At 41.5% G+C, this 57,671-nt stretch carries 47 protein-coding genes and 1 tRNA gene (1 of these 48 cut by a window edge); 30 read left to right on the top strand and 18 right to left on the bottom strand.

The annotated features are described in order from the left end of the window. Positions 1-98: 98 nt before the first annotated feature. Positions 99-839, top strand: a complete 741-nt coding sequence (lptB, locus tag CRO16_RS12090; RefSeq protein ID WP_097056650.1) for an LPS export ABC transporter ATP-binding protein — start codon at positions 99-101, stop codon at positions 837-839. Positions 840-1,058: 219 nt separating this feature from the next. Here lptB and CRO16_RS12085 read toward each other — a convergent pair whose 3' ends face one another. Further along, on the bottom strand, positions 1,059-1,832 hold the full coding sequence (locus CRO16_RS12085; RefSeq protein ID WP_097056649.1) for a CDP-alcohol phosphatidyltransferase family protein: 774 nt from the start codon (positions 1,830-1,832) through the stop codon (positions 1,059-1,061). 159 nt (positions 1,833-1,991) lie between these two features. On the opposite strand from CRO16_RS12085, the gene lnt reads away from it, so the two are divergent. The 4 genes from lnt (at position 1,992) to CRO16_RS12065 (ending at position 7,938) form a co-directional block, all read left to right on the top strand. Then, on the top strand, positions 1,992-3,581 hold the full coding sequence (gene lnt / locus CRO16_RS12080) for an apolipoprotein N-acyltransferase (protein ID WP_097056648.1): 1,590 nt from the start codon (positions 1,992-1,994) through the stop codon (positions 3,579-3,581). Positions 3,582-3,780: 199 nt separating this feature from the next. Next, entirely contained in the window at positions 3,781-4,650 is an 870-nt protein-coding gene (gene lipA, locus CRO16_RS12075; RefSeq protein WP_097056647.1) for a lipoyl synthase, read from the top strand. Beyond that, positions 4,650-5,678, top strand: a complete 1,029-nt coding sequence (gene gap, locus CRO16_RS12070; RefSeq protein ID WP_097056646.1) for a type I glyceraldehyde-3-phosphate dehydrogenase — start codon at positions 4,650-4,652, stop codon at positions 5,676-5,678. The genes lipA and gap overlap by 1 nt, the downstream gene beginning before the upstream one ends. A gap of 31 nt (positions 5,679-5,709) precedes the next feature. After that, entirely contained in the window at positions 5,710-7,938 is a 2,229-nt protein-coding gene (locus tag CRO16_RS12065; RefSeq protein WP_097056645.1) for a hybrid sensor histidine kinase/response regulator, read from the top strand. Between the two features lie 92 nt (positions 7,939-8,030). Here the strand turns inward: CRO16_RS12065 and lpxK are convergent, their stop codons facing one another. Further along, positions 8,031-9,041 carry a tetraacyldisaccharide 4'-kinase gene (gene lpxK, locus CRO16_RS12060; protein WP_097056644.1) on the bottom strand — a complete coding sequence of 337 codons (1,011 nt, stop codon included), beginning with the start codon at positions 9,039-9,041 and terminating at the stop codon, positions 8,031-8,033. A 313-nt stretch (positions 9,042-9,354) separates the two neighbouring features. Here lpxK and CRO16_RS12055 point away from each other — a divergent pair, with 313 nt between their 5' ends. The 5 genes from CRO16_RS12055 (at position 9,355) to CRO16_RS12035 (ending at position 14,217) form a co-directional block, all read left to right on the top strand. Continuing rightward, positions 9,355-10,449, top strand: a complete 1,095-nt coding sequence (locus CRO16_RS12055; protein ID WP_097056643.1) for a Nif3-like dinuclear metal center hexameric protein — start codon at positions 9,355-9,357, stop codon at positions 10,447-10,449. 2 nt (positions 10,450-10,451) lie between these two features. Next, positions 10,452-11,231, top strand: a complete 780-nt coding sequence (locus CRO16_RS12050; protein ID WP_097056642.1) for a zinc ribbon domain-containing protein — start codon at positions 10,452-10,454, stop codon at positions 11,229-11,231. 201 nt (positions 11,232-11,432) lie between these two features. Continuing rightward, a complete protein-coding gene (locus CRO16_RS12045; protein ID WP_143544534.1) occupies positions 11,433-11,996 on the top strand; it encodes a hypothetical protein in 564 nt (187 codons plus the stop codon). A 1-nt stretch (position 11,997) separates the two neighbouring features. Beyond that, the gene (msrA, locus tag CRO16_RS12040; protein WP_097056640.1) at positions 11,998-12,660 is read left to right on the top strand and encodes a peptide-methionine (S)-S-oxide reductase MsrA; all 663 of its coding nucleotides are present in this window, start codon (positions 11,998-12,000) and stop codon (positions 12,658-12,660) included. 60 nt (positions 12,661-12,720) lie between these two features. After that, entirely contained in the window at positions 12,721-14,217 is a 1,497-nt protein-coding gene (locus CRO16_RS12035) for a potassium/proton antiporter (protein ID WP_097056639.1), read from the top strand. 68 nt (positions 14,218-14,285) lie between these two features. Here CRO16_RS12035 and CRO16_RS12030 read toward each other — a convergent pair whose 3' ends face one another. Together CRO16_RS12030 and CRO16_RS12025 are read right to left on the bottom strand one after the other, a co-directional pair. Continuing rightward, positions 14,286-15,632 carry an FAD-dependent oxidoreductase gene (locus CRO16_RS12030; protein WP_097056638.1) on the bottom strand — a complete coding sequence of 449 codons (1,347 nt, stop codon included), beginning with the start codon at positions 15,630-15,632 and terminating at the stop codon, positions 14,286-14,288. 84 nt (positions 15,633-15,716) lie between these two features. Next, positions 15,717-16,232 (bottom strand): adenine phosphoribosyltransferase, encoded by a 516-nt coding sequence (locus CRO16_RS12025; protein ID WP_097056637.1) that lies wholly within the window; start codon positions 16,230-16,232, stop codon positions 15,717-15,719. Positions 16,233-16,388: 156 nt separating this feature from the next. Between CRO16_RS12025 and CRO16_RS12020 the strand changes: the two genes are divergently transcribed. The 7 genes from CRO16_RS12020 (at position 16,389) to CRO16_RS11990 (ending at position 25,091) form a co-directional block, all read left to right on the top strand. Continuing rightward, positions 16,389-16,874, top strand: coding sequence for a YciE/YciF ferroxidase family protein (locus tag CRO16_RS12020; protein WP_097056636.1), 486 nt, complete (start codon positions 16,389-16,391; stop codon positions 16,872-16,874). Between the two features lie 206 nt (positions 16,875-17,080). Further along, entirely contained in the window at positions 17,081-17,554 is a 474-nt protein-coding gene (locus CRO16_RS12015; RefSeq protein WP_097056635.1) for a DUF2383 domain-containing protein, read from the top strand. A 108-nt stretch (positions 17,555-17,662) separates the two neighbouring features. Next, positions 17,663-20,020: a S9 family peptidase gene (locus CRO16_RS12010; protein ID WP_097056634.1), complete on the top strand. Its 2,358-nt coding sequence runs from the start codon at positions 17,663-17,665 to the stop codon at positions 20,018-20,020. 124 nt (positions 20,021-20,144) lie between these two features. After that, complete coding sequence (locus tag CRO16_RS12005) at positions 20,145-20,585, top strand: universal stress protein (RefSeq protein WP_097056633.1); 441 nt, start codon at positions 20,145-20,147, stop codon at positions 20,583-20,585. A gap of 202 nt (positions 20,586-20,787) precedes the next feature. Further along, on the top strand, positions 20,788-23,541 hold the full coding sequence (locus CRO16_RS12000) for a PAS domain S-box protein (RefSeq protein WP_097056632.1): 2,754 nt from the start codon (positions 20,788-20,790) through the stop codon (positions 23,539-23,541). Then, positions 23,525-23,962, top strand: coding sequence for a response regulator (locus CRO16_RS11995; protein ID WP_097056631.1), 438 nt, complete (start codon positions 23,525-23,527; stop codon positions 23,960-23,962). The genes CRO16_RS12000 and CRO16_RS11995 overlap by 17 nt, the downstream gene beginning before the upstream one ends. 82 nt (positions 23,963-24,044) lie before the next feature. After that, positions 24,045-25,091, top strand: coding sequence for a Gfo/Idh/MocA family oxidoreductase (locus tag CRO16_RS11990; protein ID WP_097056630.1), 1,047 nt, complete (start codon positions 24,045-24,047; stop codon positions 25,089-25,091). On the opposite strand, the gene CRO16_RS11985 is transcribed toward CRO16_RS11990, so the two are convergent. Continuing rightward, complete coding sequence (locus CRO16_RS11985; protein ID WP_097056629.1) at positions 25,078-26,472, bottom strand: alanine/glycine:cation symporter family protein; 1,395 nt, start codon at positions 26,470-26,472, stop codon at positions 25,078-25,080. The genes CRO16_RS11990 and CRO16_RS11985 overlap by 14 nt on opposite strands. 189 nt (positions 26,473-26,661) lie before the next feature. Here CRO16_RS11985 and CRO16_RS11980 point away from each other — a divergent pair, with 189 nt between their 5' ends. Next, entirely contained in the window at positions 26,662-28,584 is a 1,923-nt protein-coding gene (locus CRO16_RS11980; protein ID WP_097056628.1) for a T9SS type B sorting domain-containing protein, read from the top strand. Positions 28,585-28,606: 22 nt separating this feature from the next. On the opposite strand, the gene CRO16_RS11975 is transcribed toward CRO16_RS11980, so the two are convergent. The 3 genes from CRO16_RS11975 to CRO16_RS11965 all read right to left on the bottom strand — a co-directional run bounded on the left by CRO16_RS11975 (position 28,607) and on the right by CRO16_RS11965 (position 32,300). Next, a complete protein-coding gene (locus CRO16_RS11975) occupies positions 28,607-29,449 on the bottom strand; it encodes a M23 family metallopeptidase (RefSeq protein WP_097056627.1) in 843 nt (280 codons plus the stop codon). 123 nt (positions 29,450-29,572) lie between these two features. Continuing rightward, positions 29,573-30,331, bottom strand: coding sequence for a M15 family metallopeptidase (locus CRO16_RS11970; protein WP_097056626.1), 759 nt, complete (start codon positions 30,329-30,331; stop codon positions 29,573-29,575). 112 nt (positions 30,332-30,443) lie between these two features. Beyond that, complete coding sequence (locus CRO16_RS11965; protein ID WP_097056625.1) at positions 30,444-32,300, bottom strand: PLP-dependent aminotransferase family protein; 1,857 nt, start codon at positions 32,298-32,300, stop codon at positions 30,444-30,446. A 352-nt stretch (positions 32,301-32,652) separates the two neighbouring features. Between CRO16_RS11965 and CRO16_RS11960 the strand changes: the two genes are divergently transcribed. Genes CRO16_RS11960 through CRO16_RS11945 form a run of 4 tightly spaced genes read left to right on the top strand, consistent with a single transcriptional unit; the run spans position 32,653 to position 35,597 of the window. After that, positions 32,653-33,087, top strand: coding sequence for a thioredoxin family protein (locus CRO16_RS11960; protein WP_097056624.1), 435 nt, complete (start codon positions 32,653-32,655; stop codon positions 33,085-33,087). 2 nt (positions 33,088-33,089) lie between these two features. After that, positions 33,090-34,073 carry an FAD:protein FMN transferase gene (locus CRO16_RS11955; protein ID WP_245859031.1) on the top strand — a complete coding sequence of 328 codons (984 nt, stop codon included), beginning with the start codon at positions 33,090-33,092 and terminating at the stop codon, positions 34,071-34,073. Beyond that, positions 34,070-34,279, top strand: coding sequence for a DUF4266 domain-containing protein (locus CRO16_RS11950; protein ID WP_097056623.1), 210 nt, complete (start codon positions 34,070-34,072; stop codon positions 34,277-34,279). Before CRO16_RS11955 ends, CRO16_RS11950 begins: the two co-directional genes overlap by 4 nt. Positions 34,280-34,289: 10 nt before the next feature. After that, entirely contained in the window at positions 34,290-35,597 is a 1,308-nt protein-coding gene (locus CRO16_RS11945; RefSeq protein ID WP_097056622.1) for a DUF3570 domain-containing protein, read from the top strand. A gap of 41 nt (positions 35,598-35,638) precedes the next feature. On the opposite strand, the gene CRO16_RS11940 is transcribed toward CRO16_RS11945, so the two are convergent. Continuing rightward, positions 35,639-36,241: a hypothetical protein gene (locus CRO16_RS11940; RefSeq protein WP_097056621.1), complete on the bottom strand. Its 603-nt coding sequence runs from the start codon at positions 36,239-36,241 to the stop codon at positions 35,639-35,641. Positions 36,242-36,680: 439 nt separating this feature from the next. Beyond that, positions 36,681-37,097, bottom strand: coding sequence for a WG repeat-containing protein (locus tag CRO16_RS11930; protein ID WP_179670535.1), 417 nt, complete (start codon positions 37,095-37,097; stop codon positions 36,681-36,683). 229 nt (positions 37,098-37,326) lie between these two features. Here CRO16_RS11930 and CRO16_RS11925 point away from each other — a divergent pair, with 229 nt between their 5' ends. Next, a complete protein-coding gene (locus CRO16_RS11925; protein WP_097056618.1) occupies positions 37,327-37,995 on the top strand; it encodes a phosphoribosyltransferase in 669 nt (222 codons plus the stop codon). A gap of 11 nt (positions 37,996-38,006) precedes the next feature. Beyond that, complete coding sequence (locus CRO16_RS11920) at positions 38,007-38,768, top strand: SDR family NAD(P)-dependent oxidoreductase (RefSeq protein WP_097056617.1); 762 nt, start codon at positions 38,007-38,009, stop codon at positions 38,766-38,768. 85 nt (positions 38,769-38,853) lie between these two features. Here CRO16_RS11920 and ppsA read toward each other — a convergent pair whose 3' ends face one another. Together ppsA and CRO16_RS11910 are read right to left on the bottom strand one after the other, a co-directional pair. After that, the gene (gene ppsA / locus CRO16_RS11915; RefSeq protein WP_097056616.1) at positions 38,854-41,247 is read right to left on the bottom strand and encodes a phosphoenolpyruvate synthase; all 2,394 of its coding nucleotides are present in this window, start codon (positions 41,245-41,247) and stop codon (positions 38,854-38,856) included. 18 nt (positions 41,248-41,265) lie between these two features. Continuing rightward, positions 41,266-41,652: a hypothetical protein gene (locus CRO16_RS11910; protein WP_097056615.1), complete on the bottom strand. Its 387-nt coding sequence runs from the start codon at positions 41,650-41,652 to the stop codon at positions 41,266-41,268. A 160-nt stretch (positions 41,653-41,812) separates the two neighbouring features. On the opposite strand from CRO16_RS11910, the gene CRO16_RS11905 reads away from it, so the two are divergent. Both CRO16_RS11905 and CRO16_RS11900 read left to right on the top strand, forming a co-directional pair. Beyond that, positions 41,813-42,844, top strand: a complete 1,032-nt coding sequence (locus CRO16_RS11905) for a zinc-dependent alcohol dehydrogenase family protein (protein WP_097056614.1) — start codon at positions 41,813-41,815, stop codon at positions 42,842-42,844. A gap of 167 nt (positions 42,845-43,011) precedes the next feature. Next, on the top strand, positions 43,012-43,857 hold the full coding sequence (locus CRO16_RS11900) for a universal stress protein (RefSeq protein ID WP_097056613.1): 846 nt from the start codon (positions 43,012-43,014) through the stop codon (positions 43,855-43,857). A 47-nt stretch (positions 43,858-43,904) separates the two neighbouring features. Here CRO16_RS11900 and CRO16_RS11895 read toward each other — a convergent pair whose 3' ends face one another. After that, positions 43,905-46,535, bottom strand: coding sequence for a cation-translocating P-type ATPase (locus CRO16_RS11895; RefSeq protein WP_097056612.1), 2,631 nt, complete (start codon positions 46,533-46,535; stop codon positions 43,905-43,907). Positions 46,536-46,701: 166 nt separating this feature from the next. On the opposite strand from CRO16_RS11895, the gene CRO16_RS16465 reads away from it, so the two are divergent. Then, positions 46,702-46,920 carry a DUF6371 domain-containing protein gene (locus tag CRO16_RS16465; protein WP_394341409.1) on the top strand — a complete coding sequence of 73 codons (219 nt, stop codon included), beginning with the start codon at positions 46,702-46,704 and terminating at the stop codon, positions 46,918-46,920. Positions 46,921-47,388: 468 nt separating this feature from the next. Then, positions 47,389-50,082 (top strand): Ser-Thr-rich GPI-anchored membrane family protein, encoded by a 2,694-nt coding sequence (locus CRO16_RS11885; RefSeq protein ID WP_097056610.1) that lies wholly within the window; start codon positions 47,389-47,391, stop codon positions 50,080-50,082. 472 nt (positions 50,083-50,554) lie between these two features. Here CRO16_RS11885 and CRO16_RS11880 read toward each other — a convergent pair. Together CRO16_RS11880 and CRO16_RS16200 are read right to left on the bottom strand one after the other, a co-directional pair. Then, positions 50,555-50,628: transfer RNA gene (locus CRO16_RS11880), tRNA-Arg, on the bottom strand. Between the two features lie 106 nt (positions 50,629-50,734). After that, positions 50,735-50,881, bottom strand: coding sequence for a hypothetical protein (locus CRO16_RS16200; RefSeq protein WP_179670534.1), 147 nt, complete (start codon positions 50,879-50,881; stop codon positions 50,735-50,737). Positions 50,882-51,215: 334 nt separating this feature from the next. On the opposite strand from CRO16_RS16200, the gene CRO16_RS16195 reads away from it, so the two are divergent. Then, positions 51,216-51,386: a hypothetical protein gene (locus CRO16_RS16195; protein WP_179670533.1), complete on the top strand. Its 171-nt coding sequence runs from the start codon at positions 51,216-51,218 to the stop codon at positions 51,384-51,386. 22 nt (positions 51,387-51,408) lie between these two features. Beyond that, positions 51,409-52,434, top strand: coding sequence for a PorP/SprF family type IX secretion system membrane protein (locus CRO16_RS11875; RefSeq protein WP_245859027.1), 1,026 nt, complete (start codon positions 51,409-51,411; stop codon positions 52,432-52,434). A gap of 30 nt (positions 52,435-52,464) precedes the next feature. On the opposite strand, the gene CRO16_RS11870 is transcribed toward CRO16_RS11875, so the two are convergent. The 3 genes from CRO16_RS11870 to katG form a co-directional block, all read right to left on the bottom strand. Beyond that, positions 52,465-53,598 (bottom strand): sensor histidine kinase, encoded by a 1,134-nt coding sequence (locus CRO16_RS11870; RefSeq protein WP_097056609.1) that lies wholly within the window; start codon positions 53,596-53,598, stop codon positions 52,465-52,467. A gap of 313 nt (positions 53,599-53,911) precedes the next feature. Further along, positions 53,912-55,798, bottom strand: coding sequence for an ATP-binding protein (locus CRO16_RS11865; RefSeq protein ID WP_179670532.1), 1,887 nt, complete (start codon positions 55,796-55,798; stop codon positions 53,912-53,914). A gap of 221 nt (positions 55,799-56,019) precedes the next feature. Then, positions 56,020-57,671, bottom strand: the 3' portion of a protein-coding gene (gene katG, locus CRO16_RS11860; protein WP_097056607.1) for a catalase/peroxidase HPI. The gene runs 616 nt beyond the window's last position; the window shows 1,652 of its 2,268 coding nt (coding positions 617-2,268); its start codon lies beyond the right edge, outside the window; its stop codon occupies positions 56,020-56,022.

Below are 57,671 nucleotides of genomic sequence, written 5' to 3'. Positions count from 1 at the left end.
ATGTTCCGGAACCACTGTCCTCTAATTTTTTATCTTTATAAAAATTGCATAATAATTGCTAATCTCAGTTCTCAAATCTCAATACCAACATCTATAAAATGAAGTTATACGCCGAAAGTCTTGTTAAATCCTATAAAGGTCGGGAAGTTGTGAAGGGGATTTCTCTTGAAGTGAATCAAGGAGAGATTGTAGGGCTTTTGGGACCTAACGGCGCCGGTAAAACGACTTCTTTCTACATGATCGTAGGTTTGATCAAGCCTAACGGTGGCAGGATATTTTTGGACAAAGAGAACATCACTAAATTTCCTATGTACAAACGCGCTCAATACGGCATAGGTTATTTAGCCCAGGAAGCTTCGGTTTTCAGGAAGTTGAGCATTGAAGATAATATCATGAGTGTTCTTGAACTCACCGACCTCTCCAAAAAAGAGCGCAAAATGAAGATGGAATCCCTTATTGAAGAATTCGGACTGGGACATATCCGCAAGAACCGTGGAGACCTCCTTAGCGGGGGAGAACGTCGACGAACAGAGATCGCCAGGGCTCTGGCAACAGATCCGCATTTTATTCTGCTGGATGAACCTTTTGCCGGGGTTGATCCCGTTGCCGTGGAAGATATTCAGCGCATTGTAGCCCAGCTGAAAAACAAAAATATCGGTATTCTTATTACAGACCATAACGTTCAGGAAACTCTTGCAATTACAGATCGCACCTACCTCATGTTTGAAGGCCGTATCCTAAAAGCCGGAATTCCCGAGGAACTTGCCGAAGACGAAATGGTAAGGAAAGTCTATCTGGGGCAGAACTTTGAGCTTAGGAAAAAGAAGATTTTCGAATAAGCTTTGGTTTTTAAAAGCTAAAATTTACCTCTACAATTCCGGGAGAAGGTCGATAATTCAATAAATCGCCTTTGCGATGGAGCCAAAAAGGCGACTGAAGCAATCCCCTTTTATAAATCCAAATCCAGGTACCAAATCAGGTTGAGAGAATACTTCATCTTTTTTAAAACGACCTCAGCTATTCTGTAGAATCTAAGTCACAAACATCGTTCTTATTCACTACCGGCTTTCTACCACCGGCTCCGCACTACTTTTGTTCGAGATCATGGAAACAATGACATAGCTAATGATGATCACCGGAATTGCCGCAAAATGAAGAAAAACAAGCAGGATAACACAAAAAATTAGAAAAAGGTAACGGAGTTTGTTTTCAGCAAAGCCCCAGGTTTTAAATTTAAGGGCAAAAAGAGGAATTTCGGCATTAAGCATATAACAACTAAAAAGGGTGAGTCCTACCAAAAACCATTCGTTCAGGATTAGGTCTATTAGAAATGGTTGAGGCTGAAAAATAAGAATTAGAGGCAAACTTAAGATGAGCAAAGCATTGGCCGGCGTAGGTAAACCAATAAAAGAATCGGTTTGCCGCTCATCAATATTAAATTTTGCAAGTCTGTAAGCTGAACCTAAAGTGACCAACAATCCAAAAAGAGCAAATCCCGGTAAATTCCACTCAAGCAGCTCCTGTCCCGCTGTCCAGTCTGTAGCCTGTAAGTTATCTTCAGGAAGTGCCATTCTAAAAAGCTGAAACATCACAATTCCCGGCACTAATCCACTTGTAACCATATCTGCAAGAGAATCCAGTTGTAATCCTAATTCAGATTTTACATTCAACAGTCGTGCGGCGAGCCCGTCAAAGAAATCCAGAAAAATTCCCACAGCAACAAAAATAGCAGCCATGACCAGATTTCCCTGCACTGCAAAGATCGCAGCAATAGTACCACTTAGAAGATTAAGTAAGGTTATGGTATTTGGGACATGCTTGATTAGGCTCATATAGGTTGGTTTTGTGTAAAAATAGGAAAAATCCTGTTCCCTGTTACCGGTTTCCCGATGCCTGTTCCATATTGAGGCAGCCCACCAATTTTCTATATCTCATTCCCGCTTGCAGTAAGGTTCTTGGTAATTGTTTAAATTTGCTTTCCACAATTCATTATGAAACACCTCCTTTACGCTTTACTTTCCGGAATTATTTTGGCGCTGGCATGGCCAACCTATGGCTTTCCAATTCTATTGTTCTTTGGCTTTGTGCCATTGCTTTATGCCGAATTTTCTATCCGGAATTCTACTTCAGGTGCCCAAAAATGGAAAATATTTGGACTTTCCTATATCAGTTTTCTTATTTGGAACCTCATCACCACCTATTGGCTTTATTTCTCTACCCCTTTTGGAGGCATCTTTGCCATCACGGTAAATTCCCTGCTTATGAGCCTTGTGTTCCTGCTGTTCCATGTAGTGGCAAAAAGGGTGAATTTTAAGGCAGCTGCTTCCTTTTTGATCAGTATCTGGATCGCCTTTGAATACCTGCATCTCAATTGGGAATTTTCATGGCCGTGGCTTAATCTCGGGAATGGTTTTTCTGAATTTCCCCATTGGATTCAGTGGTATGAATTCACCGGCACCTTTGGCGGCACGCTTTGGGTTCTACTGGTAAACCTCGCTCTTCTTAAGATGCTGATTTTATTTCAGCAGCATAAAGACCGGAAAATCCTCTACCGAGGAATCATCAAAAATGCACTTTTGATCCTCCTCCCTATTGGAATTTCCTATCTTATTCTTTGGAGTTATGAAGAAAGTGAAGCAAGCATTGAAGCTCTTGTCCTTCAACCTAACGTCAATCCATACACCGAAAAATACAACGTTAATGATACGCGGATTGGAGAGCTACTAATCGAACTGGCGCAGGATAGCCTTACCCCTGACACAAAAATTATTATCGCCCCGGAAACGGTTTTTGCCGATGGTACTCCTTTTCGCCAATTCAACAGATCGCAGGCAGGTTATTATTCCAGGGAGTTTGTAAACAGGCATCCGGAAATGGCATTTTTGAGTGGTATTTCCTTTTATGAAAGGTTCAATGATCCCAAAAGAGTAAGAAAACAAAGCAACCAGATTGGTCCTTCTGACTGGTTTGATGACTATAATTCTGCCTTTTTTATCACTGCCAATGATTCAGCTTCCTTCTATCACAAATCTAAACTTGTGGTAGGGGTGGAAAATTTCCCTTATCAGAGTATTTTAAAACCACTCCTTGGAAATGTTATGATAGATCTCGGGGGGACGGTGGCTATGAAAACCACACAAAAGGAGCGTGGTATCTTTGACATTCCCGGTTCCGAAGAAGTGGGCCCTATCATTTGCTATGAATCTGTTTATGGAGATTTTGTCACCGGATATGTCAATAATGGAGCAAATTTTCTAGCTATTATCACCAATGATGCCTGGTGGGGGAATACACAAGGCCATAAACAGCACCTGAGTTATGCCCGATTAAGGGCGATTGAGAACAGACGCGCGATTGCCAGAAGTGCCAATACCGGAATTTCTGCTTTTATAAATGAAAAGGGAGAGATCACCAAAACGCTGGCCTATGAAGAACAGGGTGCTTTAAGAGGAAATGTTACGTTGAATGATCGTGTCACCTTCTACACCCGCCACGGAGATTACATTGCCCGTATTTCCCTCTTTCTGTCGCTGTTTATCTTTCTTTTTGCAATGGTGCCGTGGAAGCGAAGCAGACGCTAAATGGTTCAAGGTTTAAGATTTAAAGTTCAAAGTTTCTGTTCAAGGTTTCCAGTTTTCAAATGGGCCATCAGCTGAATTTGGTGCCAGAAATATAATGCTATGTGTAATTTGGAATTCGGTGCTTGAAATTTGTGCCTTTAACTGATAATTGCTTCATTGATTATTGTTCATTGCTTATGATTCGTATCTTTGCCGCGATATGGAAACACAGCAAATCCCTACCCAAAGAACCCCTAAACCCAAATGGCTTAGGGTAAAATTACCCACCGGAAAGAAATACACAGAACTTCGAGGGGTAGTTGAAAAATACAATCTTCACACCATATGCACCTCGGGAAGCTGCCCTAATATGGGAGAGTGTTGGGGTGAAGGCACGGCAACTTTTATGATCCTGGGAAATATCTGCACCCGTTCCTGCGGATTTTGCGGTGTAAAAACAGGGCGTCCTGAAACTTTGGATTGGGATGAACCTGAAAAAGTTGCCCGGTCAATTAAACTTATGAAGATCAGGCATGCAGTGATCACCAGTGTAGACCGGGATGATTTGAAAGACATGGGTTCTATTATCTGGGCTGAAACTGTAAAGGCTATTCGAAGAATGAATCCCGAAACCACACTGGAAACTTTAATTCCCGATTTTCAGGGTGTAGAACGCAACATTAACCGAATCATAGAAGTAAATCCTGAAATTGTTTCTCACAACATGGAAACTGTAAAGAGGTTAACACGGGAAGTAAGGATTCAGGCTAAATACGAGCGAAGTCTACAGGTTCTAAAATACCTTAAAGACCAGGGGATCAAAAGAACTAAATCCGGAATTATGCTCGGCCTTGGCGAAAGAGAGGAAGAGGTGATACAGACCTTGAAGGATCTTCGGGAGGTAAATCTTGATATTGTCACCATTGGCCAGTATCTGCAGCCATCAAAACAGCATCTTCCGGTTCATGAATTCATCACTCCGGAACAGTTTAAGAAGTTCGAAACCATAGGATTGGAACTTGGCTTCAGGCATGTAGAAAGTGGTGCTTTGGTTAGATCCTCCTATAAAGCTCAAAAACACCTCACCTAATGGGGGAAAATGCTTCCGCAGCAGGTAAAAAGGTGCGCATAGGAATCAATGGATTCGGCCGCATTGGCCGTAATTTATTCAGGCTTTTACTGGACCATACTCAATTGGAAGTGGTGGCAATCAATGACATTGCTCCTGCTGCAACCCTTGCCCATCTTCTAAAATATGACAGTATCCACGGAGTCCTTAAAAGGGAGATAGGTTCAAAAGAAGGATTTCTCCTCATTGACGACAGGAAGATTCCCGTTTTTAAAGAACAGGAGCCGGGAAATATCAGCTGGAATTCAGAGGCAGTAGAAGTTGTGGTGGAAAGCTCCGGAAGATTTAAAAACCGGGAGCAATTAGAGGCTCACCTCCGGCAGGGGGTGAAAAAAGTGATCTTAAGTGTGCCCCCTCAGGATGATTCCATTAAAATGGTGGTCATGGGAGTCAATGAAAATATTTTAAACGGCTCAGAAAAGATTATATCCAACGCCTCCTGCACCACCAACAATGCAGCTCCCATGCTCAAGGTGGTCCATGAATTAGCGACTGTTAAACAGGCATACATCACCACCGTTCACTCCTACACTACAGACCAAAGCCTGCATGACCAGCCCCACAAAGACCTTAGAAGAGCCCGCGCGGCAGGACAGTCTATTGTGCCAACAACTACAGGGGCAGCAAAGGCCCTCACCAGAATTTTCCCAGCCCTAAGTGATGTTATTGGCGGCTGCGGCATCAGGGTTCCTGTGCCTAATGGCAGCCTTACCGACATGACGCTGCAGGTGGAGAAGAAAATTACCATAGAAGAAATTAATGCTGCATTTAAAAATGCGGCTGCGGGACACCTGAAAAATATCCTGGAATATACCGAAGATCCAATTGTTTCCATCGATATCAACGGAAACACTCACTCCTGCGTTTTTGATGCCCAAATGACCTCGGTAATAGGAGGAAATTTCGTAAAAATCATTGGTTGGTACGATAATGAAATTGGTTATTCAAGCCGACTTATTGATTTAATTTCCCATGTTACAATTAAATAATTATATTTAGCAACAGTTATTTACGTCCCAAATGAAGAACTTTATTCTTTTGATGGTGGCTTTTCTTTCTTTTTCCTTTTCCTATGCCCAGGAAAACAACCTACAGGAAACAGATGGACTTAATGCCACTATCGAGCAGCTGTTAAGAGACGCCGAGGAGTCTATTAATAGTGTAAATTTTGACCAGGCCCTGCGTGAGCTCAATCGAGCCCTTGAACTATCGCGGGCGGTCAATCACCAGCGTCTTATTGCCCTCTCGAGCAGTTTAATGGCGCAATTGCATTATGTGCGACATGAAAATGACAAAGCAGCCACCGAACTGCAACGTGCAATTTCAATTCAGCGCGAAATTGGAGATGAGGCAGGTTTGGCCTATAGCTATCTCAACTACGGAAAAATCTTCACTGCAAAACGCATTTTTGAAAGAGCTACTGAATATTTTGACCTTTCCGAAACCCTCTATACAAAACTAGGCGATACTGAAGGCCTTGGAAATATTGATCTTAACAGGGGAATTCTTTATCTCAATACTTCGGAAAGACCCCATGCTGCCCTTTCCTATTTTAATTCGGCTGAAGAAAAGCTGCAGGCAAGTACCAATGAATATGAACGGGTACGGATTCATTTTTACAAAGCCAGAGCACTTCTCGCCACCGGAAAACTGGACCAGGCAATGGCCGAAGCCAATAAAAGTCTCTTTTTAGCTAAAAAGAACAACTTTGGAGGAATGATCCAGCACACCTATTGGGTTCAAAGCAGGATTCAGGAAGAAGCCGGCAATCATGCCGAAGCTTTAAGCCTGTTAAAGGTCAATAACCAAATGCGCGATTCTCTCTACAACCTTAACAAGGAAGCATTAGCATCAGATGCCAGCGCGAGGTATGGGGTGGATGCCATGAAAAGCACAGTGAGTGAATTGACCAAAAGGCAGGCAGAGAACGAAAGGACTTTAAAAGTAAATAAGCTTACCACCATTTTGAGTGTGGCGCTCATTACTATTCTGTCCCTGCTCACCTTGTCGCTTTATAAGAACAATAATTTAAGAGCCCGGGCCAACGATCTTTTACAGAAAAAGAATTCTGAATTGGTCACTGCCAAAGAAAACGCTGAAAAGGCTTCTTTGGCCAAGGCACAGTTCCTTTCCACAATTACTCATGAATTGCGCACGCCTTTATATGCAGTAACAGGTTTGACCCATCTCCTGCTGGAAGAAAGTCCTACCGAAAACCAGAAAGAGCATCTAAATTCTCTCAAATTTTCAGGAGAATATTTACTATCCCTCATTAACAACATTCTAGATCTTAACAAGCTGGAGGCTAAAAAGGTGGAAATGCTGGAGAGCTCTTTCAACCTGAAGAAAAGAATAACCGATGTGCTTGTTGCGCTGAAAAATTCGGCTGAAGAAAAGAAAACACAACTCCACCTCGAATTTGATTCTGAAATTCCGAAGAAACTGAAAGGGGATCCTTTAAAGATCTCCCAGATCCTTATCAATCTGGTAGGTAACTCTATCAAATTTACCGAAAATGGGGACATTTGGGTTCGGGTAAAGAAATCGGGACAGGACGGCGCATTGGTAAAGCTAAGATTTGAGATCGAAGATACTGGGGAAGGTATAAGCAAGGAGAAGCAAAAAGCCATTTTTGAGAACTTTACCCAGGGTTCCCTGCAAATTAACAGGAAGTTTGGCGGTACCGGGTTGGGACTTTCCATTGTAAAGAACCTGCTCAACCTTATGGATAGTGAAATCCATCTGGAAAGCGAACTCGGCAAAGGTTCTGTTTTTTACTTTGAATTAAGTTTTGAAGCTCTGGAACCGGCAGCGCCACAGGATCCAAAAAGCGACAATGTTATTCCCGAACCACTTTCCAATGATTACATGCACAATAAGAAGATCCTTATCGTAGAAGATAATAAGATCAACCAAATGATCACCAGAAAGATCCTGGAAAAGAACAAGGTGATTTGTGATGTAGCAGATAACGGGACCGTGGCAATCGCAAAAGTGGAGAATCATCATTTTGATCTTATCCTTATGGACATCCACATGCCCGGAATCAGCGGAATTGAAGCTACCAGGGAAATACGAAAGTTCAATGAAACCATTCCCATTATCGCTTTAACCGCAGTTACCCTGGAGGAAAGTCTGGATGAATTCTACCTGAACGGCTTTAATGATATAATTCCGAAGCCCTTTAAAACAGAAGAATTCTTTCAAAAGATCAATAAATATTTAAGTCAGGAGAAAGCAACGGTATGAGTTGGCACGCAGTTTGATTAAATGATGGCTCAGGTTATTGTAAGAAATAGTTTGAATTAGCCAAGATATAAAATGAGACCCGCACACGGGTCTCATTTTTTTTGTACAAAATTCTTTACCTGTGATTCGAACTCAGCACCGGCACTTAAAAACCGGGTTCGTATAGGCAAATAGAAGATTTTCTCCCTGGAGATCTCGTTTTTTAGCCGCATGTAATCTTTTTCGGTAGTTAAAATGAGCTCCTCGTGTTGAAGGGCTTTAATTTCTTCTTCGGTAAAGTTATGATGGTCACTAAAGGCTTTATGCGTAAAATTTAATCCAAGGCTTTCCAGGTGATCCACCAAAGGTTGTGGTTTGGCGATGCCGGTGACCAGCGTAAATTCTTCCTTTTGAAGTGCCTTTAGTTCAAGGGTCCGGTTTCTACTATAGATCTCTTTGCTATAAGCAATACTGCTGAAGAAAACCTCCTGCCCCGCTTTTGGTTTTAGTTTTTTCCTGATCTCCTCCTGTTCTGCAGCCCCAAGATCTTCGGGGCATTTTGTAACGACAATGATATTTGCCCTTTTTGCCCCCGCTGCAGGTTCTCTAAGGTTACCCGCAGGAAGGACCAGGTCATTTTTGTACAGATTTGTGTAAGATGTCAACAGGATGTAGAAACCTGCTTTTACCTTACGATGTTGGTAAGCATCATCCAGTATTACGACATCGGGAGGCTGCATCTCCTCAAGGAGTTTTTCTATTCCGTTGCTGCGGTTCTCGTCTACTGCAACCAAAACATCCGGAAATTTACTCTTAAACTGCAGGGGCTCATCCCCAACTTCTATCGCAGTATCCTGACCATTAAGAAGAATATAGCCGCTGGATTTCCTTTTATAGCCCCTACTCAAAGTTGCCACCTTATGATCCTGCCTGAGCAAATTAACAAGGTATTCCACCATGGGGGACTTACCGGTGCCTCCCACACTTAAATTCCCAACTGCGATGACAGGAATTTCGAATTCCCGGGAGGACAAGAGATTTTTATCATAGAGTTTATTCCGTACATGCATGATGCTGCCGTAAAGAATTGAAAAAGGAAATAGAAGTTTTCTTGCTGAGGCCATGCAGCGAAGGTAAATTTTTTGATGGAAAAAAAAGAGACAAAATTATAGTTCAAAACACATTTTTTTACAAGAATTACGATTATTTATTATGTCAGGATGTGGTACAGCAAGAGGAAAAAAAAGAAGATTATATAATTAAAATTCACCTCTTTATATCTATTGTCTTTAAAAATTTTAGTATTTCAAAAATAGATCTTTCAGCAAAATCTCTTTTCCCCTGGATATCTACTAATAATACGGCAAGGTGCTCATCCCCCTTTATCCATGATTTTAAATCCTCAATTCTTACCTTTGAAAAAAGCACTGCAACACTATGCTCATAAAAAATATCATCCGGGAACTGGAAACATTTGCGCCTACGGCCTATGCCGAAGATTTCGACAATGTAGGTCTTCTTACAGGTTCAGAAAACTGGGAAGTAAAGGGAATATTAGTCACTTTGGATACCCTGGAGACAGTGGTGGACGAAGCGATTGACCAAAACTGCAACCTTATTGTGAGTTTTCATCCTATTATCTTTTCCGGGTTGAAAAAACTTACCGGAAGGGATTACGTGGAGCGGGCTGTGTTAAAGGCAATAAAGAATGATATTGCAATTTATGCAATTCACACTGCTCTTGATAACAGCTTTAGGGGGGTGAATGATGTGATCTGCCAACAACTTGATCTTGGCAGCAGGAAGATCTTGATTCCACAGAAGGGAAGTATAAAAAAACTCCTCACTTTCGTTCCAAAGAAAGATGCCTCAGCAGTGAGGGAAGCATTATTTGCCTCCGGGGCAGGATCTATTGGAAATTATGACCATTGCAGCTTCAACCTTAACGGCAGCGGATCCTTCCGCGGAAACGAGGAATCCAATCCCGTGATTGGCCGAAAAGGTGAAACTCATTACGAAGAGGAGGTGCAGATAGGAGTTACTTTTCCGAAGCACCTGGAAAAATCTATTCTAAAAGCCCTTTTTGACACCCATCCCTACGAAGAGGTTGCTTACGAGGTGACCACCCTGGAAAATGAGAATCAAAAAATTGGAATGGGAATGGTTGGAGAACTGGAGGAAGAGGTATCGGAAACCACTTTTTTGGAAAAAGTAAAAAAAACCTTTGGTACAGGCTGCATAAGGCATTCGCAATTACTTGGAAAACCAATAAAAAAAGTAGCAGTACTTGGTGGTAGCGGCAGCTTTGCGATCAAAAATGCAGCTGCGGCAGGAGCAGACATCTTTTTAACTGCCGATCTTAAGTATCACGACTTCTATAAAGCTGAGCAAAAACTGGTGCTGGCAGACATTGGCCACTTTGAAAGCGAACAGTACACAAAAAACCTTTTAGCCGCTTTTCTTAAGAAAAATTTTGCTAATTTTGCAGTCGTTTTATCAAAGACAGAAACCAATCCTATCAAGTATTTTTAACTATGGCCAAAAAATCCGATGTTACTGTAGAAGAGAAGTTAAGAGCGTTGTACGATCTTCAACTTATAGATTCCCGCGTGGATGAGATAAGAAATGTACGAGGTGAACTTCCCCTGGAGGTAGAAGATTTAGAAGATGAAGTTGCAGGTTTGAACACGCGCCTTGAGAAAATGAATGCCGACCTTGAAGTGATCGATCAGGACATCAATGCCAAAAAGAATCTTATTGAAGATGCGAAAGCATTGATCAAAAAATATACTGAACAACAGAAAAATGTTCGTAATAACCGCGAATTCAACGCGCTTTCCAAGGAAGTTGAATTTCAAGAGTTGGAAATAGAACTTGCTGAAAAACAGATCAAGGAATACCGTGCGCAGATCGAACAAAAGAAAGAAGTGATCGAGCAAACCCAGGAGCGTGTTAACGAGCGTCAAAAACACCTTGATCATAAGAAAAGTGAATTAGACGAGATCCTTGCTGAAACTGAAAAAGAAGAGCAGGCTTTGATCAAAAAATCTCAAGAATTCCAGGAGCAGATCGAAGAGCGCCTTGTGAATGCATATCGCCGTATTCGCGGAAGCGTTAAAAACGGTCTTGCGGTGGTTCCCGTAGAAAGAGGAGCTTCAGGGGGTTCTTTCTTTACAATCCCACCCCAGGTGATCATGGAAATTGCCGGCCGCAGAAAGATCATTACAGATGAGCACAGTGGACGTATCCTTGTAGATGAAGAACTGGCACAGGAAGAAAGACAAAAAATGAATGAGCTCTTCCAGAGTTTCTAATTCAGAATTTATCATATCTACAAACCCTTCGCGAAAGCGAGGGGTTTTTTTTGATCCTAAATACCAGAACCTATAATCTAGACAGTGCAAACAATAAAATCCTGGCTCAAGATTCCAGGGTCCAGAATCAAAGACTGATTAACATCCCTTTCACAAAAAAGATTTCAGGAAGGCTTACCTTTAAGGATTAAACCTACAACTATGAGAAACCTGATCTTTATTTTTCTATCGATAGTTATGTTTGGATGTAACGATCAAAAAAGCACCACCTCCAATGCTGCAGATGTTAATAAACAAGATACTACTACTGCAGATCTGCCTCCGGGGAATATTCAGGAAGAACGGGATGCGGTACAAACAGAAAAAGAACAACCCCGCATTGCTGCCGTCCTTGATGGCAGATATCATAAAATTGAGAACGGCAAAGCAACAGCCGACTGTAACTGTAACTGTATTGAAATAAACTTTGATGCGCCTACCGAATGGTGTATAGACAAGGACAAATTGTATATCACCGCCCGAACTCAAAAAACCGGCGACAATACAGCAGATGTCTTCTTTGTTTCAGCAAACCGGGAAATAAAACCTGACAGAAAAATGCCCTGGGACGATTTTGACACTAATACGCCCGTTGCAAATTTAACTTTTACACCAGATGGTGGCGTGGAACTTGATTGGCTTGGTTTTGCCGTTGATGGGGAAGTCGCTACAGATTATGCACTTTATGGAAAGAAAACCCTTGAAGGCACCTATAAAAAAGAATAATATGAAATTACCTTTGATCTTTTCCCTGCTGTTTACTCTAATAGCCTGCGGAAATTCTTCTGAAAGCCAGGTCACCCTACCTGAAATCGCCAATGCCGAACCTGTGGAAGTTCCGCCGCAAGACGGTTTAAAAAGAGCATATTTTGCCAGTGGCTGCTTCTGGTGTGTAGAGGCAGTTTATGAGAGTGTAAAAGGAGTTAAGGAAGTAATCTCCGGATATTCCGGTGGGCATACCAAAAATCCAACCTATGAGGAAAGCAATACCGGCACTACAGGTCACGCCGAAGCCGTTGAGGTGATTTACGATCCGGAAGTAATTGATTTCGCAACTTTAACCGATGTGTATTTTGGATCCATGGATCCTACCCAAAAAAATGGTCAGGGTCCGGATATTGGCTCCCAATACCGGTCAATCATCTTTTACCAGAATGCTGCACAAAAAAAGATCATTGAAGAAAAAATAAAAGATTTGGCAGGAGAGTATAAAAAGGCGATTGCTGTAGAAGTGCTTCCGTTCCAAAAATTCTGGAAGGCAGAAGCTTATCACCAGAATTACAAGAAAAACAATCCTAATGATCCTTACATCCGGAATGTTTCGAACCCCAGGTTCAATAGATTCAAAAGTAAGTTTCCTCAATTGCTTAAAGAAAACAAAGCCGACTAACTCTCAAAAAAGGGCAAAAATCCCTTTCTTTGCAAAAATCCGAATAAGCCGGCTCCATCTATGGATATAACTACAGAGAATGTACTGCTCATTGGCTCCCTCCTACTTCTCATAAGTATACTGGCCGGAAAAACCTCCTATAGGTTTGGCGTCCCAACCCTTATATTATTTCTATCGGTTGGAATTTTAGCAGGGTCTGAAGGAATAGGAAAAATTGAATTTGATGATCCGCAGCTTGCCCAGTTCATAGGTATTGTTTCGCTGAATTTTATACTCTTTTCAGGAGGGCTGGACACCAACTGGCGCAGCATTAAACCCATCCTGTGGCATGGGATATCGCTATCTACCCTTGGAGTCCTTTTTACCGCCCTTTCTCTTGGCACCTTTGTATGGGCGATAACAGATTTCAGTATTTATGAAGGGCTGCTCCTGGGAGCTATTGTTTCTTCGACAGATGCCGCTGCCGTATTCTCAATTCTACGTTCAAAGAATATGGCACTAAAAGCCAATTTGAGACCTACTCTTGAGCTGGAAAGCGGAAGTAACGACCCGATGGCCTATTTCCTTACCATTGCCTTTTTAGGCCTGGTGGTGAACCAGGATCAAAGCCTGCTTTCCATAATACCGTTGTTTCTTCAGCAAATTCTCATAGGTGCAGCCCTGGGGTTTCTATTTGGAAAAGTAAGCAAGATGATCATCAACAAGATCACTCTTGATTTTGAAGGTCTTTATCCTGTTCTCGCCATTGCTCTAATGTTCCTGGTTTTTTCGGCAACAGACAGGTTGGGTGGAAATGGTTTTTTGGCTGTATATCTTTGCGGAGTTTACCTGGGGAATCAGGATCTGATTCATAAACGTACTATCATGCGGTTCTTTGACGGGGTTGCCTGGCTGATGCAGATCGTACTGTTCCTTACTTTAGGACTGCTGGTCTACCCCAGTGATATCCTTCCGGTAATTGGGCTTGGCATCCTTATTTCGGGTTTCCTGATCCTCATTGCACGTCCCATAGGAGTTTTCGTAAGCCTGTCGTTCTTTAAAATGAAGATGCGCCGGCGCTGGTATATTTCCTGGGTTGGTCTAAGAGGTGCTGTTCCCATTGTTTTTGCTACCTATCCTTTATTAGCGGGAATAGAAAAAGCCCATATGATTTTTAACATCGTCTTCTTTGTTTCACTTACCTCGGTAATAGTCCAGGGCACCACCCTATCTACGGTAGCAAAATGGTTACATGTAGCGCTGCCAAAAACCGTAAAAAAGATCTCTCCCGTGGATGCTTTCCTTGCAGATGGGACGAAATCCCTAATTCGGGAAATTACCATTCCTCCGGATAATTTTTCTGTTGGAAAAAGGATTGTGGATCTGCATTTTCCACGCACCGCTATCATTGCGATGATCTCCCGAAACGGAAAATTCCTTACCCCCAATGGTGCTACCGAAATTCAGGAAGAAGATACCCTCATAGTTCTAATGGAAAATAAGCAGAATGTCGAGCGGGTTTATCACAGCCTCCACCTCACTTATGATCCGGATACTGTAGAGGAAGAGAATTTATAGAGCGATCAGGGTCAGTATTGAGTGTGCAGGAATGAGGACTAAGTGATTCTAAAACTAAGCATCGCAGATTATTTATTCTGCAGCAATTTTAGGATTCTGTTCTCCACTTCTGCGGAATTCCACTTTTCTTCAATTTGCGGAATTTGCATGATCTCATCCATAATAGCTGCCTGCCTGTCGCCAATTTTCAATGCTTCAGAATAGGGTGCTTCAGAAAAGGTCACACGGGAATAGGCAGGAATCCACTTTTCGGGATGTTTTTCGGTAAAGTTCTTTTCGATCTTCTTCCGCAGCAGGAAATCAGGATCGGCAGTTTTGCTGCTCATCTCCATAAAATTCCGGTAGCTAAGTTCTGCAATAGCATCGGCATTTGGCTTTCTTATTTCCTGATATTCAGCAAAGATCTTTTCCCAGTCATTTCCATGTACCTCCTCCAATCTGCCCAATTCGGATATATCTTCAAAACCCGCATTCATTCCCTGTCCAAAGAAAGGTACAATAGCGTGGGCAGCATCTCCCACCAGGGCAATTTTATCATAGTAGGTCCAGGGGTAACATTTAACCGTCACCAGGGCACTGGTAGGATTTTTAAAGAAATCTTTGGTAAAACCGGAGATCTCTTCCTGCATATCGGGAAAATATTTTTCAAAAAAATCCTGCACCGCAGGTTCTGTTTGTAAAGATTCAAATGAATTCTCCCCTTCAAAAGGCAAAAAAAGTGTGCAGGTAAAACTGCCGTCAAGGTTGGGCATCGCGATGAGCATAAATTTGCCCCGGGGCCATATATGAAAGGAGTTCTTATCCAATTTGTGAGAGCCATCGGCATTTGCAGCAATCCTAAGCTCCTTATAACCCACATCAATGAAATGCTGGGAATAATTGAACCTGCTTTGTCGTTGCATTTTATGCCGCACTCGTGAAAAAGCCCCGTCTGCCCCAAAAATAAGGTCGAAATCATACTCTTCCCAATTTCCTTTTTCAGATTCCCCTGTATAAAGTTTTGCTTCGGAAAGATCTACTTCCCAAACTTTTTCTTCGAATTTAAAAACAGCCCCGGCAGCTTCGGCCAGGTCTATCATCTTTCGGTTAAGTACCCCTCGGGAAATTGAATAAATGGCTTCCCCATCCTTTCCATAGTTTTGAAAATACACAGGATCGTTATCGATATGCATGGCACGCCGGTAAAGCGGAATTGCCAGCTCTCTTATCTCCTCCTCAATGCCTGCTTCGCGTAATGCTTTCCAGCCCCGGTTAGACATGGCCAGGTTGATGGAACGTCCGGAAAATTCTACCTTTCGCACATCCGGGCGACGATCAAATAATGTAACGGAATGACCTTTTTTTCTTAGATGAAGGGCAAGAAGCGATCCCACCAATCCCGTGCCTACAATGGCAATATTCTTTGTTTGCTGCATTTGGGCCACGAAAATACTATTTTTTACCGGTTAATGAAGATGAAAAGTGGCTTGACAGCCTGAAATCAGCATTGGTTATATTGGCTAATAAGTCACCAGAGAAACGACCTCGTAGGGATTCAATTTATCTCTACCCTTTAAAAAATCGAGGTCCATCAGGAAATTACATTGTACAATCTCTCCCCCCATTTTTTCTACCAGCTTACAGGCCGCCGCTGCAGTTCCACCGGTAGCCAGCACATCATCATGTACCAGGACTTTCTCCCCTTCCTGAATAGCATCGCAATGGATCTCCAGAACATCTTCCCCATATTCCAGGGAATAATTTTCTCTAAAGGTGTTAAAAGGTAATTTTCCCGGTTTTCTTATTGGAACAAAACCTGCATTAAGTTCCTGTGCCAGTAAAGTGGCAAAGAAAAATCCACGGGATTCTATGCCAACTACCTTATGGACCTTTTGATCCCCCAATAGTTCAAGAAGCTTTTTTAAAGCCTCACGGGTTGCCGAAGGATCCTGCAGCAACGGGGTTATATCTTTATAAATGATATCTTTTTTCGGAAAATCTTTTATATCCCGAATATAATCCTGAATTCTGAACATGAAGAAAATTTAAACTACTAAGGTAAAAAGAAAATCCGTTTTTGTTCAGGAGCCAACTTAATGGTTTTAGTAAATAATCAACAAAGATTTATTACTCATTTAACTGCACTTGCTGCAGATGAGGTTTAAATTAGTATAAACCAAAAAATTAAGAAAATGAAAAATCTAAAAGATCTGTTTGAACACCAACTAAAGGATTTATACAGCGCAGAGAACCAATTGGTGGAGGCCCTTCCAAAGATGCAAAAGAATGCAAATGACGATAAACTGAAGAAGGCATTTGAAAAACATCTAAAGGAGACCGAAGGCCATATAAAACGCCTTGAAGAGATCACCAAAGAACTGGGAATCAAACCTACAGGCGAAACCTGTAAAGCCATGAAAGGACTTATAAAGGAAGCTGAATCTTTCCTTGAAGAAGATACCGAAAAAGAGGTACGCGATGCCGGCCTTATTGCTGAAGCACAGCGGGTAGAACATTATGAAATTTCCGCCTATGGGACTGCTGTAAGATATGCCAAGGAATTAGGACACGATGATATTGCAAAAAAACTGCAGAAAACTCTCGATGAAGAGTATAAAGCAGACGACCTGCTCACAGAAATGGCCGAGGATAGATTGAACCGTAAGGCAAAATCCTAATTCTTCACAAATAATTACGAAAAATCCGCCTCAACTTTAGGCGGATTTTTTATGCTTTTCAACCTCCTTATAATCCTCTTGATTAAAATTTATGAAGATTTTTGTGCTCTTTTTCCTGAATAGCTAAATGTGAGTTAACATCCTGGGGAAGAGAATATCATACAGGGAATTTTCGTAACTTAATCTAGTCACTCCAACAAAATAAAATGAACCATTCTAAGATACGGGAACGTTCACTACGCCAGCTTCTTGAAGACAATTTCAAGGTAGCCAGACACTGCCGTAAAATAGCAGAACATGTTATAGATGCTTCACTAAAGTATTATTTTCAGAATATTGCTTCCCGTCGTTCCCAGTTTGCTATGGAAATAGCAGAAGAAATTTCCTATTATGGAGGCAAAGAACCTTACATGTCTTCTTCCTCTTATGATAGGAACAGGATGGAAACAGGAATAGATGACCAGGCTGCCGCCATTAAAAAAGCATTAAAGATCCATAAGGAAAGTCTGCAAAGTTATCAAGATGCTCTTTGTCGAATTCATGAAGGCTCCTGCAGAGAAATTTTATTGCGTCATAAAGCTTTTATCGAAAACGCCATTTTTGAGTTGAAATCAATAAAAACTTTACTGAAGTATGTCCCGACTAATACTCGGAATTCTTCAAAAGAAAGAGCGATTTAGATTCAACAAACATAGATACAGGCACTATTAATCACAGGTGCCATCTCTTTTCCCGCTTATTCGGCGGGATTTTTTATATTGCCTCTCCAATAATCATTTCCTATTAACATGAAGAATGTCTTATGCCTGCTGGCATTTATCAGCCTTAATTTCTGCTTTGCTCAAACTTCCGATCTTTCAGTTGAAAAGATCATGCAGGACCCCGCCTGGATGGGCACGTTTCCTTCCAACATCTCCTGGGGAGCGCACAGCGAGAACATCTATTTTGAATATAATCCCGAGAAAAATCCTTCAGATTCGCTGTACAGGATCAGCATCAATAATCCCAAGCAAGTAGTGAAAGTGGGTTGGCTGGAAGAAGATCAAATTCTCCCGCGCCAGGGCGATTTGAATAAAAAAGGGACCAAAAAGGTTTATGTACGGGATGGGATTCTTTATCTGTATGACTTCAGGAATAGGAAAGAAGGGCAATTATTAGAATTGGGAGGACCTATTTCCAATCCGGAATTTATGGCAGATGAACAAAAGATAAGTTTTGCTTTTGACAACAATGCCTTTATCTATAACCTCGATACCGGTATGCTGGATAAACTCACCAATATTCGAACCGGCACCGAAAAGGAGGAAAAAGACGAGAAACTTTCTGAACAGGACCAATGGCTACAGGATGAAAACCTGGACTTACTGGCCGAGGTACGGAAAAGAAATGAGGATAAAAAAGCACGGGAAGATTATCGAAAAAGGACATCTGCCCCTACCCCTTTTACCTTCTATACTGGGAAAAAGAGGCCCATGAATCTACAGGTATCACCCGATGGAAACTACGTAAGCTTTCAGCTTCTTACCAGTGCAGAGGCAAAAGATACCGATGTTCCCAATTACACCGATCTTTCAGGATATACGGTAGATCTCCCTGCCCGCAGCAAAGTGGGAAGTGAGCAGTCAAAGCTGGAAACCGTAATTTATAATCTTCAAAAAGATACGGTTTACATGGTACAGACCGATAAGCTTCCGGGGATAAAGGATCTTCCCGATTATGTAAGCGATTATCCCGACCGCAAATGGGAAGAGGAGATAAGGGAGGTAAACACCAACGGCCCCTATTTTTCAGAAGATGGAAAAAAGGCAATATTGATCGTCCGATCCGGGGACAATAAGGACCGGTGGATTAGTCTTTTGGATTTGCAGACCGGGAGCTTAAAATCTCTTGACCGTCAACGTGACGAGGCATGGATAGCCGGTCCCGGGATTGGATATTCCTGGAGTGGAGGCACAATAGGGTGGCTTGATGATAATGAAACTATATATTTTCAGAGCGAAGAAACCGGCTATTCCCACTTGTACCTTCTCAATGTGAAATCTGGAAGAAAGACTGCTTTGACACAGGGCGAGTATGAGGTTTTTGACCCTTTTCTTTCCAGGGACCGTAAGACATGGTATCTCACCACTTCGGAAGTCCATCCCGGGGAAAGACATTTCTACCGAATGCCTGTTCGCGGTGGTAAAATGGAAAAACTTACGAATCTGAAAGGAAATAACGAAGTCGAACTCTCTCCTAATGAGAAGTACATGGCGATAAGGCATTCTTATTCCAACCAACCCTGGGAACTTTATTTTAAGAAAACTTCTTCCGGGGAAAAGGCTCAACAGCTCACATCAGGCCGCTCCACAGAATTTCAAAATTATGACTGGAGAGATCCGGAGTTGGTAAAATTCGAGGCTCAGGATGGAGCTATGGTTCCGGCCAGGTTGTATCAACCTTCCGAAGAAGTAAAAAATGGAGCAGCCGTAATATTCGTGCATGGCGCCGGTTATCTGCAGAACGCCCATAAATGGTGGTCAAGTTATTTCAGGGAATATATGTTCCACAATTTACTCACCGATCTCGGCTATACAGTGCTTGATATAGATTACCGCGGGAGCGCCGGCTATGGAAGGGATTGGAGAACAGGAATTTACAGACACATGGGCGGCAAAGATCTATCTGACCAGGTAGATGGGGTGAAATACCTCATTGCTGAACATGGTATTGATCCCGAAAAAGTGGGCATCTACGGCGGAAGTTACGGCGGGTTCATCACCTTAATGGCTCTGTTTAATGAAGCTGATACCTTCAAATCTGGGGCTGCCCTGAGATCTGTAACAGATTGGGCTCATTACAACCACGGTTATACCTCGAATATTCTTAATGAACCTGTGAATGATCCTATCGCCTATAAGCGCTCCTCTCCTATTTATTTTGCAGAAGGCTTAGAAGGCAATCTGTTGATCGCGCACGGTATGATAGATGTAAACGTTCATTTCCAGGACGTAGTAAGGCTGGCCCAAAGACTCATTGAGCTCGAAAAAGACAACTGGGAAATGGCTGTATATCCTGTAGAAGATCATGGTTTTATGGAGCCGAGCAGCTGGACAGATGAATACAAGAGAATCCTGAAATTATTTAATGAGACTCTCATAGATTAAATTTCCCAAAAAGAATATTGTAAATCCGGTATTTCAGGTAATTACCGGATTTTTTATTGCCAAAAATGATCTTTTTTAACTGCACTTTTTTTTGCTAAATTTAAGGAGCTAATCTACCCCTCACATGAAAAATATTCTGGTTGCAATCAACAAGGAGCAAAATGCCGGCCTTTTGGTGGGCAAAGCTGAAGAAATAGCAGGAGCTTTTAATTCTAAGATCTGGATCCTTCACGTTAGCGAACCCGATCCTGATGATTACCTGGGTTTGGAAGCCGGTCCCCAATTTGCTCACGAAAAAAGGCTTAAAAACAGGAAAAGAGAGGGAGAACTGGTAAAAAATCTTACCGAGAGCCTTCGGGAAAGGAATTTTAATGCAGAAGGAATGCAGTTGCAGGGTTCCACAGCAAAATTAATTAAAGAACAAATCAGAAAATTAAACGCAGACCTCCTCATTGCCGGTCACCACAAGAAAAACTTCTTCTATCAGATGTTTGTAGGAAGTATGGAGCAGGATATTATAGAAGACCTTAGTATACCCGTCTTGCTTGTTCCGGTGAGGCATTAAATAAACGGATACATTCATAACTCATAATTAATTGTAGGAATTTTCTCAATTTTGAATTATTTTTAAACGTCAAAATACATATTTCAAAGCTGAAAAAACCTATTTTCCTCTTTCTCCCGTGGTAACAGGAAGATAATTTTGCTATATTTGTTTCGCCTTAACAAAAAATTAAGAATTAGGCAAATACTTTCATTTCCCTACTATGAAGGATAAAAGCTGGAAAGAGATTTTTGAGGCCATGCCTTTTCCCTGCCTCATTATTGAGTCCAGATCCTCCAAAGATTACATAATTCTTGATGCTAATAAGGCTTACCTCGATCTTACAGGTTCCACAGAAGAAGAACTGTTACAAAAGGACATAAAAGAGGCTTTCCCAGCCAATCCTCAACAGGAAGTTTATGGCCTTGACACCATCACAAAATCTTTTTTAAAAGTTTTAAAAAATGGAGAAAAGCATATAGTTCGAAATCTGAGATATGATATTCGGGACAGGAAAACAGGCTTTTTTATGGAGCGTTATTTCACCTCCCAAAACATTCCGCTAAAAGATTCCGGGGGAAATGTCCAATACATTCTGCATACTACCAGGGAGGTGACTTCAGAAGTTCTCCTGGCAAAAAGGGAAAAAGATATGGAGACAGAACTTCATATCAATAAACAGCAATTCAAAAACTTTATCAAGGATAACCCGGATGGTATCTACAGGATGGATCTTGAAGGGAACTTTATACATGCCAATGCGAGTCTAACGCAAATGGCCGGCCTTCCCCTCCAAAAGATCATTGGCACCAGTTTTTTGCCGTTTTGTACCCCCCATCACAAATCTCTCGTTCTTGATCACTTTACCCTGGCCTGTAAAGGCCGCATTACCTCTTTTGAAGCCGACTTTATCTCGGCACAGGGAAGTAAGCTCATCTTAAAAGTGCTGCTAATGCCTTTGTTTTTGGAAGGAAAGGTTACCGAGATTCACGGTATTGCAAAGGATATTACAGATTTGAGGCAAAATGAAAAAGTGATCGTGGAAAAAAGCCGTTTTTTGGAAGTCAATGCGGCATTCATAAGCTCCCTTCTGGAAAATGAGATCAATGATGAGGCTCTTCACGAGACTTTTGGCGCTATAGCTCAAACCATAGAGGCAGACAGAATGTACTATTTTGGAGCCGATGAAGACCCGAATACAGGAGAAATACTTATTAGCCAAAAAGTGGAATGGTGCAGTGAAAAGGCGGCTCCCCAAATAGATAATGAGGAGCTTCAAAACATGCCCATAAAAACAGTGGAGGAAATAATGACCTCCCTAACTAAGAATCTACCTTTTATCACTACCTATAATGACCTTGCTCCAGGACCTTTAAAAGAGATCTTTGAAGATCAGGATATCAAATCCATGCTATTGCTGCCCATTTTTGTGGAGGAGCATTTATTTGGTTTTGTTGGATTTGACGATTGTACTAAAGAAAGGATTTGGAAAGAAGAGGAAGTTACCTTTCTTAGAAGTCTTACCCAGAACCTTACCAATGCCTTTGAAAAAAAGGCTGCCCTTGAAAAGGTCAGAAAAAGAGAGGAGGAACTCAGGCTCAGCGAACAAAAGTTCAGAGCTTTGGTACAGGAAGGATCAGATATGATGGGTGTTCTGGATACGAAAGGTTACTATTCTTTTGTAAGTGAAAATTATAAAAAGATCCTTGGATTTGAACCTTGTGAACTTATAGGCAAATATAGCTACGACTTTATACATCCGGACGATTGGGAACGGGTAAAGGAGCAATTTACCTCGCTTAAAAACAAGAAACAGGTGCAAATATCCCCCTTCAGGTTTAGAAACAAAAAGGGGGAGTACCACTGGGTTGAAACTACGATAACTAATCTACTCAAAGATTCAGCGGTTAAAGGAATTGTTGCCAATTCCAGGGATGTAACGACGGTCATAGCTCAGGCCAGAGAGATAGAGTATATCAATGAAAGATATCAATTGGCCGCTACGGCCACCCAGGATCTAATCTATGACTGGGATCTGCAGAGCAATGATGTAACCAGGTTTCACCGCAGCTTTAAAGAACTTTTCGGTTATCCTTCAGATGTCGTAAATAAACGGGAATTTTGGAAGATGAACATTCATCCTGAAGATCTTCCGGTGGAAAAAAGAAGGCTTTCAGATGTTCTCTCCAATCCTAACGAAAATTTTATTAAAACCGAATATCGTTTCCGCAAAGCCGATGGCACCTATGCCCAGGTGGTGGACAAAGGATACATCATTAGAGATCATACAGGAAAGGCAATCAGGTTAATTGGTGCTACCAGTGACATATCTGAGATCACTGCGAAAAAAGAGGCGCTTAAAATAGCGAATAAGCGTTTTAAAATGGCGATGAAGGCTACCAATGAAATGATCTGGGATTGGGATATTGCTACAGATTCGGTTACCCGAAGCAAGGGTTACAAGAACATTTTTGGATACGATACCAATGAAGCTACTTCTGTACATTCATTCTGGCTTACCAAAGTGGCAGATGAAGACCGGGAGAAGGTGCAAAAGTCCCTGGCATGTGCAATAAATGATCCCGAGGTAAAAAAATGGAAACTCGAATATCGTATAGTAAAAGCCGACGGTAAGATCGCCCATGTTAATGACCGTGGATTCATTATTCGCGACAACACAGGAAAAGCTAACCGTATGATTGGTGCTGTACTTGATGTCACCAATTCCCGTAAACTTCTGCGGAAAGTACAGCGGCAAAATAAAGCCCTAAAACAAATTGCCTGGGAGCAATCTCACATTGTAAGGGCTCCTTTGGCAAGAATAAAAGGCCTGCTTCACCTTCTCGAAGAAGATAGCTATGAAGAAATGTCAAGGGAAGAAATTCTTTTTCACATCCATGACTCGGCCAATGAACTAGACAACATTATACGCAACATCATAGGTAAAACTGAAGAAATTGATGTTCGTGTCAAATGATGCTCAAAGTCTTGAGATCCTGGTAGTAGATGATGACAAAGTAGTCACTCTGTTACATAAGAACCTGTTGCGCAACAGCGGTTTAAACTGGCCTCCTGTGATCTGCGAAAATGGCCTTGAAGCCTTTAAGTATATTGAAAAAAACGATGGGGACAGAAAACATTTCCTGATATTTCTTGATCTTAACATGCCGGTACTTAATGGCTGGAAATTTTTGAAAAAACTAAAAAAACTGGAGCTTTTATCCCGTGTGAATGTGGTAATTGTGACTTCCTCCATCAACCAGAAAGATTATCTAAAGGCGCAAAAGTATGAGAGTGTACTTTACTACTGCAAAAAGCCAATGCGCCTGGAATGTATAGAAAAGATCATGGATCATGAAGTCCTTAAACCTTTTTTTACTGACGTAACAGCACAGTGAAATCAGGAAAAGGAGCATAAAATGACATTTTAGACCACCTGTCTGTTGAAGTTCTTCTGAATTTTTTACCTTACCACAAAAAATGAAGCAGCTGCATACTGCCTTTGTGGGATATGGTTCCGGTGGAAGGATCTATAACGCCCCAATTCTCTCCTCTGTCTCCGGATTCAGAGTGACAAAGATTCTCACCTCCAGTCCACACAATATTAAAGCTGCCTTGCAGGATTTTCCCGAAGCTGAAGTTGTGAGCAACCTTGTTGAAATCCTTGAAGACTCAGAGATCCGGTTGGTGATCCTTGTGCTTCCTAATCATCTTCACTATTCGTTTGCCAAACAAATACTGGAAGCCGGCAAACACCTGCTGGTCGAAAAACCCTTCACCCCACACGTTAGAGAAGCAAATGAACTGATAAGGCTGGCTCATCAAAATAATCTGGTGTTAAGTATTAACCATAACCGCCGGTGGGACAGTGATTTTAGAACAGTAGAAAGGATCGTAAAGAGTAGCCTTTTAGGAAGATTAGTAGAATATGAGGCGCATTTCGATCGTTTCAGGAACGAGATCAAACCGGGTTGGAAAGAAAAACAGGAACTCGCCGGCAGCGGAATTCTCTATGATCTGGGGAGTCATCTTATTGACCAGGCCCTGCATTTATTTGGTTTACCAAAAGAGGTATTCGCAGACATAAGAATGCAACGGGATCATGCCTCGGTTCCCGATAATTTTGAACTGCTGCTGTTTTATCCCCAAATAAAAGTGACTTTAAAAGCTGGCACCCTTGTAAAGGAAAAAGGCCCCACATTCACTTTGCACGGCACCAAGGGTTCTTACGTAAAGTATGGAGCAGACGTCCAGGAAGAGGCGTTGAAAAAAGGCCAGTTACCAAAGGATTTCTCCGATTGGGGAAGAGAACCCGAAGAGATCTGGGGAAAATTAAATACCCTTGACAAAAAAGAATTTTATAAAAGTGAACCCGGCGACTACCGGGTAGTATATCAAAATCTCTTCGACGCCATTACTTCCGGCGCTGAACTTGAAGTCAAACCTGAACAGGCCAGGGATGTGATAAAGATCATTGAAGCTGCACAGCAAAGCCAGGATGAACGACGAGTCGTTACTTTTGGATAACTTCTTTTTCCGACTGTTTTAGTGCGGCAAAATATCTTTTTGCTTCCTTTAAAACTCTTGGTGACATGATTAAGGTCGCTGTCATAGTAGGAATTGCCATAAGGGCAAAAAATCCGTCGATCAGATTGATCATCATGCTCAATGAAGTCGTTGCCCCCAGCAGGATGCTTAGGATATAGAAATAGTTATAATAATGCTTTTTTTCGGCTCCTATTAAGAAGGAAAGACATTTGCTTCCGTAGTAGGAATAGGAAAAAAGCGACGAAATACTAAAGATCGCAATACATACCAGGAGCAGGTAATTTCCATAGACCGGAATTGAAGCATTAAAAGCGGCTGCAGTTAAACTCACCCCGTTCACATCATGGGTTTGCCACACCCCGGTAACCAGAATAGCCAGGCCTGTGAGGGAACAAACAATAAGCGTGTCAATCGCGGGGCCTAGCATGGCCACCAGCCCTTCTCTCACAGGTTCGGCAGTTTTTGCAGCCCCATGTGCCATGGGAGCAGTCCCAATCCCCGCTTCATTAGAAAACGCTCCCCGCCTTATTCCCAGAATGATCAAACCACCCAGGACACCTCCTAAAAATGGTTCTCCCACGTAATTTTCTGCTGCAAAGGCATCAGTAAATATAAGCCCAAAATAATAAGGCACCTGATCAAAGTTGACCAGCAGAATGATCAATACCGATATAAAATACAACCCCACCATGATGGGCACCATTTTGGAAACCGTATTACTAATACGTTCCAGTCCGCCGTAGATCACTATGCCGGTAATAATCGCGAGTATGATCCCGATAATGAGATTTGAGGTAAAATCCACATCCACTCCATTAGGAGTAAGGAGGATATAATTGATAGCCTGGGTGAGTTGGTTTACATTGAACACCGGGAGGGCGCCTACTAATCCGGCAACACTGAAAAATGCTGCCATAATCCACCATTTCTTCCCAAGGCCTTCAGTAATAAAATACATGGGGCCGCCCTGCAGCTTCCCTTCAGAATCTCTTCCGCGGTACATCACAGCAAGAGTATTGGTGAAAAATTTTGTAGCCATTCCTATAACCGCACTTACCCACAGCCAAAACATGGCACCGGGCCCACCAATGGCAATGGCTACTGCCACACCTGCAATATTTCCCATTCCAATAGTAGAAGACAAAGCAGTGGAAAGGGCTTTAAAATGGTTGATTTCTCCCGGATCGTTAGGATCATCATACTTCCCTCTCAACACCTTTAGGGAATGCCCCAGGTATCTGAAAGGAAGAAATTTAGAATAAATGAGGAGATATAATCCACCTCCGGTAAGTAAAATTAAAAGCGGAAGGCCCCAAACGAAAGAGGCAAATTCAGCTATAAACTCATCTAGTTTAGCCATAAAACAAATATAACTATTGCAACTTATTATGCAAGTTTCAATATCAGGGAGAGGAATGCTAAATGTGCCAAAATGAGAATTTATTAAAAATATGTTAAATAAATTCTCTCAAAAATTTATATTTGGGTCTCCGCCCCTTCCAAAGCGCTTTATAAACTACTAGCCGGCGAAGAAAACCCTGGCCAATATATGAAAGGATTATATACTCTGCTCTTTGTTTCTCTATTTTGCCTAAAAGCACAAGGACAGGAGCTTATCTGGGAAAAGACAATTGGAGGAGATGGCACGGATTGGTTGTTCCATTCCTTTCAAAACAGCCGGGGGAATTATATGTACTCCGGATATTCTTACTCAGGTCTTTCAGGGGATAAAACCGTTCCTGATAAAGGTGGCAGTGATTTCTGGATCATAGAGATGGATCCTGACGGAAATATTCTTTGGCAGGGAAGCTACGGGGGATCGTCAATGGACGCAATCCATAAAACAATTGAACTTAAAGATGGAACATTTTTACTGGCAGGAACTTCCTATTCGGGAATTTCAGCAGATAAAACAGAATACCTTAGAGGGCATCGGGACCTTTGGATCGTAAAATTAGATCAAAACAGGAATATAGAATGGCAGCGAACCTATGGCGGCAGTGACGCCGAGGATCTTGAAGATATTATTCAAACCCGGGATAACGGATTTTTAATCACCTCCACCAGTATTTCTCCGGCTTCGGGAGATAAAACCAGTCCCGGATTGGGAGAATCGGATATATGGATTCTGAAACTGGACCCAAAAGGCCACCTGGAATGGCAGAAAAGTTATGGAGGAAGCGATCATGACCACAATGCGAGAATTGTGGAAACTTCAGCAGGAAATTATGTCATTGGTGCCTCTTCTTCTTCCCCGGTTTCAGCGACAAAATCTCAGCCAACCCGGGGCTTAAACGATTATTGGGTGTTAGAGATCGATCCACGGGGCGAAATTTTATGGCAGAACATCATTGGAGGTAATAATGGTGACCATTTTGAAGATATTAAGAGCACCGGGGGCGACGGTTATATTCTTACCGGTACCTCCTTTTCAGAACAAAGCGGGGACAAAACAATGTCATCTTATAATTCCGATGATATCTGGATTGTAAAGGTCGACTTAAGTGGAAATATTATATGGCAAAAGAGCTATGGTGGTGGTGATACAGATTGGAGTGCCGGCATTTCTCCTTCAGCTAATTCGGGATTTTTGGTTGCAGCAATGTCTTATTCCGGAAAAGGTTATGACAAAACAGAAGCCAGCCGCGGGGATAGGGATTATTGGATGTTCAAAATTTCTGATGATGGTGAAAAATGCTGGGATAAAACCCTGGGAGGAAGTAGTACAGATCAACCCATGTTCGGTTTTGAAGACAAGGATGGAAATTACATTTTAGGAGGTTGGACAGACTCCGGAGCAAGTGGGGATAAAAGCCAGCCTTCCAGGGGAGAGAGGGATTTATGGATCACGAAAATAAGCGTTCCCAATATTCCTGAACCCGTAGTTTTTGATGCAGGGCCATATGAAGCCTGTGACAACGACCGCGATGGTTATGCTAGCTTTGATCTGTCTAATCTTGTGGATGATTTGACAGGAAATGAACCAAACCAGGAGCTCACTTATTTTGATGAAGATTGGAATCCTTTGACAATTCCCAATCCCGAAGATTTCACAAACACCACTCCAAAGGAACAGATTATTAACATTCGGGTTTCCCGCACAGATTACACCTGTTCCTCCAAAAAGGTACAGATCCTGCTGGTATTAAATGATGACTGTGAGGAAGGTGAAGGAGATGGTGATGGAGATGAGGGTGAAGAACCAACAGAAAATACTTTTTTATTCCCCAAATACTTTACCCCTAACGGAGACGGGTATAACGATCGATGGCAGGCAAGACCACAGGACCGGCCTTACCTGGTTTACATTTACATTTTTGATCGCTACGGAAAATTGCTCAAACAACTTTTACCTCAGGACTCCTGGGATGGAAAATACAATGGGTATATTATGCCCGGTGACGACTATTGGTTTAGAGCTGAAACATCTACAAATAAGGTGATCAATGGTCATTTTAGCCTCATAAATTAACCTACTTAAGGCAGTTCAAAGGTCATTTTTTAATAACCTCATTCTTCCGGAGATCTTTTCCTGAGTAACCTTCAATAAAATCAACCGGGACCGAGATAAGCCGAAGTTCACGGGGATCTGGAGCAAGAACATTGAAATGCAGGTGAGGAATATTTGTATATCCTGTCATTCCCGATATACCAATAGGTTGCCCTTGCTTTACCCACTCCCCCACCTCCACCAGAGCTCCCTGAAATGCCAGATGGCTGTATTGGAAGAAAAGCCCGGTTTGAGGATTATAGGTAATAATGTTATTTGCATAATCCAGCAGCTTTATATCATTTCCCCCTTTGGTATAGCCTTCGTGCACCTGGACGGCAAAACCTTCATAGGCTGCAAAAATGGTATCACCTACATTTAGTTTGAAATCTATTGCGAACTTTGACGTCGCCTTATAATGACTATAGGACCCGTTGTAACCCTGAATGATCTGTACCGCTTTATTTTCGGGAATAGGTAACGCAATTTTAGAATAGATGATCTTTTTTTCCGGATCTCCTAAGGCTGCTTTAAACTCGAGTTTTGGCACTTCCCTGCTATCTGAATCTATGACCAGAATAGTATCCTGCTCAGCCTCCAGCACAAGAAAGTTCAAGTTCAATTTCTGTAACCTGACCTTCCAAAGATCATCATCCGCATCAATGGTGATTCTTACAGGTGCTTTGATCCTGTTTTCGAGATTTATTCTTAAAGTATCGCCAAGAGAGTCATAGGAGATCCATACCGGATTTGAAGGTGGAATGAGATTCTCCGGTACTTTAGAAGATTTACAACCATTAAAGACCAGCAGTAAAAGGAAATTACATAGTAGAATTCGCTTTAGCACTCAAAAAAAGGTTATCAGATTATAAATTTACTTTCTTAGCCTTAAATTATATTAGAGGAAGCCGCTTTAAAAATGATTTACCGGTATCGGCTTTAGGATTCTTCAAGGCGAAAAAAATCTAAATTACTTTCCTTCTAAAGTTTCTATATGCACCAGCTTCTTAGTTTCCCTCGCAATAAATGCCTGGTACTGTAACTCCTGCGGAATTCCATTAACATATTGAGGAATAATAGCAACCTCCGAAGCATATTCGTCACCTTCAAAGCCTTTTATCTCCTCATAACTTACCTGTGACATATAATCCTCCAGGTATTTAGCTGCCAGGGGCAGGTAAGACCAATGCCATTTTTCTTCTCTGTAGCCTGTTCTTCCCGAAGTTTGAGGAGTGTACACCTGATAGAAGCCGAATTTGGCCGCATTCTTCACCAGCCATTCATATTCGGCTTTGCCCCTGCCCTCTTCAAAATACGAATTTTCAAGGCTGTTGATATCTATATCTGTTCCCCAATGATGGCGGGAGGTGCCGGGCATAGCACTAAATTCCAGGATAGAAAGGACTTTTCCCGAAGGATTCAGACTATCTCTTTTTTTCCATTTCCTTTCCCAGATGATCTTTTGCTCATCAAAATTTCTAGTCCCCGAAACTATTTGTAAGCTTATATCATCAAGTTTTGCAGCTTCGAACATTTCAATAAAGGCATTGTATGCGACAGTATTGAGATAAAGAAATTTGTTGCTATGCTGCTGCTCCACTTTTCGAAAATCGGATGAATTTCTGTAATCAAACCTACCCAGGAGAAAATTCTTTATAGGAATGACTTCCTGTGCTGCAGCCGAAATAGAAAATAACACGAGTATAAGAATACAGCTTCTTTTGATCATTGGCAGCAAGAAAAGTTTTGCTTCAGGTGCTATCCTTCTTCATTCGATGTAACTTCCGAAGCAAACAGTAGCGCCAAAATCTTAAAAGTTTCTTAAATGTGCAAGAAAAAAATTACACCTCTCCAACTTTGATCTGTTCTACAAAATCTGAGAACACTTTTTTATGATGCTCCAGGTCAAGGTCCGGTGAAACAGAAACCCTGGCAATATAATCCTTATCATCTTCCTTGGTAGTTCCCTGAGTGGATGTGGCTGGGATGGTCCAGTAACAACCTTTTAATTGGCCGTAACTCACGCAGTACTTGCTCTCATCCGGGATTTCGGTGATCATCATATTGATCAGTTTTAAATTAAGGGAGCGCTTGTAAGACTCTCTTGATTCGGCTGTATCTCCTTTGGTAGGCAAATCCAGGGAAAAAACAGATGGTGTAAAACCTGCCGCGGCCAATTCCTCAGAAACAAAATTGATCTTAGCCTCCGGGAGAATCTTTTGTATAAAATTCACGAATTCCCGGGTGTTTTTATATGCCTCCTGAATCCTCTCATTCATTGATGGCAATTGTTCGGCAAGGATCTTCACCTGTAGCCCTGTAGCCTCGTTATCGCACAGCACCAGGTGCTTTTCGATCTTCTGTAATAATGATTCTGCCTTTTGATTGGCCACACAGTAACCGGCAGTACACTTTCCGCCACTGGGGAATTTTGATCCGCTAACATAGGAGATTGCCTTGATAGAAGAGAAAATTCCATCCCTGGCCAAAAACTGAACATTAGGACAAAAAGTTTGATCCAGAATAAAAACAGGCGCAATGGCATTTTCCCCGGTTGCTGTCGTCCGGGTTTTACTTAAAACTTTTTTCAGCTGTTCTAAATCGGGCACTTCAACCCGTGGATTCGTGGGTATTTCTGCAATGATATACGGGACAGCATCTTCTTTAGCTACCTCATCCAGGATGCTGTCTATACTTTGGACCATATCATTTTCCCTATCTACCAGCAAATCCAGAATTTCCACCTCTTCTAGGGTAGCCGCCACTCTCCTGGCCTGGTCATTAGTACCTCCATAGCAATTTGGCGGTACAATAATTTTAATAGCTTTTCCCTTATTTTTTTCAAACGCTTCATCAATAAGGCCCATCATGATCGCGTACTGCATCGATAAACCCGAAGAAGCGAGACAGGCTTGAGAATTGGTGCCGGTAATTTCTTTTATGGAAGCTATTACTTTGGCTTTATTAGATTCCAGATCCAGATATTCGGGAGAGGAAGCTTTGTCTGTTAATTGCTGAAGGGTGGAATAACAATCCACAGGTGTCATGGAAATTGTTTCCCTTCTGCGGACATGCTGGATTTCAGAAATATATTTTTCATTGCTCTCCCCATTGACCAGTAAGATACTCCCCAGCCCGGGAAGCATACTCACCCAAAAATCGATATTAGGAGATAAAGCAAGATCATTAATGCTATTAGCCTGCGAAATAAAAATGGTACTCCCCCCGAATTCAGAAATATGCTCGGGATCTGCAATTTTTTCCACTTCAAAATCGTACCCGTACACCTGCTTTAGGCTTTGTGTGTCGAAGTAGTCAGGCAAGTATTCCCGGTAGAGGATCCGCGTTTTTTTCCCCGAAAATAAGTTCTTTCTCAGCACCGCCAAAACAGGAATAGTATTGGACGAAAAACTTATTACACTATCAGGGTTTAGGTGGTTCTCTTTTGCTATAGCCCATTCCAGGATTGAAGACAAAGGATGACCTAAACGAATATAATCATAAGCCGTAGGCAGAGCAGCAAGGGCAGCAGATTCAGCATTATTTTCTTCAAATAAAGTTTCGAACTCATCCAAAAATTGGGTTTTTGCCAATTGTTCATTATAAATATCCAGACGATGAGTAGTAAGTTTTAACCAGTCTGCCGGCATGTTTTTTAATACCTCTTCAATATATTTTCGCACTTTAGTCTTTTTCATATTCTTTATTATTTTTTATGCCGTTCGTTTACAGGAGTTGGCATCTTTTAATCAAATTTTTCAGCTCTATCGAAAAGCGGTTTTTCCCTGAAAAATTCGTCACAAAAGTACAAAATTCACATTGGCCAACAGCGGGTGACTGGCTGCAGGATTTAAGGCCGAAAATTTAATCATTGGAGGCTATGGGTGCTGTTTTTAACTGCACTAAGCACGTGATAATTTGATTTAAAGCCTTTGCAACAGGACCTGCAATTCCATCCGATAACCTCCCGGCCTCCGGAATATTTTTACAGCAGCAGCAGCAGCAATAAACAGCCATTAAATTCGTTAGAAAATAAAGCAGGACGCACCTATGAAAAATATACTTTTTGGAATATTATTTTTTGTTGCGGGAATTGCAAATGCACAATCATGGCACAATGATCTTGCATCTGCCCAGGAAATGGCTTTAAAAGAAAACAAGAAAGTTCTGCTCGTCTTCCAGGGTTCTGACTGGTGTGCCCCATGTATCAAACTGGATCGTGAGATTTGGTCATCTTCAGAATTTAAGGACTACGCTAAAGATCATTATGTATTGGTAAAGGCCGATTTCCCCCGAAAGGAAAAAAATCAACTTGAACCTTCCCAGCAGGAAAAGAATAATAAGTTGGCCGAAAAATATAATCCGCAGGGATATTTTCCCCTGGTGGTCATTATGGACCACAACGGGAAGGTGTTTGGAAAAACCGGTTATAAAAAATTATCCCCTAAAGAATACATAGCATTACTCAATTCATTTAAAAGCTGATTTTGAAAAAGCTGCTTTTTTTTAGCCTGACCTTCTTATTGAGCCTGAACGCTTTGGCAGAGGATATTTATAAGCGTACGCTGAAGCTCATGGGAAGCAGATTTGAGATCACAGTGATCGCCGGTAATAAAGCTGAAGCAGACGAATATATTGACCTGGCAGTCATTGAAATAGTAAGGATCGAAAAACTCATTTCTTCCTGGGATCCCAATTCGCAGACCTCTGAGATCAATCGCAATGCCGGACTTAAGGCGGTAACAGTGGATCGGGAACTTTTCAATCTCATCCAAAGGGCTATTAAAATTTCAGAAATCACTGACGGCGCTTTTGACATTTCCTATGCTTCAATGGACAGGATCTGGAAGTTTGATGGCAGCATGAATGAAATGCCTTCCGAAGAAGAAATCAAAGCTTCGGTGGCAAAAGTGGGATTTAAGAACATTCTTCTGGACGAGAAGAATTCTACTGTTTTTCTGAAAAATTCAGGAATGAAAATTGGTTTTGGAGCCATAGGTAAAGGCTACGCGGCAGATAAGGCGAAGGACCTACTTCTTTCAAAAGGTGTCCCGGGAGGGATCATCAACGCCTCCGGGGACATGAATACCTGGGGCAAACAACCGGATGGGCGTGAATGGATGGTCGCACTTACGAATCCATTGAACAAGGACCAAGCTTTTGCGCTGCTACCTCTCAGGGAAGGTGCCGTGGTGACCTCTGGAGATTACGAGAAATTCGTAAAGTTCAACGGCGTTCGCTATTCGCATATTATAAATCCAAAGACGGGATATCCCGCTACCGGGATCATAAGTGTGTCTGTCTTTGCACATAAAGCAGAATTGGCCGATGCTTTGGCGACCTCGGTGTTTGTATTGGGCAAAGATGTTGGCCTCAACAGGATTGATCAGCTGCCGCAGGTAGAATGCATCATTATAGAGGCAAATGGGAATATTAGTACCTCCAAAAACATAAAAATTAATTCTCCATGAAAAAGATAATTTTAGGATGTTTTGTTTTGGCTGCCCTTCAATCCTGCTCGGCGGTAAAGGAATACGAAAAAGTAAATATCAATGATCCGGATATGGATTTGTCGCTAAGGAGTACTGAAAGGTTTGAAACAAATTTCCAGGCTTACCGGGAAGCGGCAGCAGGAGCTAACGGAGGTAAAACAGGCGGCGGATGCGGTTGCAACTAAAGGTTCAAAAATGAAAAAACTGGGGATCATTTTATTCTTCTCCTGTTTTATAACAGGTGTAGCACAGGAAATTCCTGAAGAGGAAGGCTTTAAAAATCGTGTTTTGGAGAGTACAGAGGTGGAATTTCTCACCAGCCTTTACACCCAGGACGGCGATAATGCTGCGGTAAGCGGAGGTATAGGAACTGAAGAACTTACAGACTTTACCCCAACCTTTGTGGTATCTATTCCCCTGAATGCTGACGATGTTTTGACAATAGATGCAGGAATCTCGGCATACACCTCGGCTTCTTCCAGCAATGTTGATCCCTGGGACAACGGCGGACCAGCCGACCCATTTACTGCTTCTTCAGGTGCATCCTCCAGCGATATTTGGGCAAATTTCAACGGCACCTACAGCCATAGTTCAGACGATCGAAACAGGATCTGGACTGCCAAACTCTCGGTTTCTTCGGAATACGATTATTTCTCTATTGGCTTCGGCGGAGGCTATGCCTGGTTGTTCAATGACAAGAATACTGAAATTGGAATCACTGCCAATGTATATCTCGACACCTGGAATGCCATCTATCCTTATGAGTTGCGGTTCTTTGAGGCTAACGGACCCGGGTTGAACAGCAGTTTTTTCAGCAACATTCAGGGAAATGGAATTTACGCGCCATCATTTTCGGAATTTGATAGCGAAACCCGAAATTCCTATGCTGTAGGTTTGAATTTTTCTCAGATCCTTTCAAAAGATCTGCAGGGAAGTCTTTCGGTTGATCTTGTGCAGCAGGAAGGTCTGCTCTCCACTCCTTTTCAGCGTGTTTATTTTGCTGACAGACCGGATTTTTATGTTGAAAATTTTCAATTAGCAGATGATGTAGAACAACTGCCCGGGACGCGTTCAAAGATCGCCGTTGGAGGACGGCTCAATTATTTCCTGAATTCCATATTTGTAGTGAGGACTTACTACCGCTTTTATACCGATGACTGGGGAATAAGCTCTAATACAGCTAAGGTGGAACTGCCGATAAAAATCTTTCAAAAATTTACCATCTATCCTTCCTACCGATACTACGATCAAACTGCAGCCGATCATTTTGCAGCTTATGAAGAACATGTGTCAACAGAAGAGTTCTATACTTCAGATAATGACCTTTCAAAATTTAAAGCCAATCAATACGGCTTAGGAATTCTTTACACGGATATATTTACAAATTTCCACCTCTGGCACTTCGGTCTTAAAACTGCCGATTTGAAATACAACTACTACAAACGCGACTCAGGTCTTACTGCACATCTTTTATCCGGGGGAGTAAAGTTCATCATGGAGTAACGGTTTGATAAATCCTGAAGTAAGAGTTTCCTTAGTTCCACTTAATTTATCATTTTAATTTTTGGATCGATCAAGAAGGTTTTAGGAGTTTCACTATTTACCCTTATCATGATATTATAATATTCCATGCCCTCTACTTTTTTATTTTTGATCTTCCCCATAATAATTCCGTCTTTATTAGGGTCTCGAAAAACGCCCTCCAGTATTTCTGATCCGCCTTCTGGTTTCCGGAAAATACCCAGCACATCTACCGTAACTCCAGATTGAGGTTCTAAAGCTTCTGCTCTCCAGTATATTTTCATATTTTTTTCAACAAGTGCAATATGTTCGGAGGGCGAACTGCTTTTTTCGGAAGACTCTGAGCGGTCATCAGAGATAAACACAAATTCATTTTTAGTATCTTCTGTAATGTTTTCAGTATCAACCCTCAAGAGTACATTAGTATCCTTTTCCGCTGCAACATAAGGTTCTGTTGCAGAAGATACCCCGACATTTTTAGAATGATCCGGTAACATAGCTATTTGCGCGGAAAGAACCTGCTCCTCTAAAGGTTTTGTTTCTCTTTCGTTACAGGACGGGCTGAAAAAGCTCAGCAGTAAAATTAAATGAACCGGTAAAAAACGTAAGGTTTGGAACTTTCTCATAGCTATTGATTTACAGTCTTAAGTTATCACTTTCAACCAATTAAACCGGCAGGTCTCTGTTTTTTTAACAATCTAAATCTCTGATAATGCTGCTCTTCTATGGAATGATTAAAGAAGTTTCAGGACCTGCTTTCATTTTCCAGCAGTTTTTGCCGCCCGGCTTTTCCGGATTATTAGGTTCTTTGAAGTACTTATTCCGTTTTGAGGTAAAAGTGGTGTGGAAAAAATTTAAATTTTAAAAACTTCCCATTTTTTCCCCGGATTTCGAACAGTAATAAGTTGTGGAGATATCCATTTAGCTTCTATCGCCGGAGGTTTTCTCAGTTTTTCTTTTGAAAAGCTAACAGGAAACGGGCCGGAAAGGTATTTTAAAACTTCTCCGTTTTTATCAAGTAGCACCACATCATATTTATAGGATTTTACCTTTATATCAAGCAGGTTATTCCGCCCTAAAAAAGGTCTCTTCGATCTTAAGTGCAAGTGCCTGCTCATTATTAAAGTTAGAGACATTCAAATATTGAGGTTCAATGACGACTTTGCCCGTTGCATCTATAAATCCATAATAAGTTATTCCACCGACTTTTTTATTTACAATTGCCATTCCGTCGGAGAGCATCAAATATTTCTGAGATAGCACCCCAAGATCATTGCCCGTGGTTTTTACCTCATGGTGTACCAGATCGTCCCGAAAATCAACAACTAAATCTCCTTCCGAATTTATAAACCCCCATTGATTGTTTTTCATAACGGGGATAAAACCGTCATGTAATGGTCCTACTACCTGAAGATCCTTAATCTCCTGTGACACACCGGCAGCTGAGAACAAGAAAAGCATTAAAAAAAGATAATTTTTCATTTCTTCCATTTTTTACACCCTTCAATTTAAAAATTGGCCCGAATATAAATGATGATAAATATCATTATGTCAGTTCTTTAAGCTTTGGCAGATATAAATAAGACTCTGAGATTCATTACAAAGGAATCTCTCCTTTTGGAGAGCCCCTCTCAAAATTTATTTTTCCAGTTCCATTTTTCCATTGATGACAAAAGTCATCATTAATAGAACCTAAATTTCTTAATTTCAAATGTTTATACATGAAATAAGACAGATGATGTTCAAGGACAGAAAAGAAGCAGGTATTCTTTTAGGGATTTGCTTAAAGAAATTCAGACATCTGGAGCCTGTGATCATGGCTGTTCCCCGGGGTGGAGTCCCGGTAGCTTATGAAGTTGCAAAGGTTTTAAAAGCGCCTATGGATGTCATCTTTACTAAAAAAATAGGACATCCCAATAACAGGGAATATGCCGTTGGGGTCGTGAGTTCTAAAGGATTTTCTTTTGATCCTGTCATTTCAGGGGTTCCACAGCAATATCTTGTGGAGGAGGTCTCGAGATTACAAAAGCTGGTAAAAGAAAAAGAAATGGCATATCATAAAGAGGTTAAAGCTCAGGACATTAAAAAAAGGTGGGTCATTTTAATCGATGACGGCGTGGCCACCGGCAATACCATCATCGCGGCCGCAAATCTTTTGGCACAGCAACATCCCGCGGGAATAATTGTTGCGCTACCTGTAGGACCTGATGAAAGCATACGTAAGTTAAACGGCCATCCGGTTATTAATGAGGTAGTTTGTGTTGAGACCCCCGAATACTTTGAAGGAGTAGGTCAATTTTACGAAGATTTTGATCCTGTTGAAGATTCAGAAGCCATAGCCCTGTTAAAGGATGCCGATACCTATCGAAATTCAAAATAAATCTTACTACTATGAAAAAACTGGAAAACAAGGTATGTGTGATCACCGGGGCCGCGGGTGGCATTGGACAGGCTACCGCAGAATTATTCCTTTCCCACGGCGCCAATCTAATGCTTGTAGATCTTAAGGAAGATGATCTTAAAAAGATCTCCCGGAATATGGATGCCGAAAGAGTGGCCTTTTTTGCGGCCGATGTTTCAAAACCCGGGGATACCAGGAAATTCACGGAAGCCACTCTCTCAAAATTTGGCAGGATAGACGTGGTCTTTTTAAATGCAGGTATAGAAGGTAAATTCCTGTCCATATCTGAATATCCCGAAGATGTCTTTGATCGTATAATTGCAGTAAATCTTAAAGGGGTGTGGCTGGGTTGTCAAAATTTACTTCCGGTGATGAGTAAAGGCGGTAGTGCTATTATCACTTCATCTGTCGCGGGACTAAAAGGCTTTCCACATTTAGGAGCTTATGTTGCGAGCAAGCATGGGGTTGTAGGGATCATGAGAACCGCAGCCCTGGAATTTGCAGATAAAGGAATAAGGGTTAATTCCATACATCCGGGACCGGTGAATAATCGTATGATGCGCTCCATTGAAGAGCAGATACATCCAGATGAACCTGCAGCTTCTCAAAAAGATTTTGAAGCCAGTGTGCCTTTTAAACGCTATGCCGAAAATTCTGAAATAGCAGATCTCGCACTCTTTCTGGCCTGCGACGATAGTAAGTATATTACCGGGACTACCCAGGTAATTGATGGAGGAATGATCATTGGCTAAAAAAACCTGTCCCGGCTGTATAAGCAGTCGGGACAATTTATTGCTAACAGTTCATCTTGATTTTAAGAGTCCTGTCCTGAAGAAGTCAAACTACAGGCTCTTGTTTTTCCGGCTCTTCTTCTGCCTTCTTTATATTCCTGATCCCTTTCAAAAGGGCATCAGGGTTAAAGGAAATACTATCTATTCCCGCTTTCACCAGGAATGAAGCAAATTCAGGAAAATCACTGGGAGCCTGTCCGCAGAGACCGATCTTCTTTCCTGCCTTGTTGGCTTTCTCTATAGCAAGAGCGATCATTTGTTTAGGCGCCGGATTGTTTTCATCAAACAGAGAACTTATTAACTGGGAATCACGGTCAATCCCCAGGGTTAGTTGGGTAAGGTCATTAGATCCAATGGAAAAACCATCAAAGACCTTGGCGAATTCTTCGAGGAGGATCACGTTACTGGGTATTTCGACCATCACATAGATCTCAGTTCCATTCTCTCCCCGTTTTAATCCATTCTCGGCCATCAGGTTTACTACCTTCTTTCCTTCTTCCACGGTCCGGCAAAAAGGGATCATCAATTTGACATTTTCAAGACCCATTTCTTCCCTTACCTTTTTTATGGCGCGGCATTCAAGAAGGAATCCCTCCCGGTACAGGTCATGATAATAGCGGGAAGCGCCTCTAAATCCTAACATCGGATTTTCTTCTTCGGGTTCGAATTGCTTCCCACCAATGAGATTGGCGTATTCATTGGTCTTAAAGTCGCTCATGCGAACAATGACTTCCTTGGGATAAAATGCCGCGGCCATGGTTGCAATGCCCTGGGCCAACTGGTCGACAAAATATTCTTCTTTTTGAGGATAATTTCTCGTCAGGTCATTGATCTGCTTCCGGGCCTCTTCATTTTCAAGTTCATCAAATTTTATGAGCGCCATAGGATGCACCTTCACCATGTGCGTGATGATAAATTCCATTCTAAGAAGACCTACCCCGTTGTTAGGATAAAAGGAGAGCTGAAATGCTCTTTCAGGATCAGCAAGAATTAATTTGGCTTCGGTTTCGGGCATCTTAATCTCACCAAAGTCGATCTCTTGTGTCTCATATTTCAGCTCTCCCTGATATACGAACCCGGTTTGTCCTTCCACACAGGAAACGGTGATCATCTCCGCGTCCTTTATGTTTCGGGTAGCCGCTCCCGAGCCTACCACTGCGGGAACGCCAAGTTCCCTGGCTACAATAGCTGCATGACTGGTACGCCCCCCACGATCTGTAACGACACCGGAAACTTTTTTAAGCAGGGGATCCCAGTCGGGGCTGGTGGTCTCAGTTACGAGGATATCTCCTTTTTTCAGTTTATCGGCCTCCCGGGGGGATTCCAGAATTCGGGCAGGTCCCACCGCTATCTTCGATCCGATAGCATTTCCTTTAGCGAGTACTTTTCCCTTTTCCAAAAGCTTATATTGCACCTGAAGTTCTTCTTTGGCAGTTGCATGTACAGTTTCGGGGCGAGCCTGAATAATAAACAGTTCATTTGAAATTCCGTCCTTGGCCCATTCAATATCCATGGGCTTCCTGTAATGTCTTTCAATTTCAAGAGCCCATTTGGCAAGATCCATGATCTCCCGGTCACTAAGTACGAACTGGTCCTGCTTGCCTGGTTCGGTATCCATGTTCATGGTCGAAGCATGTCCGTTAGATCCCGCATAGACCATCGTTTTTTCTTTGGCACCCAGTTTTTTCTGAATGATCGCCATTTTTTCTTTTTCGAGGGTAGGTTTAAAGACATAGAATTCATCAGGATTCACCGTTCCCTGAACTATATTCTCCCCCAGACCCCAGACTCCGGCTAAATGAATGACATCCCTGAAGCCCGACTCAGGATCTATAGTAAACCCAACACCCGAGCTGCCCCGGTCTGATCGTACCATTTTCTGAACCCCGACAGATAAAGCCACATCCCGGTGTTTAAAATTCTTGTCTTCCCGGTATTTAATTGCTCTGTTGGTATAAAGGGAGGCAAAACAATTCTTCACTGCCCAGAGCAATGCTTCCTCGCCGGAAATATTGAGAAAGCTATCATGCTGTCCGGCAAAACTGGCCTCAGGAAGGTCCTCGGCGGTGGCACTGCTTCTTACAGCCACCTCGATATGTTTTTCTCCACTCAATTCTTTGTAAGCTTGTTTTATTGCCTGCTCAAGATCCTGTGAAAAATTTCCTTGTAAAATTAGCTTCCGGGCCTCCCCTCCTATTTTGTCAAGGTTGGAATATTCCTTTCGATCCAGATCTTCAAGGAGGTTTTCCAGTTTTTCATCCAGCTCATTTTCTTTAAGATAACTTCTGAAAGCTTCAGCGGTAGTAGCAAAACCATTCGGAATTCTCACTCCATGTGAAGCAAGATCACTATACATTTCCCCCAAAGAAGCGTTTTTCCCTCCTACTACAGGAACATCCTTCATTCCAATCTCTTCGAATTTCCGTATTAACATATTCATATCGGATGTATTTTATAATTAATACTGTACAATTTGGTACCCCATATTCAGAAGAAAAATGCCCAGCAAAAACAGGAGAAAATAAAGGGTTTGAACCAGTTTTACATTGAGAACCTCCAGTCTTCTGGTTGTAGGCTGCGGAAAAACAAAAAGTCCCAAACCAAAGAAAAGAGCGGCCCAACCCAGAAAAGTGATAATAAACCGCCAGTCGGGCTCCCATTTGTTGTGGAACAGGACACTTAGTAATCCCACAACTATAGCTATAAATGCTGAAAGGATCTGAAATTTTTCATCCTTGAGGTCATCAAATATTTGCCTTATCCTTACCGGGTTGAAGCTTAGCACAAAAAAGAATATCAACAAGTACCAACCCCAGAATTTTGCCAGGAACAGTGAAACTTCCATTTTCCCACATTTTAGTTAGTAAATGAATTTACAAAAGTTAACTCCCTTATTCCATGACATTTGTCATTGAGTAAAGGATGATTATAATTTATTTTAGCAGTACCGGAACCTCTATCCCCAACAATTACTCCCCTAATATTAATCAACAAAATTCCTGATCATGAAGGCGATGTTGCTGGAAAAGGTGGTAGATATGAAGCAGGACCCACATCCGCTGGTCCTTTCTGAAGTACCCAAACCTCAACCCGGCGAAAGGGAGGTCCTTATTAAGCTGAATGTCTGCGGAGTTTGTCATACCGAGATCGATGAGATCGAAGGAAGAGCTATGCCGGCTTTTTTCCCTATCATTCCCGGACATCAGGGAGTGGGAATTGTGGAAAAGTGCGGGAGTGGATGCAGAGAGTTTCAGCCGGGAGACCGGGTGGGAGTTGCCTGGATCTATTCTGCCTGCGGAAAATGTCATTTTTGCGCTTCCGGATTAGAAAACCTCTGTGAATATTTCCGGGCGACCGGAAGAGACACCAACGGGGCTTATGCTGAATATATGTGTATCGGGGAAGATTTCGCCGTGAGAATTCCGGAAGCACTTAGCGATGTGCATGCAGCACCGTTGCTTTGTGCCGGAGCGATAGGATACCGCTCTTTAAGACTTGCCGCTCCCAAAGACGGGCAGAACGTTGGATTAATGGGGTTTGGAGCCTCGGCGCACCTTGTGATCAAGATGCTACGGCATTTACATCCATCTCTGAATATCTACGTCTTCTCACGAACAGAAAAAGAACGGGAATTTGCACGGGAATGCGGTGCAAACTGGGCTGGGGACATTGGAGATCCTGCCCCGGTTAAGCTAAACAGTGTTATCGATACCACCCCCGCATGGAAGCCGGTTCTTGAATCTTTAAAAAATCTCGAAAGAGGCGGCCGTTTGGTGATCAATGCCATTCGCAAAGAGAATACAGACCGGCAGGTTCTAAACGGAATTTCTTATGAGGATCATCTGTGGCTCGAAAAAGAGATCAAGACTGTTGCAAATATTACCACTAAGGATGTCCGGGAGTTTTTAGAGCTAGCTGTAGAAGCAGAAATATTGCCCAGGGTCACGGAGTATCCACTGGAAATGGCCAATATCGCCCTTTCAGAAATTAAAAATAAAAAGATAAAAGGAGCGAAGGTCATAAGAATCAGTCATTAGAGATTTTATGCTCTAAACTTAGAAGTTAGTTGATAAATATCATCCTTTTCCTCTCTTCTACTGATTATATTAGGTATAAGATTTTTTTCCCCTTATATATCCTGCAATTCCATATTGCCTTCTATAAAAGATCAATACATTATCTGAACTGATTAAAAATAAAGATCATGAAAAATATACTTGTTCTTACCGATTTTTCCGAAGCAGCTGAAGTAGCATCAGATCAAGGTTTAAAGATTGCAAAGATCCTTGAAACCGGAATTACTTTCCTACATCTAATATCCACTCCTGTAGAATGGCGAAAAATTCCCCTGGAAAAAGAAAATCTATACCCGGAAACAAAAGCCGCAATAGGGGAAGCAAAAGACAAACTCTTTAAACTGGAGCGAAAAGCTAAGGAATCGAATGTGGAGGCACATACTTCTCTGGTATACAACTTAGGAATGGGTGAAATATATACCTATATCAATGAAAAAAATTACGAGCTGGTAATTATTGGAGCTCATGGAAAAGCAGATGAGAAAAAACCTGTTGGCACCAATACTCTCATGATTGCCCATAAGTCTCCGGTTCCAGTTTTAATTCTGAAACCGGGCGTTAAACCTAATCTAAGAAGAAAGTGGATCATTGTGTCAGATTACCTCGAAAAGTCTTCAGAAATTTTGTCTCTATTCATGAACATCGCCTCTAAACTCAATGCATCGGTGCAGCTCCTGTATGTTAATACCCCTTATTACTTTCTGGAGACTCCTCAGATTTACGAAAAGCTGGACAAGTATATTTCAAAATATTCAGATATGGATTTGACATATATGATCATTGATGCTTTTAACGAAGAAAGGGGAATCGAATTTTATGTCAACCTCTCGAATTGTGATGTAGTTGGTTTAATAGTTCACGGGCACAGCGGGCTAAATCCGGTGTTCAGAAGGAGTATTCTAGAAAAGGTTCTCAATCAAATTGATCTGCCTGTGATTACTTTAAATGCAGATAGGTTAAACATTGGCAAATAAGGTTTTTCTATACATAGAGGAATCTAAATTAAATCCTTGTATTTGAATTAAAGTGTCAAATTAAAACGTTTGGTCCCTTGTGACAGAAGAAGAGTGGCTAAAGAAAACAACATTATCAGAGTCAATTGGTGGAAATTCAATGGGACCAGATCTAAAATTTCTCTAAATAAAGGAATAGAAAAGGCGCCTACAACAATTGAAACAGAAAAAATTATCGCTCCCCAGATCCAGCCGTTTGCAGTGACTTCATTAATAAAAAAAGATATCTTTCTATTGGGGAGGTTAAATACGTTTAACAGTTGAGCAAGTATTAAGGTATAGAAAGCCATATTGTTTATTTCGGCCCAGGAATAGGTTTTAAAACTGTAGGAGTATACAACAATGGCAACTACCCCTATTGCAATTGATAAACTATACATTATTGTTGACCTCCAAAGTAGCTTAGTCATAATAGGCTCCTCCGGGTTTCTTGGAGGTTTATTCATAACACTTTTATCTCCTTTTCCCATCCCCAGGGCAAGAGCGGGAAAGATGTCGGTGACCAGGTTGAGAAATAGAATTTGCAGAGGTAAGAGATTTATAGGCAGGCTACTGAGGGAAAGAATTCCCACTACCAGAATCTCTGCCAGGTTACAGGACAAAAGAAATATTACAAATTTCCTGATATTCCCGAAAATATTTCTTCCCTGTCTAACTGCTAATTCTATTGAGGTAAACTTATCATCTAAAAGAATTACATCGGCTACTTCTTTGGCGGCTTCAGACCCTCTTATTCCCATTACGATTCCAATATCGGCCTTTTTTAATGCCGGGGCATCGTTAACCCCATCCCCAAGCATACCTACAACTAATTTATGTTTTTGGTAAAATTGAACCAGGTCCAGTTTCTGTTTGGGTACCATTCTAGCAAAAACGGTAGTGTTTAAAATTTTTTCTCTAATCGTTGGGTTATTGACATCCACTATTTCGCTGCCAACCATTACAGAACCAGAGTCCTTTCCCTTTTCTATTAATCCTATCTCTTCGGCAATTTTTTTGGAGGTTCCGGGATGATCTCCCGTGATCATCACAACCTTTATTCCTGCTTTTTTGTAAATATCTATGGTTTGCTTCACGTCCTCACGCGGCGGGTCCAAAAAACCGAGAAACCCGATAAAAATGAGATTTTTAAAATAATCTTCAGCATTGGGTTTATTTTCGGCTTCTTTATAGGCAAAAGCCAGAACCCTCAACCCTTCAGATGCCGTTTTAGATGACACAGAGTACCAACGTTCTTTATTGTCGAAAGAAACCACTCCTTCGCTTGTTAATATCCTGTCACAGGATTCAAGAATATTTTCCACTGCTCCCTTGGCCATCACCTCGTAAGTGTGTGAACTTCTATGTAAGGTGGCCATACGTTTATTTTCAGCATCAAAAGGTATTTCACCAACTCTCTTCTTATCAGTCCTGATTCCTGCAGTATCAAATCCTGTTCTTTCCGCGAATTCCAGAAGGGCAGTTTCAACAGCATCAGATCTTTTAGCTGCATCGCTGAGTCCACAATCGTTGCATAGAACCGATACCTGTAAAATTTTATTTAAAACCTGATCCTGCAATATATTAGAATCGATTAGGAAGTCATCCCTGGACCGAAAACCGTTGGCTGTTACCACTTTTTCGACCATCATCTTATTTTCTGTCAAAGTTCCCGTCTTGTCTGTACATATTATTCCTGTTTCACCCAGAGTTTGTACGGCTTCCAATTTTTTAATGATTACGTTTCGCCTGGAAAGTCGTATCATTCCCCTTGCTAATGCTATAGTAGCTACAATAGGTAGTCCTTCCGGGATGGAAGCCACGGCAAGAGCAATTGCTGTTTTAACCATTAACATTAAGTCCTTGCCCTGGAGGTATCCTGTCAAGGCAATGACAAAAGAAATAGAAAGTGTGAGCCAGATGAGTTTATGACTTAGTTTTCCAAGTTTTATTTCAAGGGGTGCCCGTTCCTTTTCTGCCTTCTGAGTAAGGCTGCTTATCTGCCCAATGCAAGTATCATCCCCTGTTTTAACGACTATAACTTTTGCTTTACCTCTTGAAACAATAGTACCATTAAAGACCATATTCATTTGATCAACAAAAGAAGTTTCTTCAGGAAAAACATCGACATTTTTTTCAACCTGGTTACTTTCCCCTGTAAGTATAGCTTCTTTTACAGCAAGGGATCTACACTCTATTATCCGGCAGTCAGCAGGAACTATATCTCCCGCATTCAGGCAGATGATATCTCCGGGCACAAGATTGCTTGCTTTAATGGTGTCAGGTTTTCCGTTTCTAATTACCGTTGCGACAGTTTCAGTCATTTTTCGGAGAGCTTTAACCGAAGAAATTGCCTGCCATTCCATCAAAAATCCAATAAAGGATGTGATAAGAATTACTGAAAGAACAGCAAAACCTTCAAGCCATTCATTAAAGGCAAAAGAAAGAAGCATCGCTACTGCGAGCAGGTAGACTATCGGGTTTAAAAATTGATCGGCAAAAATGAGGAATAGATTACGGGGCCTTTTGGTAGTGAGAATGTTGCGGCCATAAATTTGAGATCTCCTTTTTACCTCCTCATCGTTCAAACCCTGCTCCGGGTTACTGTCAAGCTTTTGACAAACCTCATTAACATTTAATGAATGTGGTGCTTTGATCATGGGAGATCAATATTTCATTTCAACACTAATATTAGAGAAATTTTTATTTTATTTAGTTGATAAATATCAGATAATAAAAGACATAAGACATAAGACATTAACTGTGGATTTACAATTGCCTTTTAAGAGCTGATACTATAAAAATTCAGCAAATAATTAAGAGAGTATATTAAGGTTTAAAATAGAGTGCCTCTTTGGGCTCCACCTGCTGAATTCAGATAAGCAGAAGGCAATTGCCTTGGTTGAAAGCGAAAAAACCGCTGTAATCGCTTCTATTGCTTTCCCTCAATTCATTTGGATGGCTACAGGCGGTCTAATGAACCTGAAAGGCCCCCATGCTGACAACTTAATTTTCTTTCCTGATGCTGGATGCTTTAATACTTGATATGAAAAAGTTGCTGATTTGCCACCTAATATCCACTACTTAATTTCTGACCTGGTAGAGATTATATTTGAAGGATTTGGAGGGAGAGGACGATTTACACGTGCAACCTGAAATTGCGGCTTCAAACCTAGTTTTCCTTAAAAACAAATCTTTCTCGCAAGAAGAGCTTACCGAATATATTGCCTAGAACGAAAAAGTTGCTGATCTACCGGCCAATATCCAGTGTATTTTGTGAATTTGGAGAGAGAGAATGATCTAAATCTGAAACTGACCTTTGTTATCGCAAAAATTAGGTTTGCCTCAAGAGAAAAAATCTGTCTTGATTTTTTGAATGAAAAAAATTATTATATTTATAAATATGTGATTAAGAGTATTTTGGGCTCATCCCTATTCCAAGAGCTTATCCTCCCTAAAATTCTTAATAGAAAGTCTCCCGCTTAATAAATTCTTTATTAAAAAATAAATTTTATGGTAAAGTTATCAGGCTCAGTTAATTTGAGAAAAGTAGATGATTCTATAGGATTACCAATCTCACAGGCAGATCTCATTTTTGAATCTCCTAATGGTCAGGGTAATACTTATAGAACTAAAACGGATTCCCAAGGGAGGTATGAGATTGAAGTTAATTCGAACGAAATACTAGCAACAGTAGAGAATTCAGATTTTGGAACAAGTCAAAGATGGACGAAGGTTGTTAATCTAAATTCCGACGGATCGAATACTTTAAATTTATTTATACCAGACTTAGAGAAAAGACTAAAAAATCTTGTTTCATCATATCCAGGTGAATTTGGACTTTATGCTTTGAATTTAAATTCAGGCAAAGAATTTTCCCTTAACTCAGATAGTCTGATGTATCTCGCAAGTGTAAGTAAGATAGCCATTGCAATTGGCTGCGTTGACTTAATGACGAGTCCATCCGATATCAATAAAAAAATTAAACTTGAACTATATCATCATAGGGAAGAGGGAAAATTAGTTGGAGAAAACATGGGTATCCAGTATCAAGACTTGGGTCAAGAGGTAAGTTTAGATTTACTTTTCCGGAGAATGCTGGGTATGTCTGACACATCCGCTACTGATATTTTATGTGAGCATTTTGGTATTTCTAGAATCAATAAGAGGATTAAAGAACTTAATATTGCAGGTATTGAAGAATTTTCATCAATGATCCAGCTCGATCGAAGGCGATGGTGGCTAAGTGATAAAAATGTAGGATTTCTCCCTCAATTTGCATTCTCGCTTTATCAAAGGCAACGTATACCGTATTGGTTAGAAAAATTAAACCTACCAAAACCAAGAATTGAACCCGGTAAATGGGAAGAATATTTATCTGAAAGAAGAGACAGAGCTACTACTAAGGCTTATGGAGAAATTTTAAAAAGAATAGCTAATAAAAATCTCCTTACAGAGAGTTGGAAAAACGACTTACTCCTAAATACAATTATTACTTACGGTGGTTATGGAAGGTTTAGCGGAATAGTGGACAATACGAAAATAATTGACTCTAAAGGCGGCTCTCACCATCAAGTAAGGAATCAAGCTGGAATTATCAGGGATAAATTAACAAAAGCACCTATAGCAATACTTGTGGCTTTTACACAAAAAAATGAAATTTCTAAAAAGGAAGCTGATAATTCATTAAAAGCCGCGAGTGATTTAGCACTTAAGTATATTGGCATAGATGATAAGTTACAAGAAAAAACTGTAAAAGATGAGGAAATTAGATTCGTTGCGCCGGCGTATGGTTTGACATTTGTAAATGGCGAGATACCGTTTATAAGATGGAAATCAAAAGGTATTTCAGGACCTTTAAAATTATCCTTAATTAAACGTAATGGAAGTAAAGTTTTAAATATTTCTGATTCTGTAAAAAATGACGGTGAGTGGCATAGTTTTAAGATTCCCGAAAATCTAGCTCCCGATGATACTTATCAATTTAAACTGGTTGGTAAAGATAATGATGATGATGAAGTTGAAGCATTTTCAGCATTTTTCACTATTGGAGGTACAATTCATTTAATTCATCCTGTAACGGGTTCTAATTTACGGAAGGGTAGCAAACCAACTATTTCCTGGTTGAGTTCTGGGATTAATGGTAAACTTAAAATTACCCTGAAGGACCAGCAAAATAATTCTTTAGAAATAACTTCAAATGCAAGGAATGACGGAGAATGGCATTCTTGGGAAGTACCAAACCGATTAGATAAAAAGTGGGGATACTTTCTAAACATATCTTGTATTGAAAATCCCGAAATTTTTGATAATTCGGGGCTTTTTTTCATCGGTGGAAGAATAAATGTAATTTCTCCTAAGCCTTATGAGATTTGGAAGAAAGGATCAAAGCCTAAAATAGAATGGGAGAGTGAGGGTGTTGAAGGGCCGTTGACTATTCAACTTATCGGGCGTAGTAATAATATAATAACTATTACTTCAAATGCTAATGATGATGGAGAGTGGCATTCTTGGGAAATTCCAGACATTGAATCAGGGCAGGGATATCGAATTGCAATTTTTGAAACAGGTTCCCCCGAAATCCGAGGGTATTCGGAATTATTCCAAGTTGGTACTGTTTATGAATGGGACGTGCCGTCAGTGGAACAAAGTCCATTTGCGTCTTGGGCAGCTTCAGGAAGACCGCATTACTTTAAATATAATGAAGACGTAAACCTTAAATGGAGAAGAATAGGACCTTCAGCAGGAAACTTGAAAATTGAATTACTCAAAGATAATAGAAGGTTGAAACTTTTGGCATCAAATGCTTTAGATGACGGTGAATGGCATTCGTGGAAACCTGAGTCAGATTTGACTAGAGGCTCTAACTATCAATTGAAAATATCTAATAACGCTAACGACTTTGGTTTATCAGTTCCCTTTTCCATAGGAGCTAATATTGATGTTCACATTTCCACACTTAGGCCTAAATTAAATGAAAATCCAACTATAAATTGGGTAACACAAAATATTTCTGATGATTTATCAATTCATGTTGTAAAGAAAAATGGTGATGAGATTTTAATATCTAATGTTGCGAGAGATGATGGCGAATGGCGCTCATGGACAATATCTGACGACACACCTAAGGGATGGGCAAGAATTAGGATAAGAAGTAATAGATTTAATGATGTTTTTGGGTATTCTGAATGGTTTAAGGTAGTGTAAGGACAATTGACTACTGTCATTAGACAATCTGCTATTAATTTTATTTAATGATTTATTGTCAATTGATTTTTGGTCCATGGCGTATTATAAATCTGTTGCTCTCAGAGGTTTTTATTCTATATTTCTTTCTTTTTCGTCTCCAAATTAAAGAAGCACATCAAAATCTCCAATGAGAAGGATAATTTTTTCCCAAAAAGTTTTTGAGGAGATAATAATAAATTAGGCCACACATTGGGCGGTACAAAAGCATAAAAAATACGCAAACGCTTTAATATCAGTGTGTTGCGTATTAATTCTGTGACCACGCCAGGATTAGCTTCGCTGTTCCTGAGAAAGTTCCCTCCTGAAAATACAAAGTTCGCCCCGCCTCTTGGCGTGGCTTTTTTTATTTCCCTCCAAAGCTACGGGCAAGCCCGGCTTTTACAGGAAATAAAAAAGTCCGCAGCTTTCGCTGCGGACTTTGTGCTTTAAGTGACCTCGCCAGGATTCAAACCTGGAACCTTCTGAGCCGTAATCAGATGCGCTATTCAGTTGCGCCACGAGGCCTTTTTGCGGGTGCAAATATAGGCTATTTTATAAAATACTAAAACAATTTTCAGAAAAAAGGCACCCAAATTTTCCTATCTAAACCGGGTGCCTCCAAAAAGAAAAACTAATCTTTCAATCCACTTCCAAAATAGTCGTACAACAGGGATTTTACCTGCTGCACTTCCTCAAGATATTCGTAGATATTTTCTTTAAAATTCAAATATTCTCCCAGGTATAGATTTTCACACTGCACATCATCGCATTCCCTCAACCCTTCAAGTTTGATCCTGAATTCCCTGAGGGCTTTAAGGTTTCAATGTCTCCAAAACTTCGGTTTTTTAAAATAAAAGCAGGAGATTCAATGATAACAAGTAACCACATTCTGAAGTGACTATAATTTAAGTTATGGGATGAGAACCCTTTGAAAATGTTAAAATAGTAACCATCTTTGTGAAAGAGGTTTTGGAAGTTACACCTATCAGCTATACGGCGGGGAATTCCAAACCAGAAATCAATTTTACGATGTGGAATCGGGAACCCATGCCGGGAGACCAGACAGTTGGACAATTCCCCGGATCTAAAAGAGCATCTGGAAGCAGAGATCCATGTTTTTGACGCTATGGCAAACTGCTGAAGGTCTTGCCTCCCACTCAAACCGGGACGTACTTTTCAACGGAAAAGAAAAACCTTCAGATGATTACTGGTTTAGAGCAGTGTTTGAACATGAGGGCGTGCTGCGGGAACATAAATCGCATTTCACCCTCAAAAGTTTATAATTCCGGAAGGTAAAACAAGAGCATGAAAAAAATTACCAGGATGTGTTTAGCAGGGTTTTTATTCCTGAACCTGCATTTTTCTGAAAATTTAATGTCCCAGGAGATCATCCCCACTTATTCAGACTATCTTACAGACAACCTGTACCTCCTCCATCCCTCTATGGCCGGCGCGGCTACCATAAATAAAATTCGGCTTACCGCACGCCAGCAGTGGTTTGATGTGGACAATGCACCCGGGCTGCAAACTCTCAGCATTCACGGCCGGGCCACAGAAAAGGTAGGCGTGGGTGGAATTGTGTTCAACGACCATAACGGTAACTTTTCAAAAAGGGGAGTGTACGGCAGCTTTGCCTATCACCTCAATTTTGCGGTAAGGGATACCTATTTGAACCTGCTCTCCTTCGGAATTAGCGGCGGACTAATACAACACCATCTCGACCAAACCGGATTTTCAGGATATGATCCTCTCCTCGGAGAAGACGATCTCACCGATTACTACGGAAATGTGGACCTGGGAATGTCCTACTATTACAACAATTTCTTCACCCACCTTACAATTAAGAATATTCTGGAAGGACAACGGGAGCTGTTTATTTCTGATGCTGGAGCGGGGAATCAACGTACTATTTTCTTTTCAACAGGATATGTTATAGAACCCGGGCACAGCCCATGGAGCCTCGAACCTTCCCTGCTTGTACAGTACCGGGACTTTTCAGGAGAAAAAGCCCTGGACCTTAATTTTAAGGCTTACTATCGTGGCCTGGAAGAAGGCGGGATCTTTGGAGGACTTTCCTACAGAAGAGGTTTTGAAGGTGCAGATTTTGTTAATGAAAGAGGCAACAACACCCGGGAAGCCTTACAGTATGTTACTCCTTTCGCCGGAGTTCAATTTAAAAACTTCCTTCTTGCCTATACCTATAGTGAACAATTTAATGAAGTTGTTCTAAGCAACGGCGGTTTTCACCAAATCACCCTGGGATATAATTTCGGCTCAAACAGGGAAAGACACAATTGCGGTTGCCATAACATCAACCATTTGTGGCACTAGTTATTTCGTAAAAATCAGATATTAACTCACTTAGATTTTAAGCGCCAGCCTCAATTTTCCAGGCTCATGATAATGCTTATTAAGGGTAATTGTAAAAGTAGTTCCTTCAGATTCATTGCTATGAAGTTTTAATTCTCCGCCATGAGCTTCGGCTACTGCTTTGACCAGGGAAAGCCCAATTCCACGGCTTTTGAGTCCTCGGGAGCTGCTGCCGTTAGAAGTATTCAGGAAGTTGAAGATGCGCTCCTGCCGGTCTGGCGGAATTGGATTTCCAAAGTTATGCACACTCAATTCCACCATCTCTTCCCTGTCAATGCACGAAAGAGTCACCGGGGTATTTTCTGATCCATATTTTATAGCATTGCTCACAAAGTTTTCAATGACCCGCCGTACCATTGTGCCGTCAAAAACTCCCCCAATTTCCCCTTTTTCGCAGGCAAGAATGATCTCATTGGAATAACTTTCAGCAGCTTCATGATGTACTGCAATCAGACAATCCACAATATTTTGTTGTGCAAAATTAAAGGTCATGCCCTCACCGGCCTCAAGGGTGATGGAATCCAAAAGGTCTTCAATGAGTTCTACCGAACGGGTGAGACTATTCACTGCCATGTTTCTAACCAGTTCAAACCGCTCCTCCCCTTCTTCATATTTCATCATTTTCATAGCAAAAAGCGCAGCCGATATAGGATTGCGCATATCATGTGCCACAAGAGCAATAAACTTTTGACGTACTTCCTGTATGGATTCATTAAAAGCAATTCCCGAATACAACATTGCATTTTCAATGGAATATTTTATTACAGCCGCAACTTCCGGAGAATGAACATTTGCATCCCCGAGATACTTTGAAATGACCTTATCAAAGATGATATACTCCCTCAGGATCTGTTCCAGCGTATAGCCTTTCGTTGCAGCCCTGTGCCGCCCATGCTCCATACTATTCTCAAAAAGTTCATGGTGGATCAAATCTTCCTGCACTACCTTAAATTTTTCAAATTTGTCCATTATGCCTATAACATCATCCAAAAGCTGCGGCACATGATCACGCAGTACAATACGGCTGGTATGTTTGGTAACAGAGACATCTTTCCTGATTTCTCTTATCCAAGAATTGATAATATTCTCCTTTTGCGCTTTAAGCACTTCTACTGCATCTTTCATCTTCCAGAAAATGTAATTACAGGGAGGTTATTCAATTTATAAATTTCCCCAGACAGTTCACGTATTAAAATGTTTAAAATAAACAAGTTGCAGGATTTTTCCTGAATTCAAAATCTTCTCATCCTTTTTCCTTCGGAAGTTATTCCCGCAGAAGACTGAGCTGCATAAAGCCATTTGCATTTAATGAAAAGCCAACGGTGAATAAAAGCCTCACTCAAAAATGCATTTTTATTCAAGGGTTTAAGGAAGTGTCGGGATATCAGCAATGAAGGACTTCAGAAGGACTTCAGAAGAAAATCCGAAGGCACAAAAATCAGGCAGAGACGGGGAGGGTAATCTCAGCTTTTAAACCTTTTCCCTGGGTGTCAAAAATGATATTCCCGTCTACGGTTTGGAGACGGTTCTGGAGATTTTTTATTCCGTTACCATTTTGAAGCTGATTTTGGTTTGCCCCTGTACCATTGTCAGAATAATTTACTTTGATCTTATTTCTTTCGGAAGAAAAGACGAGCGCCACAAGGCTTGCCTCACTATGCTTCTTCATGTTCACCATCAATTCCTGTAAAACCCTGTAAAGCACGATTTTTTTCTCATTTTTAAGCTTTCCCCAGTTGATGTTTTCTGCACCCCGTATGACCAGGCGGGTATTAGGAGGAGTAGTACTGCCGAGAAGGCTTAAAAGGCCTTTTAGATAATTCTCCCGGGTATCGATCTCACTGTTTTCCCTGGAAATATCACGGGTGCGCAGATAGATCTTTTCCAGTTTGTCTACCACAGGCGTATGACCGGCAGGTTCAAGGGTGCTCATCACATTATAGATATCATTGGCAATCTCATCGTGGATCCTTTTGGAGATCCTGCTTTCGGTTAGGTAGATCTGTTTGATCTTCTCGCGCTTGCTCCTTTGACGTACTGTGTAAAGCAGGGCTGCCGCAGTAATAAGGACGAGTAAAGCGCTTAGTGAACTTATTGTGGTTCCGGTTTTAAATTTTTCGGCCTTAAGGGACATAGTGGTATTCTCTGCCTCCAGCAATGCGATTTGTTGTTGCTTACGCTCTTCGTCAAACCTGATTTTTGCAAACCGGTAGCGGGTGGTTAGGCTTGCGTCTTTAAGACTGTCATTCAAAAAAAGGTATCGCTCAAGAAATTTCTCTTTTTCGGGTGATCTGCTAAGAGAAAGTAGTTTTTTGAGAGCATCGGCTTCGGCATTTGCATTTCCTATTTCTTTCGCGGTTTGCATATAAGCCAGGGCAAATTGCTTAGCCTTTGCCGGAGCGGTTTCGCTATAGTAGTCTGACAAATGAGAATAGTTGGAAAGCAAACCTTCAAGATCATTATTCCGCTTACGCTCCTCTACCATCGCCAGTAACTCCTTGTCTACCTTCAATTGTGAATTTTGAAGCCAGCGGGTAAAGGCGTAATTATCCCGGAAACGCGCCTTGGAATATTCACTGGGTTCCTCTGCCTTCACCAACTCCTCCATGATCTTAACAGCCTGGGCGTACTTTCCCTGATTTTTATAAACAAGGGCAATATTATGAAGATAACTAAGGCTGTCTGTTCGACTTGCTGCAAACTGTAGCGCGGTGCGATATTCCTTTAAAGCTTCTTCGTATAAATGCTGTTCGTTATAAAGCAGGCCCAGGACGTTGTGAGCAGAACCTGCATATTTTCCATCTACTTCTATATCCAGGTATTTTAGAGCTTCTGTAGCAGATTCCTGGCTTCCGGCATGATCACCCAGAGAAAGTTGAGTATTAGCCATATCAAGGGATCTTCTTCCGGCGCCGGCTGTATCTCCTCCTTTCAGAGAAAGCTGTCTTGATAAAAAGGCAGATTCAAAGGCATCTTCCGGCCGGGAAATAAAACTATAAGTAGCATATCTTCGATGTTGAGCTTTTGCCTGGAAGTAACTGTCTTTTTGTAATTCAGCTACCTTGATAAGACTGTCTATAAGGGGCAGCGTTTCTTCATATCTGTTTAGCCTGTGTAATGCATACACCTTGGCGTCCAGAAGCACTACAAGATTTGTATCCTTTGTGCTCTTCACAGCTTCCAATCCCCGGGAATAAAGGTGCAGTTTCTCCTGAAAATCTGAACTTTCCAGGCCCTTATTATAATAATAACCTGCAGTTCCCGGCGCATGAACAACCTCTGTCTTTTCTGCTTCCTTACATGCAGAAAAGCAGAAAATACACAAAAGAAAAATTTTACCCCAATTGCTCATAAATCAAAGATAAAAATAATAATTAACCTTTTGTTAAGATTTAAATCGCAACCTGGTAATTTCTTAAAAGTCAGTCATTTACCCGGAGATATAAACTTCAGCCGCATCCTTTTAAAGGAAACAATCCATAAAAAAATCCCCTGAAGCACTGAAGCACCTCAAAGGGATTTTTTTAAATTGATCCTTGCTTTTATTTAATTGCGTTGCCTAAGGTCATACCTGTCCAGGTTCATCACCTTATCCCAGGCTTTTACAAAGTCTTTTACAAATTTTTCCTTTGCGTCACTTTGTGCATAGGCTTCAGCAAGGGCACGTAGTTCTGAGTTTGATCCAAAAATTAGATCTACTCTTGTACCTGTCCATTTAAGCTCTTTGGAACTTCGGTCACGGCCTTCAAACAAATTTTGAGCATCAGATTTTGCTGTCCAGGTGGTTCGCATATCCAAAAGATTTACAAAGAAATCATTGGTTAGCTGCCCTACCCTTTTCGTAAATACTCCATGGTTGGAAGCGTCGTAATTAGCACCTAAAACCCGCATTCCTCCAACCAGCACTGTCATCTCCGGGGGAGTTAGGTTAAGCAGTTGAGACTTATCCACAAGCATTTCCTCTGCCGATGCGGTATACGCCTTATGTTTCTTTTCATAGTTTCTAAACCCGTCCCCTATCGGCTCAAGAGGCTCAAAAGCTTCCACATCTGTCTGCTCCTCAAGAGCATCCATACGCCCGGGAGCAAAAGGTACTCCTATGTCATAACCTGCATCTTTAGCAGCTTTTTTCACGGCAAGGCAGCCTCCAAGTACTATAAGATCTGCAAGAGATATCTTTTTATTACCGGATTGAGCTTCATTAAAATCCTTCTGTATTTCTTCCAGTTTCATCAAAACCTGCTGCAGTTGCGGCGGATTGTTGACCTCCCAGTGCCTTTGCGGTTCCAGGCGTATTCGGGCCCCATTGGCCCCTCCACGTTTATCTGAGATCCTGAAAGTGGAAGCCGAGGCCCAGGCAGTTGTCACCAACTGAGAAACAGTTAATCCCGAGGCAAAGATCTTCTTCTCCAGGTGGGCAATGTCGTCTTTATCGATAAGCTCGTGATCCAGTTTTGGAATTGGATCCTGCCAAATCAATTCTTCCTTCGGAACTTCGGGTCCCAGGTAGCGGGAAATAGGTCCCATATCCCGATGAGTCAATTTATACCAGGCTCTTGCAAAAGCATCTGCAAATTCTTCGGGGTTCTCATGGAAATGTTTAGATATCTTATGATATTCAGGATCTTCCCGCAAGGCGATATCTGAAGTCAACATAAAAGGTGCATGTTTTTTATTTGGGTCATGGGCATCCGGGATAGTACCTTCTCCTGCACCATTTTTCGGTTTCCACTGCCATGCACCTCCGGGGCCTTTGTGACATTCCCATTCGTACCCAAAAAGGTTGTCAAAAAAGTAATTGCTCCATCTGGTGGGTGTGGGTGACCAGGTACCTTCCAGTCCGCTGGTGATAGTGCTACCGGCATTTCCGGTTCCAAATTTATTTTTCCAACCCAGGCCCATTTCGGTGATGTCTGCCCCTGCCGGTTCAGCTCCTACATATTCCACGGGATCTGCTGCGCCGTGTGTTTTTCCGAAGGTGTGCCCCCCGGCGATAAGCGCGACAGTTTCATAATCGTTCATGGCCATGCGTCCAAAGGTCTCTCTAATGTCTTTAGCTGAACCAAGTGGATCAGGATTGCCGTTTGGGCCTTCGGGGTTCACATAAATAAGCCCCATGTGAGAGGCTGCAAGCGGCTGTTCCAGCTTATTCTCATGGGCATAGCGTTCTTTATTGCCAACCCATTCTCCTTCAGAAC

This window comes from Salinimicrobium sediminis (assembly GCF_900215295.1).
GTDB classification, from domain to species: Bacteria; Bacteroidota; Bacteroidia; order Flavobacteriales; family Flavobacteriaceae; genus Salinimicrobium; species Salinimicrobium sediminis.
The sequence above is the reverse complement of the archived record's forward strand: the minus strand, read 5'-3'. Positions and strand labels throughout refer to the sequence as shown.

Coding starts and splice junctions, on each gene's coding strand:
- CRO16_RS11895 (WP_097056612.1), bottom strand. CDS start 46,535: ATGATCAAAGCACCACATTCATTAAATGTTAATGAGGTTTGTCAAAAG.
- lptB (WP_097056650.1), top strand. CDS start 99: ATGAAGTTATACGCCGAAAGTCTTGTTAAATCCTATAAAGGTCGGGAA.
- lnt (WP_097056648.1), top strand. CDS start 1,992: ATGAAACACCTCCTTTACGCTTTACTTTCCGGAATTATTTTGGCGCTG.
- CRO16_RS11930 (WP_179670535.1), bottom strand. CDS start 37,097: ATGAAAAATTATCTTTTTTTAATGCTTTTCTTGTTCTCAGCTGCCGGT.
- CRO16_RS12065 (WP_097056645.1), top strand. CDS start 5,710: ATGAAGAACTTTATTCTTTTGATGGTGGCTTTTCTTTCTTTTTCCTTT.
- CRO16_RS12085 (WP_097056649.1), bottom strand. CDS start 1,832: ATGAGCCTAATCAAGCATGTCCCAAATACCATAACCTTACTTAATCTT.
- ppsA (WP_097056616.1), bottom strand. CDS start 41,247: ATGAATATGTTAATACGGAAATTCGAAGAGATTGGAATGAAGGATGTT.
- CRO16_RS12010 (WP_097056634.1), top strand. CDS start 17,663: ATGAAGAATGTCTTATGCCTGCTGGCATTTATCAGCCTTAATTTCTGC.
- CRO16_RS12035 (WP_097056639.1), top strand. CDS start 12,721: ATGGATATAACTACAGAGAATGTACTGCTCATTGGCTCCCTCCTACTT.
- CRO16_RS11920 (WP_097056617.1), top strand. CDS start 38,007: ATGAAAAAACTGGAAAACAAGGTATGTGTGATCACCGGGGCCGCGGGT.
- CRO16_RS11965 (WP_097056625.1), bottom strand. CDS start 32,300: ATGAAAAAGACTAAAGTGCGAAAATATATTGAAGAGGTATTAAAAAAC.
- CRO16_RS12045 (WP_143544534.1), top strand. CDS start 11,433: ATGAGAAACCTGATCTTTATTTTTCTATCGATAGTTATGTTTGGATGT.
- CRO16_RS11905 (WP_097056614.1), top strand. CDS start 41,813: ATGAAGGCGATGTTGCTGGAAAAGGTGGTAGATATGAAGCAGGACCCA.
- CRO16_RS11900 (WP_097056613.1), top strand. CDS start 43,012: ATGAAAAATATACTTGTTCTTACCGATTTTTCCGAAGCAGCTGAAGTA.
- CRO16_RS12055 (WP_097056643.1), top strand. CDS start 9,355: ATGCTCATAAAAAATATCATCCGGGAACTGGAAACATTTGCGCCTACG.
- CRO16_RS11985 (WP_097056629.1), bottom strand. CDS start 26,472: ATGGCTAAACTAGATGAGTTTATAGCTGAATTTGCCTCTTTCGTTTGG.
- CRO16_RS12025 (WP_097056637.1), bottom strand. CDS start 16,232: ATGTTCAGAATTCAGGATTATATTCGGGATATAAAAGATTTTCCGAAA.
- CRO16_RS12020 (WP_097056636.1), top strand. CDS start 16,389: ATGAAAAATCTAAAAGATCTGTTTGAACACCAACTAAAGGATTTATAC.
- CRO16_RS11970 (WP_097056626.1), bottom strand. CDS start 30,331: ATGATCAAAAGAAGCTGTATTCTTATACTCGTGTTATTTTCTATTTCG.
- CRO16_RS11910 (WP_097056615.1), bottom strand. CDS start 41,652: ATGGAAGTTTCACTGTTCCTGGCAAAATTCTGGGGTTGGTACTTGTTG.
- CRO16_RS11960 (WP_097056624.1), top strand. CDS start 32,653: ATGAAAAATATACTTTTTGGAATATTATTTTTTGTTGCGGGAATTGCA.
- CRO16_RS12030 (WP_097056638.1), bottom strand. CDS start 15,632: ATGCAGCAAACAAAGAATATTGCCATTGTAGGCACGGGATTGGTGGGA.
- CRO16_RS11980 (WP_097056628.1), top strand. CDS start 26,662: ATGAAAGGATTATATACTCTGCTCTTTGTTTCTCTATTTTGCCTAAAA.
- CRO16_RS11925 (WP_097056618.1), top strand. CDS start 37,327: ATGTTTATACATGAAATAAGACAGATGATGTTCAAGGACAGAAAAGAA.
- CRO16_RS12050 (WP_097056642.1), top strand. CDS start 10,452: ATGGCCAAAAAATCCGATGTTACTGTAGAAGAGAAGTTAAGAGCGTTG.
- CRO16_RS11940 (WP_097056621.1), bottom strand. CDS start 36,241: ATGAGAAAGTTCCAAACCTTACGTTTTTTACCGGTTCATTTAATTTTA.
- CRO16_RS11950 (WP_097056623.1), top strand. CDS start 34,070: ATGAAAAAGATAATTTTAGGATGTTTTGTTTTGGCTGCCCTTCAATCC.
- msrA (WP_097056640.1), top strand. CDS start 11,998: ATGAAATTACCTTTGATCTTTTCCCTGCTGTTTACTCTAATAGCCTGC.
- CRO16_RS12005 (WP_097056633.1), top strand. CDS start 20,145: ATGAAAAATATTCTGGTTGCAATCAACAAGGAGCAAAATGCCGGCCTT.
- CRO16_RS11990 (WP_097056630.1), top strand. CDS start 24,045: ATGAAGCAGCTGCATACTGCCTTTGTGGGATATGGTTCCGGTGGAAGG.
- CRO16_RS12000 (WP_097056632.1), top strand. CDS start 20,788: ATGAAGGATAAAAGCTGGAAAGAGATTTTTGAGGCCATGCCTTTTCCC.
- CRO16_RS11945 (WP_097056622.1), top strand. CDS start 34,290: ATGAAAAAACTGGGGATCATTTTATTCTTCTCCTGTTTTATAACAGGT.
- CRO16_RS11885 (WP_097056610.1), top strand. CDS start 47,389: ATGGTAAAGTTATCAGGCTCAGTTAATTTGAGAAAAGTAGATGATTCT.
- lpxK (WP_097056644.1), bottom strand. CDS start 9,041: ATGGCCTCAGCAAGAAAACTTCTATTTCCTTTTTCAATTCTTTACGGC.
- CRO16_RS11870 (WP_097056609.1), bottom strand. CDS start 53,598: ATGAAAGATGCAGTAGAAGTGCTTAAAGCGCAAAAGGAGAATATTATC.
- CRO16_RS12015 (WP_097056635.1), top strand. CDS start 17,081: ATGAACCATTCTAAGATACGGGAACGTTCACTACGCCAGCTTCTTGAA.
- gap (WP_097056646.1), top strand. CDS start 4,650: ATGGGGGAAAATGCTTCCGCAGCAGGTAAAAAGGTGCGCATAGGAATC.
- CRO16_RS11875 (WP_245859027.1), top strand. CDS start 51,409: ATGAAAAAAATTACCAGGATGTGTTTAGCAGGGTTTTTATTCCTGAAC.
- CRO16_RS11995 (WP_097056631.1), top strand. CDS start 23,525: ATGTTCGTGTCAAATGATGCTCAAAGTCTTGAGATCCTGGTAGTAGAT.
- CRO16_RS16195 (WP_179670533.1), top strand. CDS start 51,216: ATGTTTTTGACGCTATGGCAAACTGCTGAAGGTCTTGCCTCCCACTCA.
- lipA (WP_097056647.1), top strand. CDS start 3,781: ATGGAAACACAGCAAATCCCTACCCAAAGAACCCCTAAACCCAAATGG.